Annotated in this window: 56 protein-coding genes, 2 pseudogenes and 1 riboswitch (2 of these 59 running past the window's edge); of the genes and pseudogenes, 31 read left to right on the top strand and 27 right to left on the bottom strand. The window is 70.7% G+C overall.

Annotated elements, in window-relative coordinates; all coding sequences use genetic code 11:
• From G3I56_RS24855 to G3I56_RS24835, 5 genes are all read right to left on the bottom strand, one after another.
• Positions 1 to 179, bottom strand: partial view of a phosphatidylinositol-specific phospholipase C/glycerophosphodiester phosphodiesterase family protein gene (locus G3I56_RS24855; protein ID WP_164412553.1) — the start only. Its footprint begins 685 nt before the window's first position; the window shows 179 of its 864 coding nt (coding positions 1-179); it begins with the start codon at positions 177 to 179; its stop codon lies off the left edge, out of view.
• A 244-nt stretch (positions 180 to 423) separates the two neighbouring features.
• The gene (locus tag G3I56_RS24850) at positions 424 to 1542 is read right to left on the bottom strand and encodes an acyl-CoA dehydrogenase family protein (RefSeq protein ID WP_164412551.1); all 1119 of its coding nucleotides are present in this window, start codon (positions 1540 to 1542) and stop codon (positions 424 to 426) included.
• A complete protein-coding gene (locus G3I56_RS24845; protein WP_164412549.1) occupies positions 1539 to 2720 on the bottom strand; it encodes an acyl-CoA dehydrogenase family protein in 1182 nt (393 codons plus the stop codon). The genes G3I56_RS24850 and G3I56_RS24845 overlap by 4 nt, the downstream gene beginning before the upstream one ends.
• The gene (locus G3I56_RS24840) at positions 2717 to 3694 is read right to left on the bottom strand and encodes an NADPH:quinone oxidoreductase family protein (protein WP_164412547.1); all 978 of its coding nucleotides are present in this window, start codon (positions 3692 to 3694) and stop codon (positions 2717 to 2719) included. The genes G3I56_RS24845 and G3I56_RS24840 overlap by 4 nt, the downstream gene beginning before the upstream one ends.
• 141 nt (positions 3695 to 3835) lie before the next feature.
• A complete protein-coding gene (locus G3I56_RS24835; RefSeq protein WP_164412545.1) occupies positions 3836 to 4477 on the bottom strand; it encodes an XRE family transcriptional regulator in 642 nt (213 codons plus the stop codon).
• Positions 4478 to 4554: 77 nt separating this feature from the next.
• On the opposite strand from G3I56_RS24835, the gene G3I56_RS24830 reads away from it, so the two are divergent.
• The 5 genes from G3I56_RS24830 (at position 4555) to G3I56_RS24810 (ending at position 9403) form a co-directional block, all read left to right on the top strand.
• On the top strand, positions 4555 to 5493 hold the full coding sequence (locus G3I56_RS24830; protein ID WP_164412543.1) for an NAD(P)/FAD-dependent oxidoreductase: 939 nt from the start codon (positions 4555 to 4557) through the stop codon (positions 5491 to 5493).
• 140 nt (positions 5494 to 5633) lie between these two features.
• Positions 5634 to 7172 (top strand): ATP-dependent DNA ligase, encoded by a 1539-nt coding sequence (locus tag G3I56_RS24825; RefSeq protein ID WP_164412541.1) that lies wholly within the window; start codon positions 5634 to 5636, stop codon positions 7170 to 7172.
• Positions 7169 to 7657 carry an NUDIX domain-containing protein gene (locus G3I56_RS24820; RefSeq protein WP_164412539.1) on the top strand — a complete coding sequence of 163 codons (489 nt, stop codon included), beginning with the start codon at positions 7169 to 7171 and terminating at the stop codon, positions 7655 to 7657. Before G3I56_RS24825 ends, G3I56_RS24820 begins: the two co-directional genes overlap by 4 nt.
• Before the next feature lie 86 nt (positions 7658 to 7743).
• Positions 7744 to 9138, top strand: coding sequence for an NADP-dependent succinic semialdehyde dehydrogenase (locus G3I56_RS24815; RefSeq protein ID WP_164412537.1), 1395 nt, complete (start codon positions 7744 to 7746; stop codon positions 9136 to 9138).
• Between the two features lie 25 nt (positions 9139 to 9163).
• Positions 9164 to 9403 (top strand): DUF6213 family protein, encoded by a 240-nt coding sequence (locus tag G3I56_RS24810; protein ID WP_164412535.1) that lies wholly within the window; start codon positions 9164 to 9166, stop codon positions 9401 to 9403.
• A 174-nt stretch (positions 9404 to 9577) separates the two neighbouring features.
• Here G3I56_RS24810 and G3I56_RS24805 read toward each other — a convergent pair whose 3' ends face one another.
• Positions 9578 to 10804 (bottom strand): acyl-CoA dehydrogenase family protein, encoded by a 1227-nt coding sequence (locus G3I56_RS24805; RefSeq protein WP_164412534.1) that lies wholly within the window; start codon positions 10802 to 10804, stop codon positions 9578 to 9580.
• A gap of 170 nt (positions 10805 to 10974) precedes the next feature.
• On the opposite strand from G3I56_RS24805, the gene G3I56_RS24800 reads away from it, so the two are divergent.
• Positions 10975 to 11619: a TetR family transcriptional regulator gene (locus G3I56_RS24800; protein WP_164412533.1), complete on the top strand. Its 645-nt coding sequence runs from the start codon at positions 10975 to 10977 to the stop codon at positions 11617 to 11619.
• Positions 11620 to 11677: 58 nt separating this feature from the next.
• On the opposite strand, the gene def is transcribed toward G3I56_RS24800, so the two are convergent.
• Positions 11678 to 12223 carry a peptide deformylase gene (gene def, locus G3I56_RS24795; RefSeq protein ID WP_203690579.1) on the bottom strand — a complete coding sequence of 182 codons (546 nt, stop codon included), beginning with the start codon at positions 12221 to 12223 and terminating at the stop codon, positions 11678 to 11680.
• Between the two features lie 147 nt (positions 12224 to 12370).
• Here def and G3I56_RS24790 point away from each other — a divergent pair, with 147 nt between their 5' ends.
• From G3I56_RS24790 to G3I56_RS43285, 7 genes are all read left to right on the top strand, one after another.
• Positions 12371 to 13609 (top strand): MurT ligase domain-containing protein, encoded by a 1239-nt coding sequence (locus G3I56_RS24790; RefSeq protein WP_164412531.1) that lies wholly within the window; start codon positions 12371 to 12373, stop codon positions 13607 to 13609.
• Between the two features lie 37 nt (positions 13610 to 13646).
• Positions 13647 to 14375 carry a glutamine amidotransferase gene (locus G3I56_RS24785; protein ID WP_164316443.1) on the top strand — a complete coding sequence of 243 codons (729 nt, stop codon included), beginning with the start codon at positions 13647 to 13649 and terminating at the stop codon, positions 14373 to 14375.
• A 212-nt stretch (positions 14376 to 14587) separates the two neighbouring features.
• Positions 14588 to 15613: a 6-phosphofructokinase gene (locus G3I56_RS24780; protein WP_164412530.1), complete on the top strand. Its 1026-nt coding sequence runs from the start codon at positions 14588 to 14590 to the stop codon at positions 15611 to 15613.
• A gap of 198 nt (positions 15614 to 15811) precedes the next feature.
• Complete coding sequence (locus tag G3I56_RS24775) at positions 15812 to 16762, top strand: cytochrome c oxidase assembly protein (protein ID WP_164412529.1); 951 nt, start codon at positions 15812 to 15814, stop codon at positions 16760 to 16762.
• A gap of 203 nt (positions 16763 to 16965) precedes the next feature.
• Positions 16966 to 18267: a PASTA domain-containing protein gene (locus G3I56_RS24770; protein WP_343240044.1), complete on the top strand. Its 1302-nt coding sequence runs from the start codon at positions 16966 to 16968 to the stop codon at positions 18265 to 18267.
• A gap of 78 nt (positions 18268 to 18345) precedes the next feature.
• On the top strand, positions 18346 to 20199 hold the full coding sequence (locus G3I56_RS24765) for a serine/threonine-protein kinase (RefSeq protein WP_164412526.1): 1854 nt from the start codon (positions 18346 to 18348) through the stop codon (positions 20197 to 20199).
• Positions 20200 to 20212: 13 nt separating this feature from the next.
• A complete protein-coding gene (locus G3I56_RS43285; protein ID WP_203690578.1) occupies positions 20213 to 20383 on the top strand; it encodes a hypothetical protein in 171 nt (56 codons plus the stop codon).
• Positions 20384 to 20441: 58 nt separating this feature from the next.
• Here the strand turns inward: G3I56_RS43285 and G3I56_RS24760 are convergent, their stop codons facing one another.
• The 4 genes from G3I56_RS24760 to G3I56_RS24745 are packed head-to-tail and all read right to left on the bottom strand — an operon-like array spanning position 20442 to position 24586.
• Entirely contained in the window at positions 20442 to 21656 is a 1215-nt protein-coding gene (locus tag G3I56_RS24760; protein WP_164412525.1) for a histidine kinase, read from the bottom strand.
• Entirely contained in the window at positions 21653 to 23416 is a 1764-nt protein-coding gene (locus G3I56_RS24755; protein WP_164412523.1) for a cation acetate symporter, read from the bottom strand. Before G3I56_RS24755 ends, G3I56_RS24760 begins: the two co-directional genes overlap by 4 nt.
• Positions 23417 to 23435: 19 nt before the next feature.
• The gene (locus G3I56_RS24750; RefSeq protein ID WP_164412521.1) at positions 23436 to 23801 is read right to left on the bottom strand and encodes a DUF2244 domain-containing protein; all 366 of its coding nucleotides are present in this window, start codon (positions 23799 to 23801) and stop codon (positions 23436 to 23438) included.
• 17 nt (positions 23802 to 23818) lie between these two features.
• Positions 23819 to 24586, bottom strand: coding sequence for a LytTR family transcriptional regulator DNA-binding domain-containing protein (locus G3I56_RS24745; RefSeq protein WP_164412519.1), 768 nt, complete (start codon positions 24584 to 24586; stop codon positions 23819 to 23821).
• Between the two features lie 100 nt (positions 24587 to 24686).
• Between G3I56_RS24745 and G3I56_RS24740 the strand changes: the two genes are divergently transcribed.
• The 3 genes from G3I56_RS24740 (at position 24687) to rocD (ending at position 27380) form a co-directional block, all read left to right on the top strand.
• Positions 24687 to 25202 carry an Lrp/AsnC family transcriptional regulator gene (locus G3I56_RS24740; RefSeq protein ID WP_164412517.1) on the top strand — a complete coding sequence of 172 codons (516 nt, stop codon included), beginning with the start codon at positions 24687 to 24689 and terminating at the stop codon, positions 25200 to 25202.
• Between the two features lie 124 nt (positions 25203 to 25326).
• Positions 25327 to 26139, top strand: a complete 813-nt coding sequence (ddaH, locus tag G3I56_RS24735) for a dimethylargininase (RefSeq protein WP_164412516.1) — start codon at positions 25327 to 25329, stop codon at positions 26137 to 26139.
• Positions 26136 to 27380, top strand: a complete 1245-nt coding sequence (rocD, locus tag G3I56_RS24730; protein ID WP_164412514.1) for an ornithine--oxo-acid transaminase — start codon at positions 26136 to 26138, stop codon at positions 27378 to 27380. The genes ddaH and rocD overlap by 4 nt, the downstream gene beginning before the upstream one ends.
• A 170-nt stretch (positions 27381 to 27550) precedes the next feature.
• On the opposite strand, the gene G3I56_RS24725 is transcribed toward rocD, so the two are convergent.
• A complete protein-coding gene (locus G3I56_RS24725; RefSeq protein ID WP_164412512.1) occupies positions 27551 to 27715 on the bottom strand; it encodes a hypothetical protein in 165 nt (54 codons plus the stop codon).
• Between the two features lie 99 nt (positions 27716 to 27814).
• Between G3I56_RS24725 and G3I56_RS24720 the strand changes: the two genes are divergently transcribed.
• Together G3I56_RS24720 and G3I56_RS24715 are read left to right on the top strand one after the other, a co-directional pair.
• The gene (locus tag G3I56_RS24720) at positions 27815 to 28564 is read left to right on the top strand and encodes a lysophospholipid acyltransferase family protein (RefSeq protein ID WP_164412510.1); all 750 of its coding nucleotides are present in this window, start codon (positions 27815 to 27817) and stop codon (positions 28562 to 28564) included.
• A gap of 98 nt (positions 28565 to 28662) precedes the next feature.
• Positions 28663 to 29676 carry an NAD(P)-dependent oxidoreductase gene (locus G3I56_RS24715; protein WP_164412652.1) on the top strand — a complete coding sequence of 338 codons (1014 nt, stop codon included), beginning with the start codon at positions 28663 to 28665 and terminating at the stop codon, positions 29674 to 29676.
• A gap of 109 nt (positions 29677 to 29785) precedes the next feature.
• On the opposite strand, the pseudogene G3I56_RS24710 reads toward G3I56_RS24715, so the two are convergent.
• The 9 genes and pseudogenes from G3I56_RS24710 to G3I56_RS24670 all read right to left on the bottom strand — a co-directional run.
• Positions 29786 to 30091, bottom strand: a pseudogene (locus tag G3I56_RS24710) (alpha/beta hydrolase); the annotation flags it as partial.
• Entirely contained in the window at positions 29988 to 31709 is a 1722-nt protein-coding gene (locus G3I56_RS24705; RefSeq protein WP_164412507.1) for a recombinase family protein, read from the bottom strand. The pseudogene G3I56_RS24710 and the gene G3I56_RS24705, both read right to left, overlap by 104 nt.
• 234 nt (positions 31710 to 31943) lie before the next feature.
• The gene (locus G3I56_RS24700) at positions 31944 to 32702 is read right to left on the bottom strand and encodes an urease accessory protein UreD (RefSeq protein ID WP_164412650.1); all 759 of its coding nucleotides are present in this window, start codon (positions 32700 to 32702) and stop codon (positions 31944 to 31946) included.
• Positions 32699 to 33379: an urease accessory protein UreG gene (ureG, locus tag G3I56_RS24695; protein WP_164412505.1), complete on the bottom strand. Its 681-nt coding sequence runs from the start codon at positions 33377 to 33379 to the stop codon at positions 32699 to 32701. Before ureG ends, G3I56_RS24700 begins: the two co-directional genes overlap by 4 nt.
• Positions 33380 to 33456: 77 nt before the next feature.
• Positions 33457 to 34092, bottom strand: a pseudogene (locus G3I56_RS24690) (urease accessory UreF family protein); the annotation flags it as partial.
• A 27-nt stretch (positions 34093 to 34119) separates the two neighbouring features.
• A complete protein-coding gene (locus G3I56_RS24685; RefSeq protein ID WP_164412503.1) occupies positions 34120 to 35841 on the bottom strand; it encodes an urease subunit alpha in 1722 nt (573 codons plus the stop codon).
• Positions 35834 to 36145 carry an urease subunit beta gene (locus G3I56_RS24680; RefSeq protein WP_164412501.1) on the bottom strand — a complete coding sequence of 104 codons (312 nt, stop codon included), beginning with the start codon at positions 36143 to 36145 and terminating at the stop codon, positions 35834 to 35836. Before G3I56_RS24680 ends, G3I56_RS24685 begins: the two co-directional genes overlap by 8 nt.
• Before the next feature lie 14 nt (positions 36146 to 36159).
• Entirely contained in the window at positions 36160 to 36462 is a 303-nt protein-coding gene (locus G3I56_RS24675) for an urease subunit gamma (protein ID WP_055535472.1), read from the bottom strand.
• A 920-nt stretch (positions 36463 to 37382) separates the two neighbouring features.
• Positions 37383 to 37658, bottom strand: a complete 276-nt coding sequence (locus tag G3I56_RS24670) for a type II toxin-antitoxin system Phd/YefM family antitoxin (protein ID WP_164412499.1) — start codon at positions 37656 to 37658, stop codon at positions 37383 to 37385.
• 499 nt (positions 37659 to 38157) lie between these two features.
• On the opposite strand from G3I56_RS24670, the gene G3I56_RS24665 reads away from it, so the two are divergent.
• From G3I56_RS24665 to G3I56_RS24655, 3 genes are all read left to right on the top strand, one after another.
• Positions 38158 to 38802: an ATP-dependent Clp protease proteolytic subunit gene (locus tag G3I56_RS24665; protein WP_164412497.1), complete on the top strand. Its 645-nt coding sequence runs from the start codon at positions 38158 to 38160 to the stop codon at positions 38800 to 38802.
• Between the two features lie 7 nt (positions 38803 to 38809).
• Positions 38810 to 39118, top strand: coding sequence for a hypothetical protein (locus tag G3I56_RS24660; protein WP_006374491.1), 309 nt, complete (start codon positions 38810 to 38812; stop codon positions 39116 to 39118).
• 383 nt (positions 39119 to 39501) lie between these two features.
• Positions 39502 to 39681: riboswitch (cyclic di-AMP (ydaO/yuaA leader) on the top strand.
• Between the two features lie 3 nt (positions 39682 to 39684).
• Positions 39685 to 40158: a C40 family peptidase gene (locus tag G3I56_RS24655; protein WP_164412494.1), complete on the top strand. Its 474-nt coding sequence runs from the start codon at positions 39685 to 39687 to the stop codon at positions 40156 to 40158.
• 56 nt (positions 40159 to 40214) lie between these two features.
• Here G3I56_RS24655 and G3I56_RS24650 read toward each other — a convergent pair whose 3' ends face one another.
• A complete protein-coding gene (locus G3I56_RS24650) occupies positions 40215 to 40853 on the bottom strand; it encodes a LysE family translocator (protein ID WP_164412492.1) in 639 nt (212 codons plus the stop codon).
• 130 nt (positions 40854 to 40983) lie between these two features.
• Between G3I56_RS24650 and G3I56_RS24645 the strand changes: the two genes are divergently transcribed.
• Positions 40984 to 41916, top strand: a complete 933-nt coding sequence (locus tag G3I56_RS24645) for a LysR family transcriptional regulator (RefSeq protein ID WP_164412490.1) — start codon at positions 40984 to 40986, stop codon at positions 41914 to 41916.
• Positions 41917 to 41927: 11 nt separating this feature from the next.
• Here G3I56_RS24645 and G3I56_RS24640 read toward each other — a convergent pair whose 3' ends face one another.
• Entirely contained in the window at positions 41928 to 42398 is a 471-nt protein-coding gene (locus G3I56_RS24640) for an ATP-binding protein (protein ID WP_164412488.1), read from the bottom strand.
• Positions 42399 to 42610: 212 nt separating this feature from the next.
• Here G3I56_RS24640 and G3I56_RS24635 point away from each other — a divergent pair, with 212 nt between their 5' ends.
• Positions 42611 to 43468 carry a helix-turn-helix transcriptional regulator gene (locus tag G3I56_RS24635; protein ID WP_164412486.1) on the top strand — a complete coding sequence of 286 codons (858 nt, stop codon included), beginning with the start codon at positions 42611 to 42613 and terminating at the stop codon, positions 43466 to 43468.
• A 10-nt stretch (positions 43469 to 43478) separates the two neighbouring features.
• Complete coding sequence (locus G3I56_RS24630; RefSeq protein ID WP_164412484.1) at positions 43479 to 43703, top strand: DUF397 domain-containing protein; 225 nt, start codon at positions 43479 to 43481, stop codon at positions 43701 to 43703.
• Between the two features lie 78 nt (positions 43704 to 43781).
• Here the strand turns inward: G3I56_RS24630 and G3I56_RS24625 are convergent, their stop codons facing one another.
• Positions 43782 to 44909, bottom strand: coding sequence for an 8-amino-7-oxononanoate synthase (locus G3I56_RS24625; protein ID WP_164412483.1), 1128 nt, complete (start codon positions 44907 to 44909; stop codon positions 43782 to 43784).
• Between the two features lie 157 nt (positions 44910 to 45066).
• Here G3I56_RS24625 and bioB point away from each other — a divergent pair, with 157 nt between their 5' ends.
• Genes bioB through bioD form a run of 3 tightly spaced genes read left to right on the top strand, consistent with a single transcriptional unit; the run spans position 45067 to position 48225 of the window.
• A complete protein-coding gene (gene bioB / locus G3I56_RS24620) occupies positions 45067 to 46227 on the top strand; it encodes a biotin synthase BioB (protein ID WP_164412481.1) in 1161 nt (386 codons plus the stop codon).
• Entirely contained in the window at positions 46220 to 47500 is a 1281-nt protein-coding gene (locus G3I56_RS24615; protein ID WP_164412479.1) for an adenosylmethionine--8-amino-7-oxononanoate transaminase, read from the top strand. The genes bioB and G3I56_RS24615 overlap by 8 nt, the downstream gene beginning before the upstream one ends.
• A gap of 2 nt (positions 47501 to 47502) precedes the next feature.
• Complete coding sequence (gene bioD / locus G3I56_RS24610; protein ID WP_164412648.1) at positions 47503 to 48225, top strand: dethiobiotin synthase; 723 nt, start codon at positions 47503 to 47505, stop codon at positions 48223 to 48225.
• 47 nt (positions 48226 to 48272) lie between these two features.
• On the opposite strand, the gene G3I56_RS24605 is transcribed toward bioD, so the two are convergent.
• Entirely contained in the window at positions 48273 to 50639 is a 2367-nt protein-coding gene (locus tag G3I56_RS24605) for a LuxR family transcriptional regulator (protein WP_164412477.1), read from the bottom strand.
• A 115-nt stretch (positions 50640 to 50754) separates the two neighbouring features.
• On the opposite strand from G3I56_RS24605, the gene G3I56_RS24600 reads away from it, so the two are divergent.
• Both G3I56_RS24600 and G3I56_RS24595 read left to right on the top strand, forming a co-directional pair.
• The gene (locus G3I56_RS24600) at positions 50755 to 51441 is read left to right on the top strand and encodes an alpha/beta fold hydrolase (protein WP_164412475.1); all 687 of its coding nucleotides are present in this window, start codon (positions 50755 to 50757) and stop codon (positions 51439 to 51441) included.
• A 116-nt stretch (positions 51442 to 51557) separates the two neighbouring features.
• Positions 51558 to 52295, top strand: coding sequence for a class I SAM-dependent methyltransferase (locus tag G3I56_RS24595; RefSeq protein ID WP_164412472.1), 738 nt, complete (start codon positions 51558 to 51560; stop codon positions 52293 to 52295).
• Here the strand turns inward: G3I56_RS24595 and G3I56_RS24590 are convergent.
• Together G3I56_RS24590 and G3I56_RS24585 are read right to left on the bottom strand one after the other, a co-directional pair.
• A complete protein-coding gene (locus tag G3I56_RS24590) occupies positions 52290 to 52664 on the bottom strand; it encodes a fic family toxin-antitoxin system, toxin component (RefSeq protein ID WP_164323466.1) in 375 nt (124 codons plus the stop codon). The genes G3I56_RS24595 and G3I56_RS24590 overlap by 6 nt on opposite strands.
• 4 nt (positions 52665 to 52668) lie before the next feature.
• Positions 52669 to 52908, bottom strand: a complete 240-nt coding sequence (locus G3I56_RS24585) for a toxin-antitoxin system HicB family antitoxin (protein WP_164323469.1) — start codon at positions 52906 to 52908, stop codon at positions 52669 to 52671.
• A gap of 171 nt (positions 52909 to 53079) precedes the next feature.
• Between G3I56_RS24585 and G3I56_RS24580 the strand changes: the two genes are divergently transcribed.
• Together G3I56_RS24580 and G3I56_RS24575 are read left to right on the top strand one after the other, a co-directional pair.
• Positions 53080 to 53946, top strand: coding sequence for an ABC transporter ATP-binding protein (locus tag G3I56_RS24580; protein ID WP_164412470.1), 867 nt, complete (start codon positions 53080 to 53082; stop codon positions 53944 to 53946).
• 6 nt (positions 53947 to 53952) lie between these two features.
• Positions 53953 to 55495 carry the 5' portion of an FtsX family ABC transporter permease gene (locus G3I56_RS24575; protein WP_164412468.1) on the top strand. The gene runs 1025 nt beyond the window's last position, so the window shows 1543 of its 2568 coding nt (coding positions 1-1543); the start codon lies at positions 53953 to 53955; its stop codon lies beyond the right edge, outside the window.

Below are 55495 nucleotides of genomic sequence, written 5' to 3'. Positions count from 1 at the left end.
TCGAGGGCGTCGAGGAGAGGGCGGGGGTGCTCGTAGTCGTTGTGGGCGTGGGCGCGCCACAACGGGCGTGGACCGTACGTCGGTTCGCCCGCGAGGGCGCGCGCGGCGGGCAGGACGACGGTGCCCGCGAGGGCCGCGCCGAAGGCGGTGAGAGCTCTGCGACGGGTGGTGAGGGCCATGCGCTGCCTCCCTGGCTGGAGTTCATGTGGGGTTGACTCTGAAGCTGACCGAGGAACGACGCTCCCGCGAGTATGCGGGCCGGGCGGGGCCCAGCAGCAGGCCTCGGCAGGGGAGTTGGCCGACTTGCCGCTGTGCGTTCACTGGTGCCGCTGCGTGTTCATGTCGTCCGCGCCGCGCGCGCACGAAGAAGCCCGCTCCTCGGTGGGGCAGAGGGGCGGGCTTTCGCCGTACGGGAGAGGTCCGTCAGGGGGTACGCAGGTCGACCAGTTCGGCGAGGGCGGTCCGGTGGACGCCGGACGTGCCGTACGCGATCGAGTCGGCCTTGGCACGCTTGAGGCACAGGTGGGTCGGGTGCTCCCAGGTCATACCGAGGCCGCCGTGCAGCTGGAGTGCCTCCTCGGCGGCCCGGACAGCCACGGGAGCCGCGTAGGACTGGGCGACGGCGACCGCGACGTCGGAGTCCGCGCTGCCCGTGGCGAGGGCGTCCGCCGCGCTCCGGGCAGCCGCGCGCAGGCCGACGACCTCCAGCCAGAGCTGGGCCAGCCGGTGCTTGACGGCCTGGAAGCCGCCGACGGGCCGGTTGAACTGCTTGCGGTCCTTCAGATAGCGCACGGTCTCGGTCAACGCCCATTCGGCGAGCCCGAGTTGCTCGGAGGCGAGCAGTCCGGCCCCGGTCCGCAGCGCACGCCGTACGGCGGGTTCGGCGTCGCCCAGCAGCCGGGCCGACGCTCCGTCGAAGGTGACCGTGGCGACCGGCCGGGTGAGGTCCAGGGAGACCTGCGGGGTGACGGTGACGGCGTCCGCGTCGGTGGACACCGCGTACAGCCCGCCGTCGTCGGCCGGAACCAGCAGGACGTCGGCGGCCGTCGCGTCCGCGATGCCGGTCAACTCACCGTGCAGCAGGCCCCCTTCGTGCGAGACGACCTTATAGGCGCCCCCGGGAGCCACGTTCAGCGCGACGGCGAGGGCGCCGACAGTCCGGCCGGAGGCAAGAGCGGTGAGCAGCTCGCCCGCCGCGTCGCCCGTACCGGCCAGCAGCGCCTCGGTGGCGACGACGGCACTCGTGAGGTAGGGGACGGGGGCGACGGCGCGCCCCAACTCCTCCAGCACGACGGCGACTTCACGGTGCGAGGCGCCCTGGCCACCCTGCTCCTCCGGCACCAGGAGACCGGCAAGGCCCATGCCTTCGGCGAGGGACTTCCACAGGGAGAGGTCGTGCGGGGCGTCCGTCTCCATGCGGGTGATCACGCCGGCCGGATCGCAGTGGTCGGTGAGCAGGTCCCGGACGGCGGCGCGCAGTGCCTCTTCGTCCTCCGAGTACAGCAGGTCGGGCTCGGTGCTCGCGGTGCTCGGCGTACTCATCGGGCGAGGTCCTTCCAGGCGACGTCCTTGTCGGTGCGCGGTTCGCTGGGCAGGCCCAGGACGCGTTCGGCGACGATGTTCAGCAGTACCTCGCTGGTCCCGCCCTCGATGCTGTTGCCCTTGGACCGGAGGTAGCGGTAGCCGGCGTCACGACCGACGAAGTCCACCAGTTCGGGCCGGCGCATGGTCCAGTCCTCGTACAACAGGCCCTCCTCACCGAGGAGTTCGACCTCCAGGCCGCTGATCTCCTGGTTGAGGCGGGCGAAGGAGAGCTTCAGACCGGCGCCCTCCGGGCCGGGCTGGCCGGCGACGAGTTGCTGGCGTGTCCGCTCCCCGGTCAGCCGGGCGACCTCGGCCTCCACCCACAGCTTCAGCAGCCGCTGGTGCAGATCGTGGGTGCGCAGTTCGGGGCGTTCGCGCCATGCCGTGGCGACGGGCCCGATCATGCCGCCCTCACGCGGGATGCGCATACCGCCGATGGCCACGCGCTCGTTGTTCAGCGTGGTCTGTGCGACCCGCCAGCCGTCGCCGACCTCGCCGAGCCGATGGGCGTCCGGGATGCGGACGTCGGTCAGGAACACCTCGTTGAACTCGGCCTCGCCGGTGATCTGGCGCAGCGGCCGGACCTCGACACCGGGGTCGGTCATGTCGCAGAGGAAGTACGTGATGCCCTTGTGCTTGGGCACGTCCGGATCGGTGCGTGCGATGAGGATGGCCCAGCGGGCGAGATGGGCACTGGACGTCCACACCTTCTGCCCGTTGACGATCCAGTTGTCCCCGGAACGGACGGCCCTCGTCCCCAGCGCGGCCAGGTCGGATCCAGCTCCCGGCTCGGAGAACAGCTGGCACCAGACCTCCTCCCCCACCCACAGCGGCCGGAGGAACTTCCGCTTCTGCTCCTCCGTGCCGAAGCCGAGGATGGTCGGCGCGGCCATTCCCAGACCGATGCCGATGCGCCGGGGGTCGTTGTCGGGAGCCCCGGCAGCCGCCAACTCGGCGTCCACGACGGCCTGGAGGGTGCGCGGCGCACCGAGCCCGCCCAGCCCTTCCGGGTAGTGCACCCAGGCGAGCCCGGCGTCGAAGCGGGCCTTGAGGAAGTCGAGCCGGTCGGTACTGGCAGGCGGATGCGCGGCCAGCAACTCCCGGGTCAGTCGGGTGAGTTCAGCTGCGTCGGTCATGCGGCGGCTCCGTTCTCCAGCGAGGGCAGCACCGCGACCCGGCCGGTGGTGACCCCGTCGGCGACGCGCTGCACGGCGGCCGAGGCCCCGCCCAGCGGCACGCGCTCGCTCACCAGCGGCTTGATCGCGCCCCGGGCGGCCAGCTCGGTGAGCTGTTCGTGGCAGTGCTGGACGAGCTTGGGGTTCTTGGTGTTGTACAGGCCCCAGTGCAGGCCCAGGATCGAGTAATTCTTCACCAGGGCGTGGTTGAGCCCGGGACTGGGAATGGCCCCACTGGCGAACCCGACAACGACGATCCGCCCCTCGAAGGCGACGACCTTGGTGGACTGGGTGTAGGCCTCCCCGCCGACCGGGTCGTAGACCACGTCGACACCACGCCCACCGGTGGCTTCCTTCACCGCCCCGACGACGTTCTCCGTACGCCGGTCGATGACGACGTCGCAGCCCAGCTCCCGCGCCACGGACACCTTCTCGGCCCCGCCCACGACACCGATGACGGTGGCTCCGGCGGCCTTCCCGAGCTGTACGGCGGCGCTGCCGACCCCGCCCGCGGCGGCATGCACGAGCAGCGTCTCGCCGGCCTCAAGGGCGGCCCGGCGGTGCAGGCCGAACCAGCCCGTCTGATAGCCGATGAGGAGGGAGGCGGCCTCGGCGTCGTCCAGCGACTCGGGGGCCGTGAACAGCCCACGGGGGTCCGCCACCACGTACTCGGCGAAACCGCCGTGCGGGAGCACGGGGTTGCCGATCACCCGGCGGCCGTCCTCGGTCTCGCCGCAGATCTCCACCCCTGGAGTGAACGGCAGCGGCGGCCTGACCTGGTACTCCCCACGGCACATCAGGACGTCCGGGAAGTTGATCGTCGCGGCACGCACCTTCAGCAGGACCTGGCCCTCGGCGGGCACCGGCCGCTCCACCTCACCGAGGACCATCACCTCGCCCGGCTCACCGTTCTGGTGCACTTGCCATGCCTGCATGGGGGGCCTCCACGGGACTGCGTTCGTCTTGTTCGGCTGACCGGGCTCGACCGCATACTAAGCGGTCGCTTGCAGATCAGGGAACCGTCGAGAACCGGTCCGCGACAGTCGCGTACGTCACGGTCCACGTCACGCTCTAAGTCACGATCGCGACCCTTTCGTACGGGTGGGCCGCGCCCGTACGTGCATCCGCTCCCCCTGCGGCCCGAACAGGCTGAGGAACTCCGCGGGCCCCTCCCCCACCGCCCCAAACCAGTGCGGCACCCGGGTGTCGAACTCGGCGGCCTCCCCCGGCTCGAGCACCACGTCGTGCTCCCCGAGCACCACCCGGAGCCGCCCCGACAGCACGTACAGCCACTCGTACCCCTCGTGCGTCCGCGCCTCGGGTTCCTCGTTGATCACGGGCAGGATCACCTTGAACGCCTGGAGTCCGCCCGGCTGCCGGGTGAGCGGGAGATACGTCCGCCCGTGCCGCACGATCGGCTTGGCCCGCACCCGGGGATCACCGACGGGCGGGGCGCCGACCAGCTCGTCGAGCGGCACCTGATGTGCACGTGCGATGGGCAGCAGCAGTTCCAGGCTCGGGCGCCGCAGCCCTGCCTCGAGCCGGGACAACGTACTGACGGAGATACCGGTCGTGGCCGACAGCCCCGCGAGGGTCGCGCCGCGCTCCTTGCGGATGCGTCGCAGCCGGGGTCCCACCTCCGCGAGGACGTGGTCGGTGTCGTCGTCAGCCGTGACATCGGTCCTGACATCGGTTGTGGCATCGGTTGTGGCATCCATACGGCTATTGCAGTTTCGGCAAACAGGTTTGTCAATACGGCAGCGCACGAGCGACGGTCGGGGTGGAGGTGGTCACCATGACCGCAGAGCACAGGACCGACATGTACGAGGTTGTCGTCATCGGAGGCGGCGCGGCCGGACTGTCCGCCGCGCTGGTCCTCGGCCGGGCCCGCTGCCGCACGCTGGTCGTCGACGCGGGCGAGCCGCGCAACGCACCGGCGGCGCACATGCAGGGCTATCTGTCCCGCGACGGCATGCCGCCGGCCGAGTTCCTGGCGCTGGGCCGCGAGGAGATCGCGCGGTACGGGGTGGAGCTGGTCCGGGACAGGGCGGTGGCCGTCACGAAGGGCGGGGACTTCACGGTGACGCTGGCGAACGGTGGCAGGACGGTGCGCGCCGGACGGCTTGTCATCGCCACGGGGCTGCGGGACGAGCTCCCCGCCGTCCCGGGCGTCGCCGAGCACTTCGGCCGGGACGTGATCCACTGCCCGTTCTGCCACGGCTGGGAGGTACGGGACCGGGCGTTCGGCGTGCTGGCCTCGACGCCCGCGAGCGTGCACCAGGCGCTGCTGGTCACCCGGTGGTCGAAGGACGTGACGCTGTTCCTGCACACCGTCGCGGAGTCGGAACTCACCGACGAGGACCTGCGCAGGCTGGCCGCGGCGGGCGTCGCGGTGGTCCCCGGTGAGGTCGCGTCCCTGACGACCGACGACGACCGCCTCACCGGTGTACGCCTCACGGACGGCACCGCTCATGCCCGCGAGATCCTGTTCGTCGCCCCGCGCGCCGTTCCGCGCAACGCCCTCTTCGAGAACCTGGGCGCCGAACTGGCGGAAACCCCGTTCGGGACGTACCCGAAGGTCGACGTGACGGGCCTGACGACCGTGCCCGGCGTCTGGGCGGCGGGCAACGCGATCGGCTTCGCGGAACAGGTCGTCCACGCGGCGAGCGGCGGATATCGCGCGGCCACCGCAATCGTGGCGGACCTGGTGCATTTCAGCCCGTCCGGCGTTTGAGGACGAGCGCTTTCGGCGCGAAGGGGGGGCTGGGGGCGCAGCCCCCGGGAACGGGATGGGACGGGTAGGGGCGGCGGGGGCGAGAAAGCCAGGCCCCCCGCCCAGATGTGCATCCGCCACCCCCGTTGCACCATGGCTGCATGCTGCTGACCCGGCTCGCCCATGTGTCCCAGGAGGTCGCCGCCACCTCCGCCCGGTCCCGCAAGATCGCACTGCTCGCCGAACTGTTCCGGGACACCGACGCCGACGACGTGCCGATCGTCATCCCGTACCTCGCCGGACGCCTGCCACAGGGACGGCTCGGCATCGGCTGGAAGGTGCTGGACCAGCAGGTTCCCGGCGCCGCCGAGCCCTCCCTCACCGTACGGGGCGTCGACTCCCGGCTCACCGCGATCGGCGCGGTCACCGGAGCCGGCTCGCAGGCCGAACGCAGGCGGCTGGTGGGCGAGTTGCTGGCGGCGGCCACCGAGGGCGAGCAGCGGTTCCTGTTCGCGCTGATCACGGGTGAGGTACGGCAGGGCGCCCTGGACGCCGTGGCCGTGGAGGGCCTGGCGACAGCCACCGGCGCACCGCCCGCGGACGTACGGCGCGCGGTGATGCTCGCGGGTGCGATCCAGCCCGTCGCGCAGGCCCTGCTGGCCGACGGACCGGCGGCCCTCGCCCGTTTCCGGCTCACCGTCGGCCGCCCCGTCCTGCCGATGCTCGCGCACAGCGCCTCCTCGGTGGCGGAGGCCGTCGGGAAGCTCGGGGCCTGCGCCGTCGAGGAGAAACTGGACGGCATCCGGGTCCAGGTCCACCGCGACGGCGACGACGTACGGCTCTACACCCGCACCCTCGACGACATCACCGACCGGCTGCCCGAACTGACCATCGCCGCAAGGGCGTTGAGAGGCGAGCGGTTCATCCTGGACGGCGAGGTGATCGCCCTCGACGCGGCCGGGCGCGCGCGTTCCTTCCAGGAGACCGCCGGCCGCGTCGGCTCCCGCGTGGACGTGGAGACGGCGGCCCGGGAGACACCCGTCTTCCCCGTCTTCTTCGACGCGCTGTCGGTCGACGGCCACGACCTCCTCGACCTCCCCTTCGCCGAGCGGCACACCGCCCTGGCCCGTCTGGTCCCCGAGCCGATGCGGGTGCGGCGCCTGCCGGCCGGTGGCGCCGCCGACCTCCCCGCCGCCGAGAAGTTCCTCGCCGACACCCTCGCGCGCGGCCACGAGGGCGTCGTGGTCAAGGCCCTCGACGCCCCCTACAGCGCGGGCCGGCGCGGTGCGGCCTGGCTGAAGGTCAAACCCGTGCACACGCTCGACCTGGTGGTGCTGGCGGCCGAGTGGGGTCACGGACGCCGTACCGGCAAGCTGTCGAACCTCCACCTCGCAGCCCGTAACCGCGACGGTTCCTTCGCCATGCTCGGCAAGACCTTCAAGGGCATGACGGACGCGATGCTGACCTGGCAGACCGAGCGGCTCCAGGCGCTGGCCGTGTCGGACGACGGCTGGGTGGTGACCGTACGCCCGGAACTGGTCGTCGAGATCGCCTACGACGGTCTCCAGCGCTCCACCCGTTATCCGGCCGGCGTCACCCTCCGCTTCGCCCGTGTCGTCCGTTACCGCGAGGACAAGACCCCGGACGAGGCCGACACCGTCCAGACCCTGCTGGCCGCGCACCCGGAGGCAACGCGGTGACGGCAGCGGCGAAGGGCAAGCGCAGCGCGGGACTGTTGCTGTTCCGCCGCCAGGTCGCGCCCGGCCACGAGCTGGAGGTACTGCTCGGGCACATGGGCGGCCCCTTCTTCGCCCGGCGCGATGCCGGGGCCTGGACGATTCCCAAGGGTGAGTACGAGGACGGGGAAACGGCCTGGGAAGCGGCGCGCCGGGAGTTCCGGGAGGAGCTGGGGCTGGCGCCACCCGACGGTGAGGCCGTCGCGCTGGGTGAGGTCCGACAGGCCGGCGGGAAGGTCGTCACGGCGTGGGCGATCGAGGCGGACCTCGATCCGGCGGCCGTGGTGCCGGGCACGTTCCGGATGGAGTGGCCCAGGGGTTCGGGGCAGGAGCGGGAGTTTCCCGAGCTTGACCGGGTGCGGTGGTTCGGCCTCGACGAGGCCCGGGCGGTGATCGTGACGGCGCAGGCAGGGTTTCTGGACCGGCTGACGGAGCACTCGGGTCATTGAGATCGTGCCGGTGGGCGGCGTACGCGTTGCGGGGGCCATCGGCGCGCGGGAAGGTCGAAGGACGGCCCTCAACCTGGAGGACAGCAATGCCCATCGCGACGGTGAACCCGGCGAACGGCGAGACCCTCAAGACGTACGACGCCATGGACGACGAGGAGATCGAGCGCAGGCTCGGGGCCGCCGAGGCCGCCTTCCGCACGTACCGCACGACCGGCTTCGCCGAGCGGGCCCGGCTGCTGGGCCGGGCCGCCGGTCTGCTGGACGAGGACCGGGACGACATCGCCCGCACCATGACGCTCGAGATGGGCAAGCCGGTCACACAGGCCCGCGCGGAGGCCGCGAAGTGCGCGAAGGCGATGCGCTGGTACGCCGACCACGCCGAGGAGCTCCTCGCCGACGAGGAGCCCGCCGAGGCGGACGTAAAGGACTCCGGCGCCTCCCGTGCCGTGGTCCGTTACCGCCCGCTGGGTCCGGTGCTCGCGGTGATGCCGTGGAACTTCCCGCTCTGGCAGGTGATCCGCTTCGCGGCGCCGGCGCTGATGGCAGGCAACGTGGGCCTGCTCAAGCACGCCTCGAACGTGCCGCAGACCGCCCTCTACCTGGAGGATCTGTTCCTTCGGGCGGGCTACCCCGAGGGCTGCTTCCAGACTCTGTTGATCGGGTCGGGCGCGGTCGAGGACATCCTGCGCGATCCCCGGGTGCGGGCGGCCACGCTCACCGGCAGCGAGCCGGCGGGGCGCGCGGTGGCGGCCGTCGCCGGGGACGAGATCAAGAGGACGGTGCTGGAACTGGGCGGCAGCGACCCGTTCATCGTCCTGCCGTCCGCCGACGTCGCACGGGCCGCGCAGGTCGCGGTGACAGCGCGTGTGCAGAACAACGGGCAGTCGTGCATCGCCGCGAAGCGGTTCATCGTGCACACGGACGTCTTCGACGCGTTCGCGGAACGCTTCACGACCGCCATGGCGGCGCTGAAGGTCGGCGATCCGCTGGCCGAGGACACTGAGGTCGGGCCGCTCGCCAGTGAGCAGGGGCGCGACGAACTGGAGGCGCTGGTCGACGACGCCGTGGAGAGCGGCGCGACGGTTCTGTGCGGCGGCGAACGCCCCGAAGGCCTCACGGACGACGGCTGGTACTACGCGCCGACCGTTCTCGCCGACATCACGCCCGAGATGCGCATTCACCAGGAGGAGACGTTCGGCCCGGTCGCGACGCTGTACCGCGCGGCCGATCTGGAGGAGGCGTTGGCGATCGCCAACGACACGCCTTTCGGCCTCAGTTCGAACGTATGGACCCGCGACGAGGCCGAGGTGGACCGTCTCGTACGGGATCTGGACGCGGGCGGGGTGTTCGTCAACGGGATGACCGCGTCCCACCCGGCGTTGCCGTTCGGGGGTGTCAAGCGGTCCGGGTACGGGCGTGAGCTGTCGGGGCACGGAATCCGCGAGTTCTGCAACATCACGACGGTATGGCACGGAGCGTGAGCGTTCCGCGGCTACGATCCCCCCTGTGAACCGCGAAGTGACTCTGCCTCTGATCGTCGACAGCCGCGGCACGTTGCAGGTTGCCGCCTCCGACGTCAGCAAACTGCTGCGCACGGTCGGGGGTCGCTGGCTGCATCTGGTGGAGGCGGGCCAGGACAACCTCGACGAGGACACCGTGGCCGCCCTCACCATCGAACTGGCCAAACTGGCCGACCGAATCGACGTGGCCTGCATCGCCCACAGCAGCGGTGGCGCCTCCGGCTGAGGTGAGGGATGCGCCGTGGGGGCGCGGGTTTCGTTCCGTCCACCGGCCCGCTGTGGCTGGTCGCGCAGCTCCCCGCGCCCCCAGGTGGGGTAGCTCGCCGGCGTTCCAGGTGCGGGGCGATTCCAGGGACGCGGGGAACTGCGCGACCAGCCCCCACGGCCCGCAGCCGACGTACTACCGGATCGGCATCCCCGACAGGGTCCGCGCGATCACCAACCGCTGAATCTCACTCGTACCCTCGAAGATCGTGTAGATCGCCGCGTCCCGGTGCATCCGCTCCACCGGATACTCCCGCGTGTACCCGTTACCCCCGAGTATCTGAATCGCCTGCCCAGTGACCTTCTTCGCCGTCTCGCTCGCGAACAGCTTCGACATCGACCCCTCCGCCGCGGTGAACGGCTTCCCGTTGATCGCCATCCACGACGCCCGCCACGTCAGCAGCCGCGCCGCGTCGATGGACGTACGCATGTCGGCGAGCTGGAAGGCGACACCCTGGTTGTCGATGATCGGGCGGCCGAACTGCTCACGGGTCTTCGCGTAGTCGAGGGCGACCTCGTACGCGGCCCGGGCCGTGCCCACCGCCATCGCGGCCACCGCAGGACGGCTCGCCTCGAAGGTGGCCATCGCCGCGTTCTTCACCCGCTCGCCGCCGGACTTCGCCCGCTCGCGGGCCCTGGCGAGGCGCTCGTCGAGCTTCTGCTTGCCGCCGAGGAGGCAGGAGCCGGGGATGCGGACGTTCTCCAGGACGACCTCGGCGGTGTGCGAGGCGCGGATGCCGTGCTTCTTGAACTTCTGGCCCTGGGACAGGCCGGGCGTGTTCGGCGGGACGATGAAGGACGCGTGGCCCTTGGAGCCCAGTTCGGCGTCGACCACGGCGACGACCACGTGGACGTTGGCGATGCCGCCATTGGTCGCCCAGGTCTTCGTGCCGTTGAGGACCCACTCGTTCTTGGCCTCGTCGTACACGGCACGGGTGCGCATGGAGGCGACGTCGGAGCCGGCGTCGGGCTCGGAGGAGCAGAAGGCGGCGACCTTGACATCGTTGGCGTCGCCGTACATCTGGGGGATCCAGGTACCGATCTGCTCCTCGGTGCCGTTGGCGAGGACGCCCACGGCGGCGAGGCCGGTGCCGACGATGGAGAGGGCGATGCCGGCGTCACCCCAGAAGAGTTCCTCCATGGCCATCGGGATGCCGAGGCCGGTGGGGTCGAAGTACTGCTGGGCGTAGAAGTCCAGGGAGTAGATGCCGACCTTCGCGGCCTCCTGGATGACCGGCCAGGGCGTCTCCTCGCGCTCGTCCCACTCGGCGGCGGCGGGACGGATCACATCGGCGGAGAACCCGTGGAGCCAGTCACGGACCTCTTTCTGTTCGTCATTGAGCTCCATGGTGAATTCGGCCATGACCCCTCCATCGCTGCACTAGCATGTTACCTAAGGTAACTGGAGTCTGTTACCCGTCGGTAGGAAAAGTCAACTCCCGGACCCAGGTCGGCAACCCGTTCGATGGGCATGGACCGATCAGTGCTAGTTTGCGCGAGCGTCACCGAAATCAGCACGGGTGGGGAGAAACCATGGACACCACGCAGCAAACCGATCAGCAGCGGTCCGCCGACCGCCGCCGGCGCGAGCTGCTGGAGGCCGCGGACCGGGTGGTGCTGCGTGACGGTCCCGGCGCCTCGATGAACGCCATCGCCGCCGAGGCGGGCATCACCAAACCGATTCTTTACCGGCACTTCGGCGACAAGGGCGGACTCTACGCCGCTCTGGCCAAAAGGCACACCGACGCCCTGCTCAACTCTCTGAGGGCCGCGCTGGACGCTCCGGCGGAACGGCGGGAGCGCGTGGAGGCCACGCTGGACGCCTACCTCGCGGCGATCGAGGCGCGGCCCCAGGTGTACCGGTTCCTGATGCATCCCGGGGACAGCGTGTCACCCGGCGATCCCGGGTTCGACGTGCGGAAGCACTCGCTGCCGTTGCTGCGGCTGATGGGCGAGGAGTTGGCCCAGGTGATCGAGGACCGGCTGGATCTCGGTCCCGGCAGTCAGCAGCTGGCCCGGGTGTGGGGGCACGGGATAGTCGGGATGATGCACGCGGCGGGAGACTGGTGGCTGGGTGAACGGCCTTGCTCTCGGGCCGAGTTGGTGCGGAGTTTGGCTGATTTGCTGTGGGGGCGGCTCGCTGCCGCTGGGGATCGCGTGGGGGGTCCGGGGTTCTGAGCGGTTGTTTGTTGGCTGCGGGTCCGTGGGGGCTTGTCGCGCAGTTCCTTGCGCCCGTTTAAAGTCCCCGGTACCAAGTCGCTCGGGTTGCCTGGCGCATGACCCTCCTGTGGCGCCAGCCCGTTACGCGGTCCACGTACGTCCGGCCTTCGAGGTGGTCGCACTCGTGCTGGAGGCAGCGGGCGAAGAAGCCCGTGCCCTTGATCCTCACCGGGTCGCCCGTCACCGTGAAACCCTCGACCACGGCCTCGTCGAAGCGTTCCGTGCCGGCTTCCAGGCCCGGGAGGGACAGGCAGCCCTCGGGGCCCCGCAGCACCAGATCGTCGGTTTCCACGAGGCGGGGGTTGACCACGTGGCCGACGTGGCGGGTGTCCTCGTCGTCGGGGCAGTCGTATACGAAGACCCGCAGGGGTCTGCCGATCTGGTTCGCGGCGAGGCCCACGCCCTGGGCCGCGTACATCGTCGCGAACATGTCCTCGACGAGCGCGGCGAGTTCGGCGTCGAAGTGTGTCACTTCCGCGCAGGGGGTGTGGAGAACGGGGTCTCCGAGCAGTGTCAGAGGGCGGACGCGCCCTCTCGTGCCCGGGATGGAGCCTGGTCGCATGGCCGCAAGGGTACGGTCACCCATGTCGCGCGGGCGCCGTGGTGGTGCCGCGATGCGGATCCGGTGTACGGATCTCGATAGGCTGAGGTCCACACCACGTGGCCGGAGGCACAGGCGCGGCGCGTACGCAAGGAGGATCGAGATCTGATGGCAGGCAACTCGGACCCGCTCACTCCGCGGGCCAAGCTGGCCGTGACGGCCGGTAAGGCCGTAGCGGCGGCATCGCGTGCGGCAGGGCGCGGCAGCGGATCGGTGATCGGCGGCAAGGTAGCCCTCAAACTCGACCCCGACCTCCTCGCGCGGCTCGCCCAGCACCTGGACGTCATCCTGGTCTCGGCCACCAACGGCAAGACCACGACCACACGGCTCATCGCGGAGGCCCTGCGCGCCGCCGGGCCGGTCGTGTCGAACGCGCTCGGCGCCAACATGCCCGCCGGCATCACCTCGGCGCTCGCGGGCGGCTCGGACGCCAAGTTCGGGGTCATCGAGGTCGACGAGAAGTACCTCGCCGGTGTCGCCCGCGACACGGACCCCAAGTGCATCGCGCTCCTCAACCTCTCCCGCGACCAGCTCGACCGCGCCGCCGAGACCCGCATGCTCGCCGAGAACTGGCGTGAGGGGCTCGCCGGTTCGAAGGCCGTGATCGTCGCCAACGCCGACGACCCGCTGATCGTGTGGGCCGCCTCCTCCTCCCCCAACGTGATCTGGGTCGCCGCCGGACAGATGTGGAAGGACGACGCCTGGTCCTGCCCGTCCTGCGGTGGTGTGATGCAGCGCCCCGGCGACGACTGGTTCTGCGGTCAGTGCGGTTTCCGCCGCCCGACGCCGAGTTGGGCACTGTCCGGCGACCACGTGATCGACCCGCACGGGTCGGCCTGGCCGATCCACCTCCAGCTGCCGGGGCGCGCCAACAAGTCCAACGCGGCGGCCTCCGCCGCTGTCGCCGCCGTGTTCGGCGTACCGCCGCAGGTCGGCCTGGAGCGCATGTACCAGGTCCAGGCGGTGGCCGGGCGGTACGACGTCGTGCAGTTCATGCAGCGCGATCTGCGACTGCTGCTCGCCAAGAACCCGGCCGGCTGGCTGGAGACGTTCTCCCTGATCGACCCGCCGCCGACCCCGGTCATCCTCTCCGTGAACGCGCGGGGCGCCGACGGCACCGACACCTCGTGGCTGTGGGACGTCGACTACACGCAGCTCACCGGGCACCCGATCTTCGTCATCGGCGACCGCAAGCTCGACCTCGCGGTGCGCCTTGAAGTGGCCAACCAGCACTTCCAGGTCTGCGAGAACGCCGACCAGGCCGTACAGCTGGCGCCGCCCGGCCGCATCGAGGTCATCGCGAACTACACCGCCTTCCAGGATCTGCGCCGCCGCGTCGGCAACTGACCACTGCCGCCAACCGACCACTGAGGACGATCACTTCATGAGCGACAACCAGCTGCGTCTGGTGTGGATCTACCCGGACCTGCTCAGCACATACGGCGACCAGGGCAACGCGCTCGTCGTGGAGCGCCGGGCCAAGCAGCGCGGCCTCGACGTGGCCCGGCTCGACGTGCGCAGCGACCAGCCGATCCCCACCTCCGGCGACATCTACCTGATCGGCGGCGGCGAGGACCGGCCGCAGCGGCTCGCGGCGGAACGTCTGCGCCGCGACGGCGGTCTGCACCGGGCCGTCGGCAACGGCGCGATCGTGTTCTCCGTGTGCGCCGGCTACCAGATCCTGGGCCACGAGTTCATCAACGACCTCGGTCAGCGCGAGCCGGGCCTCGGGCTCCTCGACGTGGTCTCGGTGCGCGGCGAGGGCGAGCGGTGCGTGGGTGACGTACTCGGAGACATCGACGCGCGCCTGGGCCTGCCCCCGCTGACCGGTTTCGAGAACCACCAGGGTGTCACCCACCTCGGCCCCACCGCCCGCCCGTTCGCGAAGGTGCGGCTCGGCAAGGGCAACGGCACGGGGGACGGCACGGAGGGCGCGTACAACGACACGGTCTTCGGTACGTACATGCACGGGCCCGTGCTCGCCCGTAACCCGCTGATCGCGGACCTGCTGCTGAAGCTGGCCCTCGACGTCAACGCGCTGCCGCCGACCGACGACCGCTGGTACGACGCGCTGCGCAACGAGCGGATCACCGCGGCGCAGCAGCCCGCCTGATCTGCGCGCACCCCCGCTCCCGCCCCGACCTGTACACCTGTCGTCCGCGTCGGTGACACCGGCCCGTCTGACGGGGCATCCGCACAGGTGAGCGCGGGTGTCCAGCACGCGGACGGGTGCTACGGCCCGGGACCCCGCCGCCGGTATGGTGGCGGGGATCCAACCGGACAGCGTGGTCCGGTCCCGGCCCACGTGGAGAAGGATTTCGGGCGATGCGCATTGGTGTCCTGACGTCCGGCGGCGACTGCCCCGGCCTGAACGCCGTCATCCGGTCCGTCGTGCACCGCGCCGTCGTGGACCACGGTGACGAGGTCATCGGCTTCCGGGACGGCTGGAAGGGCCTCCTGGAGTGCGACTACCTCAAGCTCGACCTCGACGCCGTGAGCGGCATCCTCGCCCGCGGCGGCACCATCCTCGGCTCCTCCCGGGTCCGCCCCGAGCATCTGCGGGACGGCGTGGAGCGGGCCAAGGGCCATGTCGCCGAGCTGGGGCTCGACGCGATCATCCCGATCGGCGGCGAGGGCACTCTCAAGGCGGCCCGGCTGCTGTCCGACAACGGCCTGCCGATAGTCGGCGTGCCGAAGACCATCGACAACGACATCGCGGTCACGGACGTCACCTTCGGCTTCGACACGGCCGTCGGGGTCGCCACGGAGGCCCTGGACCGGCTGAAGACCACCGCCGAGTCCCACCAGCGCGTCCTGATCGTCGAGGTCATGGGCCGCCACACCGGCTGGATCGCCCTGCACTCCGGCATGGCCGCTGGCGCCCACGCGATCGTCGTACCTGAACGTCCCTTCGACATCGAGGAGTTGGCCGCACGCGTCGGTCAACGCTTCGAGGCGGGCAAGCGGTTCGCGATCGTCGTCGCCGCGGAGGGCGCGAAGCCGCGCGCGGGCTCGATGGACTTCGACGAGGGCGCCAAGGACGTGTACGGCCACGAGCGCTTCGCCGGGATCGCCCGGCAGCTCTCCCTGGAGCTGGAAGAGCGGCTCGGGAAGGAGGCGCGGCCGGTGATTCTCGGGCATGTGCAGCGGGGTGGGACGCCCACGGCCTATGACCGGGTGCTGGCCACACGGTTCGGGTGGCATGCGGTGGAAGCGGTTCATCGGGGGGAGTTCGGGCGGATGACCGCGCTTCGGGGGACGGACATCGTGATGGTGTCCTTGGCCGAGGCCGTGGAGACGTTGAAGACGGTTCCTGATTCTCGGTACGCAGAGGCTGAGTGCGTGCTTTAGCCGTTGATCCGTAGTTCGTCGGGTGCGGGTCCGCCATGGTTGATCGCGCCCACGCGGCGGAGCCGCAAATGTCACAGTCCCGCGCCCCTGAAAGCGAAAATCCCTGCGCCGCCCCCCGGTCACCAGTGCCGCTGGGGGCGGTTCTAGTCTGGGTCGGGACAGACAGCACGCAATCAGCACGAAACCTGGAGCCGGCGGATGGATCACAGCGGGCACGGTACGGCCATGGATCTTCTGCCCTTCACCTTGGGGCGGGGGCTCGGGTGGTCCGCCGACCCGTTCTTCCTGGTCGCCTGTCTGACGGGGCTCGGGCTCTACGGGTGGGGAGTCCTGCGGCTGGCCCGGCGTGGGGACAAGTGGTCGGCCGGGCGGACCGTCTCCTTCGTGCTCGGTGTGCTGACCGTCATGCTCGTCATGTGCACCAGGCTCAACGACTACGGCATGGTCATGTTCAGCGTGCACATGGTGCAGCACATGGTGATCAGCATGGTGTCGCCGATCCTCATTCTGCTCGGCGCACCGATCACGCTGGCGCTGCGCGCGCTGCCGCCCGCCGCCCGGGGGCGGAAGGGGCCGCGCGAGCTGCTGCTGGCGTTGCTGCACAGCAGGTACATGCGGATCGTCACGCACGCGGCGTTCACCATCCCGCTGTTCATCGCCAGCCTGTACGTCCTGTACTTCACGCCGCTCTTCGACTTCCTGATGAGTTCGAAGGCCGGGCACATCACGATGATGTGTCACTTTCTCGCCGTCGGGCTGATCTTCTTCTGGCCGATCATGGGCGTCGACCCCGGCCCGAACCGGCCCGGGTATCTGATGCGGATGCTGGAGTTGTTCGCGGGCATGCCGTTCCACGCGTTCTTCGGGATCGCGCTGATGATGGCGTCTGAGCCGATGGTCGACTCGTACAAGAACCCGCCCGCCTCGCTCGGCATCGACGCGCTGTCCGACCAGAACGCGGCCGGCGGGATCGCCTGGGCGTTCAGCGAGATCCCGACCGTACTGGTGCTGCTGGCGCTGCTCTTCCAGTGGCACAGCTCCGAGCAGCGGCAGGCCAAGCGCCAGGACCGGGCCGCCGATCGCGACGGCGACAAGGAACTCGAGGCGTACAACGCCTATTTGGCCTCACTGAACGCACGTGGGAACTGAATCAACTTTTATTATCCTGCCTAAAACACTTTCGCATTCAGTAGCATGGACGTGACGTATCCGCCGGGGGGAGCGGTATGACACTTCACGTTTTCAGGAAACTTGGGCTGCGGCGCCTTTCCGTCGCACTGTTGTGCGTTCTATTAGCCAGCAGTTGCGACAGAGCGGCGCCGCCCACGGTGGTGAAGGCGGTTGCTTCGGGGGTGCCTTCTCTCGCGCCGTTCTTCGACGAGAGCAGCGGCCTGGGCCATGACGCCCAGGTCCGTTCACAGCCCGCGCACGGCAGCAGCCTGCAGCAGGGCAGCACGCCCGGGCTGTACGGAGGGACGAGGAAGCCGACGGTCTGCGACGTCGACCGGCTGGAACAATTCCTCACCGATCCCAGGAACAACAGGAAGACCCAGGAATGGGCACGTGTGGTCGATATTCCGCCGAGCGGGATTCCCGCCTATCTCGACCGGCTCACGCCCGTTCTCCTGCGCCACGACACCCTCGTGAAGAACCACGACTACAAGAAGGGGAAAGCGGTCCCCTACGACGCGCTGCTCCAGGCGGGAATCTCGGTCCTCGTCGATGAGGCGGGAGTTCCCGCCGTGAAGTGTTCATGCGGAAATCCGCTGAAGCCGTTCAAGGGTGCCACGGACCGTATTTCCGTCCAGTTCGAGGACGGCAACAAGAAGTGGCGCGACTACGACGCCGACGAGGTCGTACTCGTACGTCCGGCGCCCAGCAAGGTCGACCGGTTCGCGCTCGTCGACGTGGACGAACCGGAGCGGGGCATCTACCGCCGGACCGGGACCAAGGGCGAGGCCGACCAGGTCTTCGACACACGCGAGCGGCACCCGGTACCGCCCCTGGCCGGGACCACCTTCGGCGCCGCGAGCAGCCGGCTGACGAAGCTGGGCCTGGCGACGGCGTACGACAGCGCCGGACTGCCGCCCTCCGACGCCACCGTCACCGGGTCGGACCCGGGACCCGGGACGGCGCTCCCGTTCGGCTCGTACGTGAAGCTGAACGTGCGCATCGAGTCCGGGTCGCCCGACGACGGCAGCGGCGGTGGAAGCGGCGGCACCACTCCCCCGGCCTCGGGCACCGGGTCGGGGGCGGGCACGGGTTCAGCGCCCGGGGCAGGGACACCGTCGGGACCGGGGTCCGACACCCCGGACCCCGGCGGGACCGATCCGTCGTCCCCCTCGACCCAGCCCTCGGCACCCCCGCCCTCTTCGTCGTCGGCGTCCCCCTCCGGTGACGAGCCCACGCCCACCGCGTCCGAGCCGTCCTCGTCCGATCCCACGCCGTCCGGCCCCGGCAGCAGCACCCCCGACACCGGGCCCACGGGCGAGCCGCCGTCCTCCGAGCCGCCTCCGCCGAGCGACCGGCTCAGCGCACCACCGGAGACGACCGAGGCACCCCCCGACCCACCCCCCGAGCCGAGCAGCCCGCCTCCGCCGACCACGACGACTTCGGCAGCCTCGGAAACGACGGGTGCGCAATCGCGCCGTTAAGGGGCGCGGGGCTGTTGGGGAGTGACCAGCTCCCACCGGCCCGCAGTCAATGAACCACCCAACAGCGGAAGTCACCGGATGCCACCAGGATCACCCACATCGGGAGTAGGCCGGGTCATTGCCGGCCGATACCTCCTGCTCAACCGACTCGGCAGCGGCGGCATGGGCCACGTCTGGCTCGCACACGACCAGAGACTCGCCTGCGAGGTCGCCCTCAAGGAGATCCTGTTCCGCGATCCGGCCGAGGCCTCCGCGGAGCGCAACGCCCGGGTCGCCCGGGCCCGCGCCGAGGCCCGGCACGCGGCCGTGCTGCGCGGCAACCCGAACGTGGTCACCGTGCACGACGTACTGGAGCACGAGGGTTTGCCATGGATCGTCATGGAGTACGTGGCGGGCGCCCTCGACCTGCGCGACCTGATCGGAATGCGTGGCCCCCTGGCACCCACCGAGTGCGCCCGCATCGGCCTCGCCGTCCTGGACGCGCTGACCGCCGGTCACGAACAGGGCATCATGCACCGGGACGTGAAGCCGGCGAACATCCTGCTGGCGCCGGACCGCACCGGGACGCCGTACGCCCGGATCCTGCTCACCGACTACGGCATCTCGGTGCAGCCCGACGCGGGCGAGCCGCGGTACACGATGACGTCCGTCCTGGTCGGCACGGCCGGCTACATGGCGCCCGAGCGTGCCACCGGCGGGCCGCCGACCGCAGCCGCCGACCTGTTCTCGCTGGGCTGCACGCTGTACTACGCCGTCGAGGGTGCCGGGCCGTTCGAGCGGGACACACACCTCGCGGAGATCACCGCGGTGGTCATGGAGGAGCCCAGGAAGCAGGAGCGGGCGGGCGCGCTGGGGCCGGTGCTGGAGGCGATGCTCGCCAAGGACCCGGTCCAGCGGATCACGGCGGCCCACGCGGAATCGGCCCTGGCCCGGATCGTCGCATCTCAGGCCGACACATACGAGCGCACCCGGACGGATCCGGGGTCGATGCCTTCCTGGGGTGCGCCGGAGCAGCTGAGCGGGCACCAGCATGGGCCTCCACCGGCCGTGCACGCGCCGACAGACCCGGCCGCGTACCCGTCCGTCCCCGTACCGCCGTCTCTGCGGCGCCACCGCGCGCTCCCGGCCGCCCTGGGAGCCCTGCTCGGGGTCGCGCTGGCCGGTGTCGGCCTCTGGTTCACCCTCGGCGACCCGGCGGGCGGCGGCGACGGGCAAACCGTGCACAAGCCGTACGGCGACCCCGTCGGTCTCGCCGCGCCCCTGGCGGCGGGTGACTGTGTGATCGCCGACTGGCCCGGCGGCACACGCTTCCAGGGGACGCCACGGCTGACCGTGGACCCGACCTGCCGGGACGCGCCGCCGGACGGGCAGGTGCTGGCGGTCGTGGACGCCGCGTCCGCCGCCGAGGCGCGGGCGCAGGGGCCCGCCCGGTGCGAGGAGCGGACCCGGGATCTGCGGGAGAAGCTGGCGGACGTGGGCGGGTACGCCGTCGTACCGGCCGAGGGCGGGTTCGATACCGCCGAGGGCCGTACGGCCTGTCTGTTGCTCGGTGCGAACGGGCCGGTGTACGGGCCGCTCGGGCCGTACCGCGCGGCCGGGCAGGCGTTCCGGGACACGGCCACGATGCAGAAGCGGGACTGTCTCCGGGTACCTTCCAGGCGGGACACCCAGCTGATCGCCTGTACCGAGCCGCACGACGAGCAGGTCCTCGGGTTCACACGCCTGGACGCCGGTGTCCCCTTCGAGAAGGCGCGGGACATGTCGGACGCGGCCTGCGCGAAGGACGTGCCGCCGACCGACTACGGCTTCGATCCGTCGGTCTACGAGGCCGGGTCCTGGACGAGTCGCGGAGCGTGGGACTCCGCAACGCATTTCGTCGTGTGCACCGTTCGGAAGCAGAACGGGGGCACCATGGAGGGAGAAGAGCCATGAGGAGGGTGTTGCGATGCCCGGTTCCACGAACAGTTCCACGAAGACCATGGGGGCGCTCACCGTTGGCGGGCTCGTCCTGGTGACGGCCTACACGGTGGCGCTCGGCAGCAACGGCTGGCTGTGGTTCGGCTGGGTGGTGCTGGGCCTGATCACCCTGGGGATGGTGGTCAGCCGGCCCACCTGACCTCCGTTCACCCGAATGGACCAATGACGGCAATGGCGGGTGATCGCGGGCCAGGTGGTCAGTTCTCGAAGAGCCGGCTCGCCGAGTGGACGCCCGGCTGGTACTTCGGCAGCCGGGCGGTGATCTTCATGCCGGCGCCGAGCGCGGTCTCGATGACGAGGCCGTGGTCGTCGCCGTAGACCTGGCGGAGCCGGTCGTCCACGTTCGAGAGGCCGATGCCGCCCGACGGGCTGACCTCGCCCGCGAGGATACGGCGGAGCAGCACCGGGTCCATTCCGGCGCCGTCGTCCTCGATGACGACAAGAGCCTCGGCACCCGTGTCCTGCGCGGTGATGCTGATGTGGCTCTTGCCCGCGAACGCGGCCCTGCCCTCCAGGCCGTGTTTGACGGCGTTCTCCACGAGGGGCTGGAGGCAGAGGAAGGGCAGAGCGACCGGGAGCACCTCTGGGGCGATCTGGAGGGTGACGGAGAGCCGGTCGCCGAAGCGGGCCCGGACCAGGGCCAAGTAGTGGTCGATGGCGTGGAGTTCGTCGGCGAGGGTGGTGAAGTCGCCGTGCCTGCGGAACGAGTAGCGGGTGAAGTCGGCGAATTCCAGGAGCAGTTCGCGGGCCCGCTCGGGGTCGGTGCGCACGAACGACGCGATCACCGCGAGCGAGTTGAAGATGAAGTGTGGCGATATCTGGGCGCGAAGTACCTTGATCTCGGCCTCGATCAGACGGGTGCGGGACCGGTCGAGATCCGCCAACTCCAGTTGGACCGAGACCCACCTCGCGACCTCTCCGGCGGCGCGGACGAGGACGGCGGATTCGCGGGGCGCGCAGGCGACCAGGGCGCCGTGGACGCGGTCGTCGACGGTGAGCGGGGCCACGACGGCCCAGCGCAGGGGGCAGTCCGGGGCGTCGCAGGTGAGGCGGAAGGCTTCGCCGCGGCCGGTTTCCAGGGGTCCGGCGAGGCGTTCCATGATCTCGGCGCGATGGTGTTCGCCCACGCCGTCCCAGACGAGGACCGACTTCTGGTCGGTGAGGCACAGGGCGTCCGTGCCGAGCAGGGTGCGCAGTCGGCGGGCCGAGCGGCCGGCGGTCTCCTCGGTGAGGCCGGCGCGCAGCGGGGGCGCGGCGAGGGAGGCGGTGTGCAGGGTCTCGAAGGTGGCGTGCTCGACGGGGGTGCCGAGGCCGCCGAGGCGTTCGGGGCGTGCGGTGCGCCGGCCGAGCCAGAAACCGGCGGCCAGCAGCGGGAGGATGGCCACGCAGAGCCCGGCGAGGAATCCGCTCATGTCCGGGTCACCTCCGTACGTGTGCCTCCCGCGAGACCGTGACCGCCGTGGCCGCCGTGCGCCCCGGACAGCTCCTCCGGCAGGTGGAAGCGGGCCAGGATGGCCGCCGTGCCGGCCGGGACGCGGCCCGGGGTGGCCAGGGACACCAGGACCATGGTGAGGAAGCCCAGGGGCACCGACCAGAGGGCGGGCCAGGCCAGCAGGGCGTGCAGGGCGCCCGTGCCCGGGAAGCCCGCCATGGTCGCGGCCACGGCGACGAGTGCGGAGCCCCCGCCGACCAGCATCCCGGCGGCGGCGCCCGGCGGGGTCAGTCGGCGCCACCAGATGCCGAGGACGAGCAGCGGGCAGAAGGACGACGCGGACACGGCGAAGGCGAGACCGACGGCGTCGGCGACGGGGAGTCCGCCCACGATGGCGCTGGCGGCGAGCGGTACAGCCATGGCGATGACCGTACCGAGCCGGAAGTGCCGTACGCCGCGCGAGGGCAGGACGTCCTGGGTGAGGACGCCGGCGACGGCCATGGTGAGCCCCGACGCGGTGGACAGGAACGCGGCGAAGGCGCCGCCGGCCACCAGTGCGCCCAGGAGGTCGCCGCCGAGGCCGCCGATCACGCGGTCGGGCAGCAGGAGGACGGCGGCGTCGGCGTCGGAGGTGAGGGCCAGTTCGGGGGCGTAGAGGCGGCCCAGGGCCCCGTAGACGGGCGGGAGGAGGTAGAAGGCGCCGATGAGGCCGAGGACGGCGACGGTGGTGCGGCGGGCAGCGACGCCGTGCGGGCTGGTGTAGAAGCGGACCACGACGTGCGGCAGGCCCATGGTGCCGAGGAAGGTGGCGAGGATCAGGCCGTACGTGGCGTACAGCGGGCGCTCCTCGCGGCCCTCGGCGAGGGAGGTCGACATGCCGCCGTTGGTGCCCCGCTCGGCCTGGGGGACGGCGGCGCCCTTGGCGAAGGTGAGGCTGGCGCCGCGGTCGATGTGGTGGGTGCCAGCGGGGAGTTGGACCACCTGGTCCTGGTGGGGGCGGCCGTCGAACGTGCCGGTCACGGTGACGGTGAGCGGGGCCTTCAGCTTCAGGTCGAGGTCGTCCTCGACGCGGACGACGCGCTGTTCGCGGAAGGTGGCGGGTTCATCGAAGGGCCGGCGCGGGGCGCCGTCGCCCTGCCAGGCGAGGACGAGGAAGAGGGCGGGGACGAGCAGGGCGGTGAGCTTCAGCCAGTACTGGAAGGCCTGGACGAAGGTGATGCTGCGCATGCCGCCGGCGGCGACGGTGGCGACCACGACGACGGCGACGATGACCCCGCCGGCCCAGTCGGGCGCGTCGGTCAGCACCGCCAACGTCAGCCCGGCGCCCTGGAGTTGGGGCAGCAGGTAGAGCCACCCGACGCCCACGACGAAAGCGCCGGCGAGCCGTCGTACGGCCTGGGAGGCGAGGCGGGCCTCGGCGAAGTCGGGGAGCGTGTAGGCGCCGGAGCGGCGCAGCGGGGCGGCGACGAAGAGGAGCAGCAGGAGGTATCCGGCGGTGTAGCCGACGGGGTACCAGAGCATGTCGGGTCCCTGGACGAGGACGAGCCCCGCGATGCCGAGGAAGGAGGCGGCGGAGAGGTACTCGCCGCTGATCGCGGCGGCGTTGAGGCGGGGGCCGACAGTGCGGGAGGCGACGTAGAAGTCGGAGGTGGTGCGGGAGATGCGCAGGCCGAACGCGCCGACGAAGACCGTCGCCACGACGACGAGCGCGACGGCGGGGACGGCGTAGTTCTCGTTCACCGGGACCGGTTCCTGTTCATCAGCGGTCCTGGTCCTCGACCAGCCGGACGAAGTCCCGCTCGTTGCGTTCGGCGCGCCGCACGTACCAGCGGGCGAGCAGCACCAGCGGGGCGTAGAGGCCGAAGCCGAGGATCAGCCACTCCAGCCTGTGGGCGTCGGGCATCGCCGCGAACAGCAGCGGCAGCGGGGCGATGAGCAGCGTGAGGACCGCGAACACGGCGAGGGCGGCGCGGAGTTGGGAGCGCATCAGGGAGCGGACGTAGGTGTGGCCGAGGGTGGTCTGTTCGTCGATCTCGGTGCGCGGCCGGTAGTAGCCGGAGGTGCGGCGGACCCGGCGGGGCGGCCCGGTGACGACGACCCGGCGTTCGGAGGGATCCTGGGGCATGGGTGGGGCTCCGCCCGTCAGCTCGCGGGCCGGCGCATCAGCAGGTCCCGGAGCTCGCGGGCGTGCCGTCGGCTGACCTGGAGTTCCTCGGCTCCGACCAGGACGCTCACGGTGCCCGCGTCCAGGCGGAGTTCGCCGATGTGGCGCAGGGCGACGAGATGGCGGCGGTGTATGCGGACGAATCCGCGGGCGCGCCAGCGCTCCTCCAGGGTGGAGAGCGGGATGCGTACGAGGTGGCTGCCCCGGTCGGTGTGCAGTCGGGCGTAGTCGCCCTGGGCCTCGACGTGGGTGATGTCGTCGACGGCGACGAAACGGGTCACGCCGCCGAGTTCGACGGGGATGTGGTCGGGGTCGGGTTCGTGCACGGGTATGAGTGCGGGGACGGGCGGGGCGCCGGTGCGCAGTTCGGCGGCCCGGCGGATGGCCTCGGCCAGGCGTTCCTTGCGTACGGGTTTGAGTACGTAGTCGACGGCCTTGAGGTCGAAGGCCTGGACGGCGAAGTCCTCGTGGGCGGTGACGAACACGACGAGCGGCGGCTTGGCGAACCCGGTGAGGAGCCGGGCCAGGTCGAGGCCGTCGAGGCCGGGCATGTGGATGTCGAGGAACACGACGTCGATGGCCTCGGGGCCGCCGGGCCCCGACTCCAGGGCCCGGTTGATGCGGCGCAGCGCCTCCGTCGCGTCACCGGCTCCCTCGGCGCTGCCGATCCGTGGATCCGCGTGCAGCAGATACAGCAACTCCTCCAGAGAGGGGCGTTCGTCGTCGACGGCGAGGGCGCGCAGCATGAAGGTGGAGTGTAGGTGGGATTCGTACGTGTGCCCATGCGCCGGACGTGCAAGCTGCCAACGCGCGCGGTGCCCGCCGGTCGCTGGATACAGTGCCCGGATGAACAGCAGGCCGGCGCCTTTCGACGAGCTGGACCGGAAGATCATCGCCACTCTGATGGCGAACGCCCGTACGAGCTTCGCCGAGATCGGCGCGGCGGTCGGGTTGTCGGCCACCGCGGTGAAGCGGCGGGTGGACAGGCTGCGCGAGACGGGCGTGATCACCGGGTTCACGGCGACGGTGGAGCCGTCGGCGCTGGGCTGGAGCACGGAGGCGTACGTCGAGGTGTACTGCGAGGGCGCGGCGCCTCCTCGGCGGCTGGCGGAGGTCGTGCGCAACCATCCGGAGATCACGGCGGCGATGACGGTGACGGGTGGCGCGGACGCGCTGCTGCATGTGCGGGCGACGGATGTGGGGCACTTCGAGAACGTGCTGGAACGCATCCGCAGGGAGCCGTTCATCCGGAAGACGATCAGCTACATGGTGCTGTCCCACCTCCTCCCGGACAGCCCGGAGGCGGGCGCAACCCACCCCGCCCCGAACACCACTTCGGACGACGCATCAGACCTGCGCTGAGGTGGCCAAAGACGCAGGATTCCTGCGCGGACACGCAATCGTTGTCGCTTGTCGAGCGTAGGGCTCAGTTCCTACCGTGGTGTACATCCCACTGGAACATTGCAGGAAGCGGAGGAACCCCTCTGTGCCCGAAAGCCGTGTGCCGCGCTCCCGGCGCTTTCTCGTCTGTGAACCCAGACATTTCGCCGTGCAGTACGCGATCAACCCCTGGATGAACCCCGACACCAGGGTGGACGTGGATCTGGCTCAGGAGCAGTGGCGCTCACTGATCAGTGCCTACCGCGCCCATGGCCACACCGTGGACACCGTGGAGCCGGTCGCCGGCCTGCCCGACATGGTGTTCGCCGCGAACTCCGCGGTCGTCGTCGACGGCCGCGTCTTCGGCTCCTCCTTCCACGCCCCCGAGCGACGCCCCGAGTCGACCGCGTACGAGACGTGGTTCAAGGCGGCGGGCTTCGACGTGTACCGCCCCGAGTCGGTGTGCGAGGGCGAGGGCGACCTGGTCCCGGCCGGCCGCTGGATCCTGGCGGGCACGGGCTTCCGTACGACCCGTGAGGCCCATCACGAGGTGCAGGAGTACTTCGGTGTCCCGGTGATCGGCCTCAAGCTGACGGACCCGTACTTCTACCACCTGGACACGGCGCTGTTCGTCCTCGACGAGAGCAATATCGCGTATTACCCGGGCGCGTTCTCGCCGGGAAGCCGTGAGGCGCTGGCGCGGCTGTACCCGGACGCGGTCGTCGCGTCCCGCGAGGACGCGATGACGTTCGGTCTGAACTCGGTCTCCGACGGCCACCGCGTCTTCATCGACCCGGGCGCCACGGCCCTGGCCGCCGAACTCACGCGCCACGGCTACCTTCCCGTCCCCGTCGACCTGTCGGAGTTCCGCAAGGCCGGCGGCGGCATCAAGTGCTGCACTCAGGAGATCCGCTCATGACCGCACTCACGAGCACAGGCTCGGGCACCGGCACGCACACCTCCGCGGAGCTGATCCGCGCCGAGGAACCGGTCCTCGCGCACAACTACCACCCGCTGCCCGTGGTCGTGGCGCGCGCGGAGGGCGCCTGGGTCGAGGATGTCGAGGGCCGCCGCTACCTGGACATGCTGGCCGGCTACTCGGCCCTCAACTTCGGGCACCGCCACCCGGCGCTGATCGAGGCGGCCCACCGCCAGCTGGACCGTCTCACCCTCACCTCCCGCGCCTTCCACAACGACCGTCTCGCCCAGTTCGCCACCTCCCTGGCCGAGTTGACGGGCCTGGACATGGTCCTGCCGATGAACACCGGCGCGGAGGCGGTCGAGAGCGCCATCAAGGTGGCCCGCAAATGGGCGTACGACGTGAAGGGCGTCCCCGCCGACCGGGCGACGATCGTGGTGGCGGCGGACAACTTCCACGGCCGTACGACGACGATCGTCAGCTTCTCGACCGACGAGACGGCCAGGGCGGGCTTCGGCCCGTTCACGCCGGGCTTCCGGATCGTGCCCTACAACGATCTGGCGGCCCTGGAGGAGGCGATCGACGAGACGACCGCCGCGGTTCTCCTGGAGCCCATCCAGGGCGAGGCGGGCGTCCTCATCCCCGACGACGGCTATCTGACCGGCGTACGCGAACTGACGCGCCGCGAGGGGTGCCTGTTCGTCGCTGACGAGATCCAGTCGGGCCTGGGCCGCACCGGCCGCACACTGGCCGTCGACCACGAGAACGTCGTCCCGGACATGCTGCTGCTCGGCAAGGCCCTGGGCGGCGGCATCGTGCCGGTGTCGGCGGTGGTCGCACGCCGGGACGTGCTCGGAGTGCTGCGGCCGGGCGAACACGGCTCGACATTCGGCGGCAACCCCCTGGCGGCGGCGGTCGGCCAGGCAGTGGTCGAGCTGCTGCAGACCGGCGAATTCCAGCGCAGGGCCGACGAGTTGGGCGTCGTCCTGCGCGACGGTCTGACCGGGCTGGTCGGCAAGGGCGTCCTCGGATTCCGGTCGCGAGGCCTGTGGGCGGGGGTCGACGTCGACCCGGCCATCGGGACCGGACGGGAGATCAGTGAGCGGCTGATGCGGGAGGGGATCCTCGTCAAGGACACGCACGGCTCGACGATCCGGCTGGCGCCGCCGCTGACGATCACCGGGGAGGAACTGGCAACGGCCCTGGGCACGTTGGAGAAGGTGCTGACGCAGGGAGCCTGACGCCGGACGGCACGGCGTGGCTCCGGCCACCCCTCACCCGGGTCGGCTGTCCTCCCGCCGTGCCGTCATCGACTCCAGCGCGCGCAGCGCCATGTGATCGCGCAGACGGTGCACGCACGCGTTCCGGTGCCGGGTGAGTCCCGGACGTTCCTCCGGGTGCTCCCTCACCTTCAGGAGGCCCGGGGCGACGCCCGCGCCGGCATCCACAGATGGACCAGGTGGTCGACCACCTGGCGCAGGGCTCGCAGGCCGACGGTGTCGCCGTCGGCACAGGCCCGCTCGACGACGAGGGCGACGGTGGTGAGCAGCCAGTCGTGCAGGGCCAGGTCTCGCACAGGTCGGCCTGCCGCTCCGGGGCACCTGACGCTGGTCACCCCCGTTACAAGGGGCCGCCCCGGCACATAGACTGACCTCCCACGTGAGGAGCGACGCCCTTGTTCTACTACGTACTCAAATACGTGCTGCTCGGGCCGCTGCTGAGACTGGTCTTCCGGCCTCGGATCGAAGGTCTCGAACACGTACCGACGTCGGGCGCCGCCATCGTCGCCGGCAATCATCTGTCCTTCTCGGACCACTTCCTGATGCCCGCGATCCTCAAACGGCGCATCACCTTCCTCGCGAAGGCCGAGTATTTCACGGGCCCCGGGGTCAAGGGGCGGCTGACCGCGTATTTCTTCCGCAGCGCCGGGCAGATTCCGGTGGACCGGTCCGGCAAGGAGGCGGGGCAGGCCGCGATCCGTGAGGGGCTCGGGGTGCTGAGCAAGGACGAGCTGCTCGGTATCTACCCGGAGGGCACCCGGTCGCACGACGGGCGGCTGTACAAGGGCAAGGTCGGGGTCGCCGTGATGGCGCTCAGGGCCCAGGTGCCCGTCATTCCCTGCGCGATGATCGGCACCTTCGAGGCGCAGCCGCCGGGCAAGGTCATCCCGAACATCCATCCCGTGGGGATCCGCTTCGGCAAGCCCCTCGACTTCTCCCGCTATCAGGGGATGGAGGACGAGAAGGCGGTGCTGCGAGCCATCACCGACGAGATCATGTACGCCATCCTCAACCTCTCCGGGCAGGAGTACGTCGACCAGTACGCGGCGGTCGCCAAGAAGGAGGAGGCCGCTCGGAAGGCCGCCGAGAAGAAGGCGGAGAAGGAGCAGCGGGAGCGCAAGTTCCCGCGTATGCCGCTCAGTTGACCGTGCGCCCGCGCGGCCGGCGTGGGCCGATCTGCTCGTAGCTAATCCTCACTGGTTCTGTCTGCGGCGGCGGATACGGTCGCTTCATGAGACGAGCTGTGGTGATCGGGGCGACCGGACAGATCGGGCGGGTGGCCGTGGGCGCGCTCGCACGCGACGGGTGGGAGGTGACCGCCGTCTCGCGGGGCGGCGGTCGGGACGACGGCTGGCCGGACGAGGTGCGGGTCACGGCCGCCGACCGGGCGGACGACACGGCGCTCGCGGCTGCCGTGGGCGACGGCTGTGACGTCCTGGTGGACATGGTGGCCTACGGGCCCGAGCACGCACGGCAGTTGGCCGGTCTCGCCGGGCGCGTCGGGTCGGCGGTGGTGATCTCCAGTGTGTCCGTGTACGAGGACGACAAGGGCCGGAACTTCGACACGCAGGCGGAGCCGGACGGCTTCCCCGAGTACCCGGTCCCGATCCGCGAGGACCAACGCACCGTCCGGCCGGGCGAGAGTTCGTACAGCACCCGGAAGGCGGGGCTGGAACGCGAACTCCTCGCCCTCGGCGACCAGTTGCCGACCACGCTGCTGCGGGCGGGCGCGATCCACGGGCCGTACTGCCGTACCCCGCGCGAGCTGTACTTCGTCAAGCGCAACCTCGACGGGCGGCGCCGGCGGGTCCTCGCATACGGCGGCGGGAGCCGTTTCCATCCGGCGAGCGTCCACAACATCGCCGAGCTGATCCGGCTGGCCGCCGGGCGTCCAGGGGCCCGGGTCCTCAACGCCGTCGATTCCGAGGTGCCGACGGTGGCGGAGATCGCCGGGGCGATCGACGCCGTGATGGGGGTCGAGGTGGAGAACGTTCTGGTGGAGGGTCCGCCGCCGGCACCCACCGTGGGTGACACCCCGTGGTCGGTCCCGGTGCCCGTGGTGAGCGACATGTCCGCCGCCGAACGGGAGTTGGGCTACCGGCCCGTCGTCACGTACGCGGAGAGCCTGCCGGAGACCGTCGCCTGGATCGAGGCCCGGCTGGCCGGGCGGGACTGGCGGGAGGCGTATCAGAAGATGTACGACACGTACGGCGACCTCTTCGACTACGCGGCGGAGGACGCCTGGCTGGAGCGATGAGAAGGGCGGCCGGGAACCCCCGGCCGCCTCTCACCTCGCACTACGACGTACTACTGCGACTGCGGCTACGGCTACGGCTACGGCTACGGCTACGGCTTGGGTACGGCTTGGGTACGGGCGTGGCGTGCGGAGCGCAGGTCACGTCCGCCGCGTCCACCTTGCCGGTGAGCAGGTAGGTGTCGACCCTGGCGTTGACGCACGGGTTGACGAGCCCGGTCACGCCGTGAGAGCCCGCGTCCTTCTCGGTGATCAGACGGGAGCCCTTGAACCGCTTGTGCAGTTCGACGCCACCGTCGTACGGGGTGGCCGCGTCACGCTCGGACTGCACGATCAGCACCGGCGGCAGGCCCTTGCCCGACTTCACGTTCACCGGGGTCTGCTGCTTGACCGGCCAGGTCGCGCACGGCAGGTCCATCGAACTTGTAGAGCCCGAGGTCGATGCTCCCCGTCACCTCGAACGGTGGCAACGATGCACCGGCCGGCCGCATGGCGGGCTCCAACAAGGGCGCCATCATCCGGTCCCAGGCGCCGGACTTCATCCAGTCCCTGACCCTCGTACGGACCGTGTGCGGGTTCGGCGAGCCCTCGGGAAGGCCGTCCCAGCCGCAGGAGGTTCGCACCTTGTGAAGCACTGCCTCGACGACGATCCGGGGATCCAGTGTCGTCTTGATGACGCGGATCGGAGGCAGGTTCTGAGTCACCTTCTCCCAAAGTTCCTCGGTCAGCTCTCTCGGCTGCACTCCCCTGCTGTCGAACCAGTCCTGGACGGGACATACAGGGCCTCTCCGAGGCGGAGGAACTTTCCCCTGAAGAACAACCTTGATGTCTACCAAGTCCATGTCCCGGAGCTTCTCCTTGCTCCCGAAGGACTCGGCCAGACTGTCCCAAACAGCCCTTTCCATGGTCACGGCGTCGATGACACTGTCTCCGCATCCAGCCCCACCCGAGCACCGGTAGGTGCGGCGCTGCTCCGCCTTCACCCAGACCCCGGTGTAGTGCTTTCCGCATGTGCCGATGATGCGGGTGCTGAGCGGGTGGTGCTTGCAGGGACCTTCCAGGCGCCAGCCGTTGCGCTTCAGGGCCACTCGGACGGAATGGAGACGCTCCATGGACAGAGCCATGGGGGTGTCGATAATGACAGTGGGGCCGTGCATGGGTTTTCCATCCTCCCCCATCTTGGTGGCACGACGGCGCCGCCTGTTAATGACCTCGTCGGTGTTGCGGAAGACTACGAAGCCGTCGAGGGCGTTGTTCTGGAACTTGTGGCGGAGGTTGTGTCCGGTCCACGGGGCTCCGTTGCGGGTGTACTTACCGACGAGGTTGAGGATGTGGGCGGCGCGGTCAGCGTTGTAACCGGCCTCGACGATGAGCTTGGCGGCCAGTTCCAGGACGGCGGCCTCGTCGGGGTCGACGGCGAGCTTGGAGTTTCGGCTGCCCTTGTTTTCGATGCGGTAGCCGTAGGGCGGCGGGCCTCCGGTCCATCCACCAGTAGCTGCCTTCATGTTGAGGCCGCCCTGGGTGCGCTCAAGGATGGTGCGCCACTCCATCTCCGAGAAGGAGGCGAGTTGCTGGAGCGCGACAACGCCGCGGTTGGTGGTGGTGTCGATCTCCTGGGTGACGGAGACGATAGAGACACCGGCGTCTTCGAGGGCCCAGACCCAGTACCAGAATGCGCCGCCGGTTCGTCCGATGCGGTCAAACTTGTGGACGGCGACGACGTCGATCCGCTTGTCGCGGGCGTCTCGTTCGAGGCGCATGATCTCGGGGCGGGACTGGTTGGCCCCGGACACACCTGCCTCCTCATAGACGTCCACGACTTCCCAGATCGTCTCGGGGTCGAGGATCTTCTTCTTGTCGAGGTAATCCTGGATGCTGGCAAGTTGGACGTCCAGGCCGTAGCCGAGGACCTGGCGCTTGGTCGAAACGCGCAGGTAGATGCCGACACGCTTGACCTTGCGCTTGGCCCGTGCTGTCGAGTCGAAAGTGTGGAGTGCGGACGGGGGCCTCAGAGAAACCGGTACCGTGGTGGTCAAGATTGGTCTCCTCGCAGACTGATCGAGCCCTGGCAGCGTTGCCTCGCTGTCAGGGCACTTTTGTGCTCAGTCGAAGTCTAGAGACCAACCGCCCCACTTATGGGGTGTTTTGCCTGGTCGTCAGGCCGCCAACTTCTCCTCGCCCTCGTGCTGTGCTCGGCGAAGAGGATCGCCAGGAGTCGGTTAGAACGGGTCGCCGGACATCACAACGGAAAGATTCGTTCGCTTAGCGGACTACAGCCCGAGGTCCGTCAATGCCTCGTCCAGCACCCGGCGCAGCAGCAGTGCGTCCGGCGCTACCGCGGTCACCAGCGCGGCGGGCCCGGCGAGCGGCATGAGGGCGGCACCCTCCGCGAGCAGCCGAGCCTCGACCGGCGCGGTAGCGAACTCCGGGCGTACGACGACGAGTTGGCCGAGGGCGCGATGTCCCGCCAGCACGGCGGGACCGTCCCAGCCGCCCGGAGCTCCGGGACCGCAGGCCAGCTCCTGGTCGAGGACGACGCGCCCGCCGACCCGCACCGTGAGCCGGCTGCCGAGCCGTCCGGGTTCCTCGCCGAAGCGCCCGAGCACCTGCTCCTCGCGGAACACGAGCCGGGCGCCCGGCGCGAGATCGACGCGCGTGGCAACGTACAGCTCACTGCCCTGCGCGCAGATCAACTGCTCGGGCAGCCAGCGGAGTTCGCCGCCTTCGGCGACACCGATCCGTACGTCGTAACGGGCCTCGCCCTTCGCCTGGCCCGGCAGGGCGATGGTGGCCGCGGCGGACGCCAGATGCAGTCGGGCGCCTTCCGCCACCTCCGCCTCGACGGTGAAGTGGTCGCCGCCGAGGGGACCGCTCATGGCGCCGACCAGCATGACTCGGGCCTCGTCGCCGTGCGCGCGGATGCGCCGAAGTGCCAGCGGGCCGTCACCGTCGAGCACCGGCAGAGCGGTACCGCCCCGGCCGTCCGCCCGGGCGACGATCCGCGCGGTGGCCCGTACGCCGGTGGTCATGCCGTCCACGCCGCGAGCTGTGCCCGCACCCAGAGGGCGACCTCCGCGACACCCGCCTCGCTGCGCAGCGACTGGAAGACGACGGGCATCTCTCCGCGCGCCGTCTTCGCGTCGGCGGCCATCCGGCCGAGGTCGGAGCCGACATACGGCGCGAGGTCGGTCTTGTTGACGACCAGCAGGTCGGCGGTGGTGACGCCGGGGCCGCCCTTGCGCGGGATGTCGTCGCCGCCCGCGACGTCGATGACGAAGATCTGCGCGTCGACGAGGCCCTTGGAGAAGGTGGCGGTGAGGTTGTCGCCGCCGGACTCGACGAGCACGATGTCGAGCGGCCCGACCTCGTCCTCCAGATCCTCGACGGCTTCGAGGTTGGCGGAGATGTCGTCGCGGATCGCGGTGTGCGGGCAGGCGCCTGTCTCGACGGCGGTGATGCGTTCGGGGGGCAGTACGGCCTCGCGCAGCAGGAACTCGGCGTCCTCACGGGTGTAGATGTCGTTCGTGACGACCGCGAGGGACAGCTCTTCGCGCAGGGTGCGGCAGAGGGCGGCGACGGTGGCGGTCTTACCGGACCCCACGGGCCCGCCGAGACCGATGCGAAGCGCACGCCGGGTGCCGTCGGGACGGTGCGCGTCCGCGCCCACGGCTCCGCCGGCGTGGGGGTGGGAGTGGTCGAGGTGCATGAGATACGGCTCCTGTTCTGGGTCTGTGTGTCGTGGTGTGTTCCGGTTCGACTGTCCGGGGCTTTCTTCGCCCCCGCCGCCCCCACCTCCAGCATCGGCGCGGAAGCCGCAGGCAACGCGTCGACCCCGCCCCCGGCCCCCACCTCACGAGCCGCCTCCAGCGCCCGGTCCGCGACCCGATCCAGCTCCGGCGCCAACCGGGCCAGCGCCCCGGTCGCATCGAAGGGATCAAGGCTCAGCAACCGCACCACCGCCGTCGCGGGCCCGCTGACACTCTCGTACACGGAGCAGTACGCCGCGTCCTCCGGCCCCAGCCCCGCCGCCCGCGCCGTGAGCCCCAGCACCACAGGCTGATGCGCCCCCTTGGGGAACTCCCGTGCCAGCGCGTCGAGTTCGGCCGACGGCCAAGTCGCCCGCGCCGCCCGCATCAGTTGCCGCCCCAGCTTGCGCGCTGCAACGCGCAACGCAGGCGAAGGCGTTCGCGCGTCCGCCGCACCGTCGAGCGCCACCGGATCGACGCCCAGCGCCGCGGCTGCGGCCAGCGAGGCCGACACCAGCCCCGTCGTGTGCAGCCGCCCCCGGCAGAACTCCTCCAGGCTCGCGGCCCCGGAGATACGCCCCGCCTTGACGGCGGCCTCGGCCCCGCCGGAGTGCGCGTGCCCCCCGGCGGGGAAGCGACCGTCGGCCAGGACGAGCAACGCTGCCCTGCTCATCGCAACCTCCTCATCAGAACTTCCTCGTCAGAAGAGGAAGTACCGCTGGGCCATGGGCAGTTCGGCGGCCGGAGTGGCCTCGACCAGCTCCCCGTCGATGTGCACGGCGAAGCTGTCGGGGTTGATCTTCACGTCCGGACGCGCGTCGTTCTCCCGCATGTCGGCCTTGGTCACCGCACGGGTCGACTCGATCGCGACGAACCGCTTGCCGAGCTGAAGGCGCTCCGGCAGCCCGTCCTCGATCGCCAACTGGGCGACAAAGTTGAACGAGTTGGACGCCGGGGCCCGCCCGATCGCCCCGAACATCGGCCGGGGCAGGATCGGCTGCGGAGTCGGGATCGAGGCGTTCGCGTCGCCCATCTGCGCGTACGCGATCTGCCCGCCCTTGATGACGAGATGCGGCTTGACGCCGAAGAAGGCGGGCTCCCAGAGAACGAGGTCGGCGAGCTTGCCCGTCTCCACGGAGCCGATCTCCCTCGCGAGGCCCTGCGCGAGGGCCGGGTTGATCGTGTACTTGGCGACATATCGACGGACCCGATGGTTGTCGGCGCTGCCGTCGCCCGGCAGAGCCCCCCGCCGCCGTTTCATCACATGGGCCGTCTGCCAGGTCCGCATGATGACCTCGCCGACCCGTCCCATGGCCTGTGCGTCGGACGAGATGATCGAGATCGCGCCCAGGTCGTGCAGGATGTCCTCCGCCCCGATCGTCGACGGCCGGATGCGCGACTCGGCGAACGCCAGGTCCTCCGGCACCGACGGGTTCAGGTGATGGCAGACCATCAGCATGTCGAGGTGTTCGTCGGCCGTGTTGACGGTGTACGGCCGCGTCGGGTTGGTCGAACTCGGCAGGACGTGCGGCTCGGAGACCACGGACATGATGTCCGGCGCGTGCCCGCCGCCCGCACCCTCGGTGTGGTAGGCGTGGATACCCCGGCCCGCGATCGCGGCGAGCGTGTCCGCGACGAATCCGGCCTCGTTGAGGGTGTCCGTGTGGATGGCGACCTGGATGCCCGTGCGGTCGGCGACGGTCAGGGCCGCGTCGATGGCCGCCGGGGTCGAGCCCCAGTCCTCGTGGATCTTCAGGCCGAGGGCGCCGCCGCGGATCTGGGAGAGCATCGCGTCGTGCGAAACGGTGTTGCCCTTGCCGAGCAGACCGAAGTTGAGCGGGTACTGCTCCATCGCCTCCAGCATCCGGGCGAGGTGCCAGGGACCTGGGGTCACCGTCGTCGCCTTCGAACCCTCGGCCGGGCCCGTACCGCCACCGACGATGGTCGTGATGCCCGACGCGAGCGCCTCGTCGGCGATCTGCGGGCAGATCAGGTGGACGTGCGCGTCGATGGCGCCCGCCGTCACGATCCGGCCGTTGCCCGCGATGATCTCGGTCTCCGGACCAATGACCAGGTCCGGGTGGATCCCGTCCATCGTGTCGGGGTTGCCCGCCTTGCCGATGCCGGTGATGCGGCCGTCGCGAATGCCGATGTCGGCCTTGATGATCCCCCAGTGGTCGACGATCACCGCGCCCGTGATGACCGTGTCCGGGGTGCCGTCTGCGCGCGTAGCGCGGGCCTGGCCCATGGATTCGCGGATGACCTTGCCGCCGCCGAACACCGCCTCGTCACCGGCGAGTCCGGGACCGCCGCTGCGGTCCTCCTCGATCTCGATCAGCAGGTCGGTGTCGGCGAGCCGGATCCGGTCGCCGGTGGTGGGGCCGAACAGGTCGGCGTAAGCGGCACGCGAGATCTCAGGCATCGAGGGCACCTCCGGTCTCCCCGCGCAGTCCGGGCACGATGCGCGCGCCGGCGAGCGGAACGAGTTCTACGTCGACAGGGATCCCGGGTTCGAAGCGCACGGCGGTGCCGGCGGCGATGTTGAGCCGCTTGCCGCGCGCTGCCGCGCGGTCGAACTCCAGGCCCGGGTTGGCCTCGGCGAAGTGGTAGTGGGAACCGACCTGGACGGGCCGGTCGGCGGCGTTCAGCACGGTCATCGACGTGACCTCGCGGCCCTCGTTGTACACAACGGGTCCGTCGGCGAACAGGATCTCTCCGGGAATCACGGCAGCCCCTCCCCTCAGACGATCGGGTCGTGGACGGTGACGAGCTTGGTGCCGTCCGGGAAGGTCGCCTCGACCTGGACGTCATGGATCATCTCGGGGATGCCCTCCATGACGTCCTCCCTGGTCAGCAGCTTCCGTCCGGAGGACATCAACTCGGCGACCGTACGTCCGTCACGGGCGCCCTCGAGGATGTGCGAGGTGATCAGCGCGACCGCCTCGGGATGGTTCAGCCTGAGCCCACGGGCCCGGCGCTTCTCGGCCACGTCCGCCGCCACATGGATCAGCAGCCTCTCCTGCTCGTGCGGGGTCAGTTGCACGGCTTCCCACCTCACATCCTCGCTCCGGACCGTGCGGGGTCCGGTTGGCCCGATGCCACCAAAACCGCTGGTGGCGAGATGGGCACGCTAGTTGGCCAGGGTTTCAAGGACGTTAACCGGCCTGTGATCGACCGACCCGCGATCCCCCGGTCCGCGACCCGTTCGGCTCCTCGAAAGCGGGGCCGCCCGTGCTCGGCGCGCACCATCCGGACTTCACGACAGCGTTCGGCCACTCGCACCCGAGGCTCGCTGACCTCGGCGTGGTCCTCGTCGAGCACTTTCGACAACCTGCCGCCGACCGCCGTCTCGGCCCAATACCGGCATCCTGAGCATCGCCTCGCCCTCGATCACGTCCCGCAGCGAGGGCAGGTTCTGCTCGCCGACGGCCTCGGGCCTGCCGCCGAATCCCCCTGCAGCACCTCGATGCCAATGGCGGGCGGCGATCCGTCCCCCTCCGCAGTCGTCATGGCGGCACCGACCGTCTGGGCCGTCATCCGGGCCGTCATCCGGCCCGCCGCCCGCATCGCACCCCGCGACCTGCCGTCGGTCGAGCGGCAGCCAAAGCACACGAGGGCAGTTCGAGATCCACCGCTACGCCGACGAGGCCGCCGCCCGGGACGCCATCGCGAACAGGACCGTATACGGTGCCGTCGTCGTCACCGCCCAGGGCCCGAAGCCACTCAACGCAACGGCGACGACCCCCGTCGCCGCCCAGCCCCTCCAGCGGGCGATCACCGAACAGGCTGCGCGGTCCTGTGGATCCGGCGCCCCGCCCCGGACCGTCGGTGTCGTCCCCGCGGCCCGATGCCGGTGTCAGTCCACGCGACGCGGAGGCGAGCCGTCCCGCTGGAGCCTGCGGTCACAGCCGCCGCCGAACGGGAAACCGCCCCTGTGGACCGCCCGCCAACCTGCCCGTCCGCTCAGCGGGCTCCGGGCCCGCGATGCTCCGCCGCGATACCGAACCTCTGCCGTTCGACGGGCACGGCGGCGACGTCCCTGACGCTGGAGACCGCGCTGACGACCTGCTCCTCCGCCGCGTCCAGCTCGTCGAGGCGCTCCAGATCGGCCGCGGAGACCAGGGCGACGAGGGGCTTGCCGTGCCGCGTCACGACGACGCGCTCACCGCCGTACACCACCTTGTTGATCAGGTCGGCGAGTTCAGCCCTGGCTTGCGTCACCGGAATCTCGTAGGCCATGTGTTCCAGCTTAGACCCGCCCTCAGACACCCCCGCAGAGCGGACGATCTCGTTCAGCACCGCCGAAGGGGACTCATCCCTACGAATCAAGTAGAGCGCGCGCATGACACATATGTACGGGAACCAGCACGGCAACCAGGAGGGGGTACTCGGGTTCGGCTGCGGCGGGGGCCGTCCTTGCCACCAGTGAGCCGACCCAGGCCGGCGAGAGTACGGAGGCGGCGGAGAACACGGCCGCGACCGCCTCCGAGTCTGCGGTGACCCTCCCGAACGGAAACGAGATCGCCACCTCCCGCGGCCGGCCGGCGCTCACCCTCTACGGCAGGCCGACCGAGGCCCCGCCCATCTGACCTCCGCCCGAAGCCGGCACCGAAAACCCGTGGAGCAGCCGCGCGCTCCCCGGGGGTTTTCGCTGTCAGCGAGCACCTCGCGGAGCCCTCGCGTCAGACTCTGTACGTCCTGTACATTTTTGACGGAAGCCACCGAGGAGGCGCGCGCCATGAACGACAGCGACGACCCGTCAGCCCGCTACGTCCTGCCCGAGTTCACCGAACGCACCAGTGCCGGGAGCCGGACACTCGATCCGTACTCCAAGCTCCTGGAGGAGCGGATCGTCTTTCTCGGAACCCCGGTCGACGACATCTCGGCGAACGACGTGATGGCCCAGTTCATGCATCTCGAATACCTGGCGCCGGACCGCGACATCTCGCTCTACATCAACTCCCCCGGCGGCTCGTTCAGCGCGATGACGGCGATCTACGACACGATGCAGTACGTGACCTGCGAGGTGGAGACGATCTGCCTGGGGCAGGCGGCCTCCGCTGCGGCCGTACTGCTGGCCGCGGGCACGCCGGGCAAGCGCAGCGCGCTGCCGGGGGCCCGGGTCCTCATCCACCAGCCCTCGCTGTCCGAGCCGATCCATGGACAGGCCAGCGATCTCGCGATTCAGGCCCAGGAGTTGGGCCGGGTCCGTAACCTGCTGGAGGAACTGCTCGTACGGCACACCGGACAGAGCCCGGCGCAGGTCTCTGCGGACATCGAGCGCGACAAGATCCTCGATGCCCAGGCCGCCCTGGAATACGGCCTGGTGGACCGGATCGTGCCCAGCCGCAAGTCCTCGCCCCCCGCCCCCGGCACGAGGTGAGCCGCCGATGCTTCCGCCCGAACTGCCTCCGCTGCCCGCACTGACGCGCGCGGAGGGCGAGCTGATCGACCGTTACCTCGAAGTGGCCGATCTGCTCGGCCGTATCAACCCGGCGTACCACGGCGACACGTACCGCGGTCTGCGGGCCGCGCAGGCGCTGGTCGCCAAGGCGGTGGCGCTGCGGGACGCGCTGGAGTTGATGCATCAACGGGGTGAGGCCGAGGTGCACGCCCACACTCTGGCGCGTGCGCTGCGCGTCCTCGACGGGGAGCGCCGCACGGCGCGCGTCACCGTTCCGCGTGAGCCCGCCAGTTGACTCACCCGGTCGGCGGAGCCGTGCCCGGCGGGCCCTCGTGTCGCGGTGACCGACCGTCCGGAACGGGGCGGGAAGTGACCGCATGGCATCCCCTGTTTGGAGTAGTCGCGGCTCCCCCGAGCGTCCCGTTCGGCTTGCGCGACGCGCGTAGTTCGTAACCGAAACGAGACCGCTCAAGCCCTGGTCCGGGGGTGCGCGACCCCCTCGAAAGTCGCGCGGGGGTACGGGTGTCCACCCGAATGGGCCAGCGGTGAGTAACGCCACAAAGCCCCGATTCCATTGGGATTTTCCTACTTACATGAGCCAAGATCCCTTCCTGACGACAAGCCCCCGCCACAAGAGGCGGGGCGATCCGGGCGGACGCCGAGTCCTGCCGCCGCCTGGATGACCGGTCGACAGATGTGCATCGGCAGGAGTGGAGGACCCAGGCACGACGGGTCGCCGGAACGGTCACGCCATGACCGGGCCGAGCAGCCCTTGGGGTGAAGCCGCGTCAGCGGCCGGGCAACTTTGTCAGCCCGAATCCGACAGGTCATCCTTCACAGGCGGCTGACGAAGGGTTACGCATGTCTGCGCTCAATCGTGTCCCGTCGCTGATGAGCAGGGCCGGTACGGCTTCGGCTCTCACGCTCGCCGCCGTGGGCGGCAGCCTGGTGATCCCGGGCGTCGCGACCGACGCCGCGGCGATCACACCGCCGACGAAGGCACTCCAGATCGCGGCCTCCAAGAAGGGCTCCCCGTACAAGTACGGGGCCGCGGGACCGAAGAGGTTCGACTGCTCCGGTCTTACGCAGTATTCGTTCAAGAAGGCGGGCAAGTCCCTGCCGCGTACAGCGGCGGCCCAGTACAACAAGACCAAGCACATCGCCGCCAAGAGCCGTAAAAGCGGAGACCTGGTCTTCTTCCACTCGGGCTCGAACGTCTACCACGTGGGCATCTATGCCGGGAAGGGAAAGATCTGGCACTCCCCGAAGACCGGGGAAGTCGTGAAGCTCCAGAAGATCTGGACGAAGAGCGTCTGGTACGGCCGGGTCAGCTGACCTCCCCGGGGCGGGACGGCGGCTGTAGGCAGGCCGCCGTCCCGGCCCGGGACCCGTCACAGCGACAGAGGCGACAGCAGTGACAGAAGCGGCTCCAGCAGGAGCAGCGCACCGAGGCCCGTCAGCGCGGTGCCGGTGACCGCCTCGACGGCACGGGCAGCCCGCGGCCGACGCAGCCACCGGCCGAGCCGGTCCACCAGGAGCGCCACCGCCGGGAACCACACCAGGGCCAGCGCCACGATGATCAGCGCGAGCAGCAGCGTCCGGGGCAGCGCGGGACCGTCCGCCGGCACGAACTGCGGCAGCAGACTCAGGAACGTGATGGGCGCCTTGGGATTGAGCGCGTTGGTGACGAAGCCCTGCCGCCACGGACGTACGGCGGTCCGCGCCTCCTCGGCCGCCGCCACCCGGGGCCCGCGCAGCGACCACAGCGTCCGCGCCCCGAGGTACAGCACGTAGCCCCCGCCCAGCAGTTGCAGTGCGCGGAAGAGCGCGGGCACCCCCGTGAGTACGGCTCCGACACCGGCGACGGCCAGCGCGGTGTGCAGCAGCAGCCCACCGGTGACCCCCAGCGCGCACACGACCCCGGCCCGCCGGGAGACGAGTGCGTTGCGCACGACGACGGTGAAATCGGCGCCCGGCATGGCGACCATGCCCGCGGCGACCCCGGTGAAAGCGATGAGCTGTGCGTCCATGGCGTCCAGCGTGCCCGGAGGCAGCCTTCAGCAGGTATGTCGAATATCCTGGGTCTGCCTTAAGCAACCGTTAAGCCTCGGCCATGGCCTCCCGTCGGCCTCCCGTCTCTTCTGTACCTGGAGCAGCCGGATGTACGACCCCACCCGCCTCGCCGCCCTCGTGGCGGTCGCCGAGGCCGGGTCCATCACCCGCGCCGCCGAGCGCCTCGGCTACACACCGCCCGCGCTGTCGCAGCAACTCGCCAAACTGGAGCGGGAGACGGGCACCGCTCTGCTCGTACGGCATCACCGGGGCGCCCGGCTCACACCGGCGGGCGAGCTGCTGGTCGTGCGGGCCCGTCGAGTGCTGGACGAGCTGGACCGGGCCCGGCACGAACTCGCCGGGCTCACCGGCCTGTCGGGCGGCGCGCTGCGGTTGGGCACCTTCCAGACGGCCGGCATCCAGTTGCTGCCGCCGGTGCTGAGCGCGTTCCGCCGGGCCCATCCGGACGTGGAGCTGTCCGTCGCGGACTACGAACCGCTGGCCGGAGTGGCCGCTGTGGCTGCCGGGGAGGTCGATCTCGCGCTCACGCACACCTACGAACCGGCCGCTTCCGCGCCGTTGCCCGCGTCGGTCACCGCCGAGCCGGTCCTGGTCGAGGAGCTGGTCCTGGTGACCGCGCCCGGCCATGTGCTGGCCGGGGACCCGTCGCGGCTGCCACTGGCCGAGCTGGCGGGCCAGCCGCTGATCAGCATGGCGCCGGACCATCCGCCCCGCCAGGGCGTGGAGGCGGCCCTCGCCCGGGCCGGCGCCACCCCGTCGGTGCTGGTGGCGACGCCGGGGTACGCCCTGGTGTGCGCGCTGGTCAGCGCGGGGCTCGGGGTGGCGGTCGTACCGGAGATGGTCGCGCGGACGGCGGTCACACCGGTCGGGACCCGACTGCTGGAACCGGGCGACCTCCGCCGGACGATCTCGGTCGTCCGCCGCACCGGCGAGACCGCGCCCGCGGCCGACGCCTTCCGCGCCCTGCTTCGGGGCGCCTTCGGCCGGGCACACGCAAGCGGCAGCGGCAACCTGGCGTAGGCGGCGAACCGTTACGGCTCCTGCTGGCCGACCGCCGTCACGGGGGGCCCGACCGGGACCGTCGGGGCCGTCCAGGGAAGTTCGATCGACACCGTCTTGCCGCCCTCGCGGGTGGGGTGGACCCGCAGTCTGCCGCCCGACTCGGCGGTCAGCCAGCGGATGATGACCATCCCGCGGCCGTTGTCCTGCTGCACGGCGGCGGGCAGCCGTTTGGGGAAGCGCGGGTGACTGTCGGTCACTCCGATGCGCAGGTGTTCGTCACGGTCGAGGGCGACGTCCACCGTGAAGGTGGGTGACAACCCGAAGGTGTGCTGTACGGCGTTCGTCGCGAGTTCCGAGACGATCAGACGGATGCTGTCGGCGGCTTCGGTGTCACCCGGCAGGCCCCATTCCGCCAGCACGTTGGCCACATACGCGCGGGCGGCGGAGACCGAGGCGGGATCGCTCGGCAGAGTGACGGATGCTTCCAGGTGGTCTGCCATGGCGACGTCGTCCCTTTCCCACAGGACCGCGGCCCGACACGGAGCGGCTGGTTCGAGTACGGTCCCGGACTGGTGCTTCGCGCCAGACTGCCATTCCCGCGCCGGTCACGGGGTGCGATCCACCAAGATATGCATATATCTGTCGCTCGAAGCGGTGAACTCTGCGACCCCAGAGCGTATTTGGGCGGCTCATTAGGAGTAAGGAGTGGCCCATGCAGTACGGTCCCGCGGTGCGCCGCCGAAAACTGGGTGCCGAACTGCGCGTGCTGCGCGCCAGGGCCGGCCTCACGAGCGGTGAGGCGGCCCGTCTGGTGGGCTGGCACCAGTCGAAGGTGAGCCGGATCGAGACAGGCGCGAGCGGGGTGAAACCGGCGGACGTCCGGTTACTCCTGGACGCGTACGAGGTCCCGGACGGTGAGTCGCGCGAGCTGCTGCTCGTGCTGGCGGGCGGCGAGGACGGCGGTCAGCACGGCTGGTGGCACGCCTACCGCGGCGTACTGCCGCCCACCTACCGGGACTTCATCAGCCTGGAGTCGCAGGCCAGCGCGATGCGCACGCTGGAGACCTCGGTGGTGCCGGGGCTGCTGCAGACCCCGGCGTACGCCCGCGCGATGACCCGGGCGGCTGTGGACAGCCTGGAGGAGACGCGGCTCGACGCCCTGGTCGAGGTGCGGCTGGCCCGGCAGGACGTGCTGCGTTCGGATCCGCCGCTGGCGCTGAGCGCGGTCCTCGACGAGGCGGTGCTGCGCCGTGAAGTGGGCGGGCCAGAGGTGATGACGCGTCAGCTGGAACGCCTCGTGGAAGCGGCCCGGCTGCCCCAAGTGCAGCTCCAGATCCTGCCGTTCGCCGCGGGGGCGTACATCGGCATCACCGGCCCTTTCGTAATCTTCTCCTTTCCGAGCACTTCTGACTTGGATGTGGTTGTTCTCGACCAGATGATGAGTAGCCTCTACCTCGAACGGAAAGAAGACCTCCAGGCCTACAGCGAGGCCTTCAACACCCTTCAGATCCACGCCCTTTCGCCCGGGGATTCGTTGGATTTCATCGCCGGTCTGAATCACGGCGTGTAAGGAGGCACCAATGTCCGCACTGCCTCGGAACGTACTGTCCGTCGTCGAACCGCCCGGTGCGCAATGGGTGCGCAGCAGCTACAGCACCGGCGCGAACAACTGTGTGGAGACGGCCCGTCCGGACACCGGAGTCCGGGCCGGACTGCTCGCCGTACGCGACTCCAAGAACGCGGCGGGGCCCGCCCTGCTCTTCTCCCCCGAGAGCTGGGAGGGGTTCCTCACCGCGCTCCGGTGATCACCCCACGACGCACGGCCGCGGTTCGCCGACTCATGGTCGCGTGTCACTGATCACCCGCACCACGGATCCAAGGATCTACGGTCGGTTCTCGCCGATCACTCTTACCGCCCGCGCGATCTGTTCCTCGGTCAGGTCCGCGCGGGCGGTCAGCCGCAGCCGGGACACTCCGTCGGGCACGGACGGCGGGCGGAAGCAGCCCACGCCCACTCCCGCGGCCCGGCAGTCTGCCGCCCACCGCACGGCACCCTCCGGTGACGGCGCGCGCACGGAGACGACGGCCGCGTCCGGGCGTACCGCCGACAGCCCCTGAGCCGACAGCCGGGTGTGCAGCTCGCGCGCCACCGCACGCGCCCGTGCGGCCCGTTCGGGCTCGCGGCGCAGCAGCGTGAGGGCCGCGAGGGCCGCGCCGGCCGCCGCAGGAGCGAGGCCGGTGTCGAAGATGAACGTACGGGCCGCGTTGACGAGGTGCTCGATCACCGGAGCCGGACCCAGCACGGCACCCCCCTGGCTGCCGAGCGACTTGGACAGCGTGACGGTCACGACGACGTCCGGTGCGCCCGCCAGCCCGGCCGCGTAGGCCGACCCCTGCCCGCCCTCGCCCAGAACCCCCAGCCCGTGCGCGTCGTCGACCATCATCCCGGCGCCGAACTCCCGGCAGACGGCGGCGAGTTCGGTCAGCGGTGCCGCGTCCCCGTCGACCGAGAAGACGGTGTCGGACACGGCAACGGCGGGCCCGGTGTGCGTGCCGAGCGCCTTGCGAACAGCGTCCGGGTCGGCGTGCCCGACGACCTGGGTCGTGCCCCGGGCCAGGCGGCAGCCGTCGATCAGGGAGGCGTGGTTGCCCGCGTCCGAGACGACGAGGGAGCCGTGCGGTGCGAGCGCGGTGACCGCGGCGAGGTTGGCCGCGTAGCCGGAGGAGAAGACCAGGGCGGCCTCGAAACCGCAGAAACCGGCCAGTTCACGTTCGAGTTCCGCGTGCAGCTCGGTACTGCCGGTGACGAGCCGCGATCCGGTGGCCCCACCGCCCCAGCGCCGGGCGGCCCGGGCCGCACCCTCGGTGACCTCGGGGTGGCGGGCCAGGCCCAGATAGTCGTTGCTGGCGAGGTCGAGGAGCGGCGAGTCGGCGGGGCGGGGCCGCAGAGTCCGCACGAGTCCGGCGCGGCGGCGCGCTTCGGCCTGCTCGTCGATCCAGCCGAACGCCATGGTCGGTCCTCCCGGCAGCTACACGTTTGTAGGCAGTGGACAGACCCTAGCTGGACCCTCCGACACCCAGGATGTGGCAATACCCACACGTCGAAGCGCCTCTGTTGTACGAACCCTCCTTTCCCTCAGCCGGTCGGATACGTCAGGATCGGCTTCCATGGACCTGCTGACGACGCTGGTGGACAAGGGGCTGCGGCGCGAGCTGCCGACCCGCGAAGAGGCGCTGGCCGTGCTGGCCACCTCCGACGATGATCTCCTCGATGTGGTGGCCGCCGCCGGGAAGGTGCGCCGGCACTGGTTCGGACGGCGAGTGAAGCTCAACTATCTGGTCAACCTGAAGTCGGGTCTGTGCCCCGAGGACTGTTCCTACTGCTCCCAGCGCCTCGGCTCCACCACCGGCATCCTGAAGTACACCTGGCTCAAGCCGGACGAGGCCTCGAAGGCCGCGGCGGCCGGGCTGGCCGGGGGCGCCAAGCGGGTCTGCCTGGTGGCGTCCGGGCGCGGTCCGACGGACCGGGACGTGGACCGGGTGGCCGGCACGATCAAGGCGATCAAGGACCAGAATGAGGGCGTCGAGGTGTGTGCCTGCCTCGGGCTGCTCTCCGACGGTCAGGCCGAGCGGCTGCGCGAGGCGGGCGCGGACGCCTACAACCACAACCTCAACACTTCCGAGGCCACCTACGGCGGCATCACCACCACCCACACCTACGAGGACCGGGTCGACACCGTCCAGAAGGCGCACGCGGCCGGGCTGTCCGCCTGCTCGGGCCTGATCGCGGGCATGGGCGAGAGCGACGCGGACCTCGTCGACGTCGTCTTCTCCCTCCGCGACCTCGACCCCGACTCGGTTCCGGTCAACTTCCTCATCCCGGTCGAGGGCACCCCGCTGGCCAAGGAGTGGAACCTCACCCCGCAGCGCTGTCTCCGCATCCTCGCGATGGTCCGGTTCGTCTGCCCGGACGCGGAGGTACGTATCGCGGGCGGCCGTGAGGTCCATCTGCGCACGATGCAGCCGCTCGCCCTGAACCTGGCAAACTCGATCTTCCTCGGCGACTACCTCACCACCGAGGGCCAGGCCGGCCAGGCCGACCTCGACATGATCGCCGACGCCGGTTTCGAGATCGAGGGCACCGACCAGGTCACGCTGCCGGAACACCGGGCGGCCGGAGGCGGCTGCGGCGCGTCATCGGCAGCGTCGGGGACGTGCGGCACGGAGGCGGGCGCCTGCGCCTCGGACGCGGCGACGCCGGAACCGCGTACGGACCTGGTAACCGTACGACGCCGAGGTGCCGGAACGGACCTCGCGCCCAATGCCTGACCTGCCCCTGTCGGACCTGCTCGACCTGGACCGGCGCCACGTCTGGCATCCGTACGGGCCCATGCCGGGCCGGGTCGAACCGCTCGTCGTGGAGTCGGCGAGCGGGGTGCGGCTGCGGCTGGCGGACGAGGCGGGCGAGCTGGTCGACGGGATGTCGTCCTGGTGGTCGGCGATCCACGGCTACAACCACCCGGTGCTCAACGAGGCGGCACGCGATCAGCTCTCGCGGATGAGCCACGTCATGTTCGGCGGGCTCACCCACGAGCCCGCCGTACGGCTGGCGAAGCTCCTTGTCGACTTGTCGCCGGACGGGCTCGAGCACGTCTTCCTCGCCGACTCCGGATCGGTGTCGGTCGAGGTCGCCGTCAAGATGTGTCTGCAGTACTGGCGTTCTGTGGGCCGTCCGGCCAAGCAGCGCCTGCTGACCTGGCGCGGCGGCTACCACGGCGACACCTGGCAGCCGATGTCCGTGTGCGACCCCGAGGGCGGTATGCACGAGCTGTGGCAGGGCGTCCTGCCCCGCCAGGTCTTCGCGGACGCGCCGCCCACGGAGTTCGAGGAGTCCTACGCCGACCACCTGCGCTCCACGATCGAGCGGCACGCCGACGAACTGGCCGCCGTGATCGTCGAACCGGTGGTGCAGGGCGCGGGCGGGATGCGGTTCCACTCCCCCGCCTATCTGCGGGTGCTGCGCGAGGCGTGCGACGCGTACGGCGTGCTGCTCGTGTTCGACGAGATCGCGACCGGGTTCGGGCGCACGGGCGCGCTGTTCGCGGCGGAGCACGCGGCGGTGACGCCGGATGTGATGTGCGTGGGCAAGTCGCTGACCGGCGGATACATGACGATGGCGGCGACGCTGTGCACACCACGGGTGGCCGACGGCATCTCGCGCGGCGAGGTCCCGGTGCTCGCCCACGGCCCGACCTTCATGGGCAACCCCCTGGCGGCGGCCGTGGCCTGCGCCTCGATCGGGCTCCTGCTCGACCAGGACTGGCGGGCGGAGGTCAAACGGATCGAGGCCGGACTGCGGGACGGACTCGCCGGGGCGTCGGAACTCCCCGGGGTCCGGGACGTACGCGTACTGGGCGCGATCGGGGTGGTCCAGCTCGACCACGAGGTGGACATGGCGGCGGCCACGGCGGCGGCCGTGCGCGAGGGCGTGTGGCTGCGGCCGTTCCGCGACCTCGTCTACACCATGCCGCCGTACGTCACCGGCGACGTGGACGTGGCCCGGATCGCGCGCGCGGTGTGCGCGGCGGCACAGGAGGGATGAGCATGCCGATCCTGGTGATCACGGGGACGGGTACGGAGATCGGCAAGACGGTCACGACGGCCGCCGTCGCCGCCACGGCCCTCGCCGCGGGCCGCACGGTGGCCGTGCTCAAGCCCGCGCAGACGGGGGTACGTCCGGACGAGCGTGGCGACGCCGACGAGGTCGCGCGGCTCGCGGGTGCCGTACGGACCCTCGAACTCGCCCGCTATCCGGACCCGTTGGCCCCCGCTACGGCCGCCCGCCGGGCCTCGCTGCCACCGGTACGGCCGGCCGAGGTGGCGGAGGCTGCCGCGAAACTGGCCGCCGAGTACGACGTGGTCCTGGTGGAGGGCGCGGGCGGACTGCTCGTACGCTTCGACGACGACGGTGGCACCCTGGCGGACGCGGCCCAACTGCTCGACGCTCCGGTACTGGTTGTCGCGTCGGCGGGCCTGGGCACCCTCAACGCGACAGAACTGACGGCCCGTGAACTGACCCGCAGAGACATCCACTTGACGGGGATCGTCATCCGCAGCTGGCCGAACTCCCCGGACCTGGCGGCCCGCTGCAACCTGGCGGACCTGCCGGTGGTCGCCGGAGCACCTCTGGTAGGAGCGCTGCCCGCGGGGGCGGGGGCGCTGTCCCCGGCCAACTTCCGCACGAGAGCCGGACGTTGGCTGGCGCCCGCGCTGGGCGGAACTTGGGAGGCGTCAGAGTTCCGGGCACGAGAAACGCCCCTCTGTTAGGGGCGCGGGGAACTGCGCGACCAGCCCCCACCGGGCCCGCAGCAAACTCACAACCCCGTTTCCCCCAATAACCGCACCAGTTCAATCCGCGACCGAATCCCCAACCGCGAGAACACCCCCCGCAGATGATGATCGATCGTGCGCGGACTCAACGCCAGCCGAACAGCGATCTCCCGATTGGTCGCACCATCCGCCGCCATCCGCGCGACCATCAACTGCTGCGCCGTAAGCCGAGCAGTGAGATCCGCCGGCCTCGACGTGATGGTCACCGGCGCCCCCAAGGCCCGAAGCTCCGCCCGTGCCTGCGTCGCACAGTGCGGCGCACCGAACGTCTCGAACGCCTCCAGCGCGCTGTGCAGCCGGTCACGCGCCTCGGTCCGCTGGCGCAGCCGACGCAACGCGCTGCCGAACAGCAGCTCCGTACGGGCGCGTTCGAAGTCTCGCGTGCCGTGGCCGTGCAGGTCGAGGGCCATGCGGTAGTGATCGACCGCTTCGGCACCGGGGGCGAGCAGAGCGCGGCAGCGGGCGCTGAGCGCCAGGTCGTCGGGGCTGCGGACGGCGGTGGCCCAGCGGTCGTAGTCGGCGTGGGCGGCGCGCGCGACGCGGGTGTCACCGGTGCGGACGGCGGCCTCGACGTAGTGCGGGGTGGCCAGGTGCCGGATGGCCCGGTGGCCGTGACCGGGGCCGAATCCGGCGAGGGCGCGCAGCCGGGCGGCGGCGCTCTCGAAGCGGCCGGTGGAGAGGTCGAGGAAGGCGAGCGCCCACAGGGCGAGCGCGGCGGGCAGGCCCAGACCGTGGGCGCGGGCGTGGGTACGGGCGGCCTCGGCTCGTTCCCGGCAGACCTCGCCGTCGCCGGTCACCGCCGCGAACATGGCGAGGGCGGCCTGCAGATGACAGGCGCCGTTGTCCTGGCCGGTGGCGTACGCCTGCCAGAGTGCGTCGGCCGCGGCGGCCTCGGCGGCGCGTGGGCGTCCGGTCCAGAAGTCGGCGTAGGCCCGGAACTCCATGGCCTGCGGGACGGTCACCGTCTCGCCCCGGGCCCGGGCGGAGGCGGCGGCCCGTACGGTGGCGCGTTCGGCGCCGGAGTGGTCACCGAGGAGCAGTGCGGCGATGCCGGAGTGGATGAGCAGGGTGGGGTCGCCTCCGGGACCGCAGCGCCCGGCGGCGGCCTTGAGGAGGTTGCGGGCGTCCTCGTACCGTCCCTCGACGGCGGCGGCCAGTCCCGCGAGGGTGCCGGGCGGGATGACGCCGAGCCGTGCGGCCACGGTGGCCGCCTCCCGGCAGCGGCGGAGGTCGCCGGTGTAGACGGCGGCCTCGGTGGCACGTGCCAACAGGTGCACGGCGACGTCCAGAGCGGGGTTCGGGACACTGCGCGACGACTGTGAGTCCGGGTGCGGGTACCGGGTCGCGTACGGGTACGCATAGGGGTCGTCCGCTGTACCGAATCGTTCCGTCGGGCCGGAACGAGGCCCTTGATCCTCGGCGGAACGATTCAGCACGCTCGCCCCGATCCCTTCGTTCCCCTGCTCCAGCGCGGCCCGCGCGTGCCGGACCCCGGCCGTCAGCAGCGCGTCGAAGGCCTCGGTCGCGTTGCCCGACCGCAGGGCGAGCATGCCGCCCAGCGCACTCCCGTCCGAGGACGCCACCAGACCGCGGGCCCGGTCCCCGTCACCGCGGTGCCAGGCGTCGGCGGCGGCCCGGGAGAGCAGCCGGGACCGTTCGCGGGAGTCGGACGAGAGGGCGGCGGCGCGTTCGCCGAGGGATCCGGCCAGGAGGTGGTCGCCCACCTCACGGGCCCCGCGCGCGGCGGCGCCCAGCTCGGCGACGAGCCGTGCGCTGGGGCCGAGGGCGCCGGCGCCCCGGTGCCAGGAGCGCCGGGGCGACTCACCGTCGCCGTGCAGGACGCGGGCCAGCAGTCGGTGCATGTCGCGCCGGTCCGCCGAGGACCCGGACTCGTAGGCCGCGATGCGTGTCCACGCGTCGCGGAAGACGACTCCGCCTGCCGTCGCGTGGGCGATCCCGGCCGCCTCGGCGGCTTCGAGTGCCTCGGTGTCGAGGTGGGCGGCGGCGACCGCGCGCAGGAAGGCGTGGGTCTGCACCGGGTACTGGTCGGCCGCGGCGAGGAGCAGCAGCAGCCGGGTGTCGTCGGGCAGGGCACGGATCGCCCGGCGGTGCGCGCGCAGCAGTTCGGGGGCGAGCGCGGCGGGTTCCGCCGGGAGCGGGTCGAGTCCTGCCGCCTGCCGTTCGGTGAGGAGCGGTACGAGTTCGGCGGCGGCGCGCGGATCGCCGTACGCGGCACACAGCACGCGCACGCGGACGCCTTCGGGAAGTGGGGGGCCGAGCTGCTGCCACGCGTCCGTGAGCTCCGGTGGCGAAGTGCGCGGCTGAGGCGGGGGGTTCACCGAGGTCACCACACCACTCACGTTACTGGCGAGTTACAAGGCACGTAAAGACCGGCGATTTCACCGATGCGGCGCGCGTAGACCCGGCCTGACACTCCAGCCAACCCCACGCATATCAGGAGGCACCATGCAGCGCCATATGCGACGCGTCACAGCAGCCGTCTCGGCCGTCGTGTCCTCGATGCTCCTGTCCCTCTCGCTCGCCGCGACACCTGCCCAGGCCGCGACCCACAACCCGATCGTCTTCGTGCACGGCATCAGCAGCTCGTCGAGCAGCTGGAACGACTGGGTCGCCGACTTCAAGGCCGACGGCTACACGGCCTCCGAGCTGGACGCATGGTCGTACTCCTGGTCCCAGTCCAACGTCACGACGGCCCAGCAACTGGCCACCGAGGTCAAGAGAGTTCTGGCCGCGACGGGCGCCTCGAAGGTCGACATCGTCGTCCACTCCATGGGCGCGCTCAGCGCTCGCTACTACCTCAAGAACCTCGGCGGAACCGCGTACGTCGACGACTTCGTCTCCACGGCCGGTACCAACCACGGCACGTCGCTCGCCTCTCTGTGTGCGTGGCTGTACACCTCGTGCTCCGAGATGAACACGGGAAGTTCGTTCCTCACCTCGCTGAACTCGGGCGACGAGACGCCGGGCAGTGTGTCGTACGCCAGTTACTGGTCCAACTGCGACGAGGCCCTCAACCCTGACACGACCGCGATCCTGAGCGGCGCCACGAACGTCGAGGTCGGCTGCGTCTCGCACGACGAGATGAACAACGACTTCGGCGTCTACTCGCAGGTCCGCAACTTCATCGCCTGATCCCGTCGGATCCCGTCGGATACGGCCTGATTCCGCCGGTTCCCGGCGGCAGCGAGGGTGCGCGGGTCCCGTGCGGGGGACAATCGCGGTGAGGTCGTTCCTCCTCGGGAGGTCCCATGCCGCTACGGTCCACCGCAGGCTCCGGCAAGGTGCCGCGGGATCCCGTGCACCATCCGCTGTTCGCCCGTTACTACGCCCGGCTCAGCGTGGCCGCCGAGACGGGCATCGGCCTGGGCGCCCTGCGGCACCGGCTGCTCGCCGGGCTCTCCGGACGGGTGATCGAGATCGGTGCCGGCAACGGTCTGAACTTCGCCCACTATCCGGGCGCCGTCTCCGAGGTCGTCGCGATCGAACCCGAGCGCCTGCTGCGGCAGTTGGCCGTGGAGGCGGCGATGCGTGCCGAAGTGCCCGTCGATGTCGTCCCGGGTACGGCCGAGGCGCTGCCGGTGAAGGGCGAGGCCTTCGACGCGGTCGTGTTCTCGCTGGTGTTGTGCAGTGTGCGGGACGTGTCCCGGGCGCTCGGCGAGGTACGGCGGGTGCTGCGGCCCGGTGGTGAGGTGCGGTTCCTCGAACACGGCGCCGGGGGCGGGCCCGCGATGCGGTTCACTCAGCGCGCCCTCGACCGCACAGTGTGGCCCGCGCTCGCCGGCGGCTGCCATGTGGCCCGGGACCCCATCGCCGCGCTGCGAGACGCCGGGTTCGAACTCGGCCCCTACCGGCGGCTGTTGCTGCCCGAGGAGGGGCCGCGACTACCCACCTCGTACTGCGTGATGGGCAGCGCCTGGCGCCCCCCACAGCCGGGTAGTGAGCCAGGAGCAGAGCCGGGGCCGGAGACGGAGCCGGATCCCTCATAGGCTCCACTGGCGCAGTTCGTGCGCGATGTCGTGCACCGAGGCGTTGCCGGTCTTGACCAGCCGGGCCAGATCGCGAACCTGCTCGGGCGAGGTGACGACCTTGACCCCGCTGGCGATGAGGTAGGCGTAGGCGACCGCGGAGGCGAACAACGCGTTGGAGCGCTCCAACGCGGGCACGTGCAGCAGGAGTTGCAGGAGGGCGGCGGCCCTCGCGTGCGGGTTGTCGTAGACGGGGATGTCGAATATCTCGGCCTCGTGGCGGGCGACGGCGGCAACCAGGGCGCCCCAGTCGGAGACCTGGGGGTCTCCGGGCGTCTTCCGTTCCGCGATCATGAGGAGCCAGGCGAGGTCGATCCTGAGGTTGTCCAAGGGTTCAGTGACGACCTTCGCGCTTGCCTTCGCGGTCCGTGCCGAACTCTTCGGCGAAGACGGACTCGTACTGCTTCATGAAATCGGCGGCGGCCTCCACGAAGGTGTGGCCCGCCTCGCCGGTGTCCTGTTGGACCAGCTCTTCTATGTAGCGGTTGACGCTCATTCCGCGGGACAGGGCCTTCTCGCGCGCCGCGCGGGCGGTGCCCTCGTCCACCCGGACGTTCAGCTGAGTCTTCGCCATACCTAGACGCTAGCGCGTGAGTGCTAGCACCCGCAAGAGGGTCACCCAGGAGCGAAAAGGGATACCGGGTGTGCGCCTCGTCACACTACGCTCGGCCGGGACAAGGAACGAGGGGCGTCGGCACGACATCGGGACGGCCACGACCAGCACAAGCTACCGAAGGAGACAGCCTTGTCCACACCTGCTGCGGAGCACGCCCCCGGGCACGCGGAGGCGGACGGGCCCGCGGCCCGCGCCCGCGCGCTGACCAAGGCTTACGGCTCGGGCGAGACGACCGTGCTCGCCCTCGACTCGGTCGACGTGGACATCGCGCGCGGGCGCTTCACCACGGTCATGGGACCGTCGGGATCGGGCAAGTCCACGTTGATGCACTGTCTGGCGGGGCTCGACACCGTGTCGGCGGGGCAGGTGTGGCTCGGCGACACGGAGATCACGGGACTGAAGGACCGCGACCTGACCCGGCTGCGGCGGGACCGGATCGGGTTCATGTTCCAGTCGTTCAACCTGATCCCGACCCTGAACGCCGTCGAGAACATCACCCTGCCCATGGACATCGCGGGCCAGAAGCCCGACCAGAAGTGGCTGGACCAGGTCATCGACACACTGGGGCTGCGGGACCGGCTGAAGCACCGGCCGTCCCAGCTCTCCGGCGGGCAGCAGCAGCGCGTGGCCTGTGCCCGGGCGCTCGCCTCACGCCCCGAACTGATCTTCGCGGACGAACCGACCGGCAACCTCGACTCGCGCGCCGGGCTCGAAGTCCTCGGCTTCCTGCGCGAGGCCGTCGACGACCTCGGCCAGACGGTCGTCATGGTGACCCACGACCCGGGCGCCGCCGCCCACTCCGACCTGGTGCTCTTCCTGGCCGACGGCCGGATCGTGGACGAGATGGCCCGCCCCACGGCGGAGGCGGTCCTGGAACGCATGCGCCTCTTCTCCGGAGGACCGGGACAGGGGCAGGGACAGACCCGGGCCGCCTCCCCCGGCACCCCCGAAGACACCGACGCTCCCTCCCTCACCAAGCCCACCGACGAGGACTGACGACCCGTGCTGAAGGCAACGCTCAGAAGTTTCCTCGCCCACAAGGGCAGACTGCTGCTCTCCGCGCTGGCCGTCGTCCTGTCCGTGGCCTTCGTCGCGGGCAGCCTGATCTTCTCCGACACCGTCACCCGCACCTTCGACCGGCTCTTCGCCTCCACGTCCGCCGACGTCACGGTGAACCCCCGGAAGGACTTCGAGTCGTCGGTGCCGTCCGGCGAGGTCCTCACCCTGCCCGCCTCGCTCGCGCAGCGGGTCGCGGGTGTCGACGGCGTCGAGGACGCCCACGCGGACGCGTCCGTCGACAACATCAGCGTCGTCGACGACCGCAACGAGTCGGTCTCACCGACCTCGGGCGCCCCCACCATCGCCACCGACTGGTACCTCACCGACCGCAGCCCCGTCGAACTCACCTCCGGCCGCGTCCCCCGGGGCGACGGCGAGGCACTGCTGGACGCGGACACCGCCGACAGCAAGGACGTGGGGATCGGCGACACGCTCACCGTCCAGGCGCAGCCGGGGTCGTTCAAGGTCAGGATCGTCGGGATCGCCACCTTCACCACCACCAACCCGGGCGCGGCGCTGCTGTTCCTGGACCCGAAGACCGCGCCGACCATGCTGCTGGGCGCACCGGGCCGGGCCACGAGCATCTCGGTGACCGCCGCGAGCGGGGTGAGCGACGCCGAACTGAAGAGCCGTATCGCGAAACAGATCGGCACCAGCGACTACGAGTTGCAGACGGCCGCCGAACAGGCCGAGTCCGCCGCCGAACAGCTCGGCGGATTCCTCGACGTGATCAAGTACGTGATGCTGGGCTTCGCCGGGATCGCGGTGCTCGTCGGGGTCTTCCTGATCGTCAACACCTTCTCGATGCTGATCGCCCAACGCACCCGCGAACTGGGCCTGTTGCGGGCACTCGGCGCCGACCGGCGACAGGTGCGCCGGTCCGTGCTGACGGAGGCGGTGCTGCTCGGCCTGGTCGGCTCGACGCTCGGCCTCGCCGCCGGGATCGGGCTCGCGGCCGGACTGATCCAGCTGATGAGCGCGTTCGGCATGAACCTCAGCTCGGCGGACATGGTGGTGGGCTGGGTCACTCCCGTGTCGTCGTACGCCGTCGGGCTCGGGGTCACCTTCCTGGCGGCCTATCTGCCGGCCCGGCGAGCCGCGGTGGTCTCCCCCATGGCCGCTCTCTCGGACGCCGAGATCGCGGGTGTGGGGAAGCCGTTGCGGGTCCGGGCGGTGGTCGGCGCGATCGTCGGGGCACTCGGGGCAGCCGCACTCGCGGGCTGCGCCACGGCCGGCGAGACATCGGCCTCCGCATCCCTGCTGGGACTCGGCGTCGTCCTCACGCTCCTCGCGACGGTCATCGCGGGCCCGCTGCTGGTCCGGCCGGTCATCCGGGTCCTCGGCGGCGCGTTCCCGGCGGTCTTCGGGCCGGTCGGCATGATGAGCCAGCGCAACGCCCTGCGCAATCCCCGCCGTACGGGGGCCACGGCCGCCGCGCTGATGGTCGGCCTCGCCCTGGTCGGCGGGATGTCCGTGGCCAGCGCCT

The organism is Streptomyces sp. SID12488, from assembly GCF_010548275.1.
Taxonomy (GTDB): domain Bacteria; phylum Actinomycetota; class Actinomycetes; order Streptomycetales; family Streptomycetaceae; genus Streptomyces.
The sequence above is the reverse complement of the archived record's forward strand: the minus strand, read 5'-3'. Positions and strand labels throughout refer to the sequence as shown.

Bases quoted from the DNA above. Each gene is read 5' to 3' on its own strand.
- G3I56_RS24850 (WP_164412551.1), bottom strand. From the start codon at position 1,542: ATGAGTACGCCGAGCACCGCGAGCACCGAGCCCGACCTGCTGTACTCG.
- G3I56_RS24845 (WP_164412549.1), bottom strand. From the start codon at position 2,720: ATGACCGACGCAGCTGAACTCACCCGACTGACCCGGGAGTTGCTGGCC.
- G3I56_RS24840 (WP_164412547.1), bottom strand. From the start codon at position 3,694: ATGCAGGCATGGCAAGTGCACCAGAACGGTGAGCCGGGCGAGGTGATG.
- G3I56_RS24835 (WP_164412545.1), bottom strand. From the start codon at position 4,477: ATGGATGCCACAACCGATGCCACAACCGATGTCAGGACCGATGTCACG.
- G3I56_RS24830 (WP_164412543.1), top strand. From the start codon at position 4,555: ATGACCGCAGAGCACAGGACCGACATGTACGAGGTTGTCGTCATCGGA.
- G3I56_RS24825 (WP_164412541.1), top strand. From the start codon at position 5,634: ATGCTGCTGACCCGGCTCGCCCATGTGTCCCAGGAGGTCGCCGCCACC.
- G3I56_RS24815 (WP_164412537.1), top strand. From the start codon at position 7,744: ATGCCCATCGCGACGGTGAACCCGGCGAACGGCGAGACCCTCAAGACG.
- G3I56_RS24805 (WP_164412534.1), bottom strand. From the start codon at position 10,804: ATGGCCGAATTCACCATGGAGCTCAATGACGAACAGAAAGAGGTCCGT.
- G3I56_RS24800 (WP_164412533.1), top strand. From the start codon at position 10,975: ATGGACACCACGCAGCAAACCGATCAGCAGCGGTCCGCCGACCGCCGC.
- def (WP_203690579.1), bottom strand. From the start codon at position 12,223: ATGCGACCAGGCTCCATCCCGGGCACGAGAGGGCGCGTCCGCCCTCTG.
- G3I56_RS24790 (WP_164412531.1), top strand. From the start codon at position 12,371: ATGGCAGGCAACTCGGACCCGCTCACTCCGCGGGCCAAGCTGGCCGTG.
- G3I56_RS24785 (WP_164316443.1), top strand. From the start codon at position 13,647: ATGAGCGACAACCAGCTGCGTCTGGTGTGGATCTACCCGGACCTGCTC.
- G3I56_RS24780 (WP_164412530.1), top strand. From the start codon at position 14,588: ATGCGCATTGGTGTCCTGACGTCCGGCGGCGACTGCCCCGGCCTGAAC.
- G3I56_RS24775 (WP_164412529.1), top strand. From the start codon at position 15,812: ATGGATCACAGCGGGCACGGTACGGCCATGGATCTTCTGCCCTTCACC.
- G3I56_RS24765 (WP_164412526.1), top strand. From the start codon at position 18,346: ATGCCACCAGGATCACCCACATCGGGAGTAGGCCGGGTCATTGCCGGC.
- G3I56_RS43285 (WP_203690578.1), top strand. From the start codon at position 20,213: ATGCCCGGTTCCACGAACAGTTCCACGAAGACCATGGGGGCGCTCACC.
- G3I56_RS24760 (WP_164412525.1), bottom strand. From the start codon at position 21,656: ATGAGCGGATTCCTCGCCGGGCTCTGCGTGGCCATCCTCCCGCTGCTG.
- G3I56_RS24750 (WP_164412521.1), bottom strand. From the start codon at position 23,801: ATGCCCCAGGATCCCTCCGAACGCCGGGTCGTCGTCACCGGGCCGCCC.
- G3I56_RS24745 (WP_164412519.1), bottom strand. From the start codon at position 24,586: ATGCTGCGCGCCCTCGCCGTCGACGACGAACGCCCCTCTCTGGAGGAG.
- G3I56_RS24740 (WP_164412517.1), top strand. From the start codon at position 24,687: ATGAACAGCAGGCCGGCGCCTTTCGACGAGCTGGACCGGAAGATCATC.
- rocD (WP_164412514.1), top strand. From the start codon at position 26,136: ATGACCGCACTCACGAGCACAGGCTCGGGCACCGGCACGCACACCTCC.
- G3I56_RS24700 (WP_164412650.1), bottom strand. From the start codon at position 32,702: ATGACCACCGGCGTACGGGCCACCGCGCGGATCGTCGCCCGGGCGGAC.
- ureG (WP_164412505.1), bottom strand. From the start codon at position 33,379: ATGCACCTCGACCACTCCCACCCCCACGCCGGCGGAGCCGTGGGCGCG.
- G3I56_RS24685 (WP_164412503.1), bottom strand. From the start codon at position 35,841: ATGCCTGAGATCTCGCGTGCCGCTTACGCCGACCTGTTCGGCCCCACC.
- G3I56_RS24670 (WP_164412499.1), bottom strand. From the start codon at position 37,658: ATGGCCTACGAGATTCCGGTGACGCAAGCCAGGGCTGAACTCGCCGAC.
- G3I56_RS24665 (WP_164412497.1), top strand. From the start codon at position 38,158: ATGAACGACAGCGACGACCCGTCAGCCCGCTACGTCCTGCCCGAGTTC.
- G3I56_RS24660 (WP_006374491.1), top strand. From the start codon at position 38,810: ATGCTTCCGCCCGAACTGCCTCCGCTGCCCGCACTGACGCGCGCGGAG.
- G3I56_RS24655 (WP_164412494.1), top strand. From the start codon at position 39,685: ATGTCTGCGCTCAATCGTGTCCCGTCGCTGATGAGCAGGGCCGGTACG.
- G3I56_RS24650 (WP_164412492.1), bottom strand. From the start codon at position 40,853: ATGGACGCACAGCTCATCGCTTTCACCGGGGTCGCCGCGGGCATGGTC.
- G3I56_RS24645 (WP_164412490.1), top strand. From the start codon at position 40,984: ATGTACGACCCCACCCGCCTCGCCGCCCTCGTGGCGGTCGCCGAGGCC.
- G3I56_RS24640 (WP_164412488.1), bottom strand. From the start codon at position 42,398: ATGGCAGACCACCTGGAAGCATCCGTCACTCTGCCGAGCGATCCCGCC.
- G3I56_RS24635 (WP_164412486.1), top strand. From the start codon at position 42,611: ATGCAGTACGGTCCCGCGGTGCGCCGCCGAAAACTGGGTGCCGAACTG.
- G3I56_RS24630 (WP_164412484.1), top strand. From the start codon at position 43,479: ATGTCCGCACTGCCTCGGAACGTACTGTCCGTCGTCGAACCGCCCGGT.
- G3I56_RS24625 (WP_164412483.1), bottom strand. From the start codon at position 44,909: ATGGCGTTCGGCTGGATCGACGAGCAGGCCGAAGCGCGCCGCCGCGCC.
- bioB (WP_164412481.1), top strand. From the start codon at position 45,067: ATGGACCTGCTGACGACGCTGGTGGACAAGGGGCTGCGGCGCGAGCTG.
- G3I56_RS24615 (WP_164412479.1), top strand. From the start codon at position 46,220: ATGCCTGACCTGCCCCTGTCGGACCTGCTCGACCTGGACCGGCGCCAC.
- bioD (WP_164412648.1), top strand. From the start codon at position 47,503: ATGCCGATCCTGGTGATCACGGGGACGGGTACGGAGATCGGCAAGACG.
- G3I56_RS24600 (WP_164412475.1), top strand. From the start codon at position 50,755: ATGCAGCGCCATATGCGACGCGTCACAGCAGCCGTCTCGGCCGTCGTG.
- G3I56_RS24595 (WP_164412472.1), top strand. From the start codon at position 51,558: ATGCCGCTACGGTCCACCGCAGGCTCCGGCAAGGTGCCGCGGGATCCC.
- G3I56_RS24585 (WP_164323469.1), bottom strand. From the start codon at position 52,908: ATGGCGAAGACTCAGCTGAACGTCCGGGTGGACGAGGGCACCGCCCGC.